Genomic DNA, 55,363 nt, shown 5'->3' with positions numbered 1-55,363 from the left:
TTCTGACCGCGCCGAGCGCAGGAATTCAGGCGAGTTGCTGGATGCGGATCATGTTGCCGGCCGGATCGCGAACCGCGCAGTCGCGCACGCCGTACGGCTGGTCGGTCGGCTCCTGCACGATCTCGGCGTCGCTCGCCTGCAGCCGTTCGAAGCTGCGGGCGAGGTCCCTAGTCGCGAACAGGATGATGCCGAACGTGCCCTTCGCCATCATCGCTGCGATCGTGCGGCGCTCGTCGTCGGTGATGCCCGGGCTGGCGTCGGGCGGATACAGCACGATCGACGTGGCGGGCTGGCCCCGCGGACCGATCGTGATCCAGCGCCTGCCGCCATGGCCGACGTCGTTGCGCACTTCGAAACCGAGGGTGTCGCGGTAGAACGCGAGCGATGCGTCCGGATCGTTGTGCGGGAGGAAACTCGAATGAATCGTGATGTCCATGGTGTTCTCCGGTTGGTGGCGATGTCCACGGCGATCATTCTGGCTCGGTCTCCCCGGCCTTCGCTTCTCGATTCCTGACGGGTCGCAGCACCTGCCGCGCCACGCACGCGGGCATGCCCATGGCTGCCTGGCCCGCTTCCCGGCGGTATGCGCTGGGAGACATGCCGACCAGTTCGGTGAAACGCGTGCTGAACGTGCCAAGCGAGGAGCAACCGACGAGGAAGCAGACCTCTGTGACGCCTAGGTCACCGCGACGCAGCAGCGCCATCGCGCGCTCGATGCGGCGGGTCATCAGGTAGGAATACGGCGCCTCGCCATAGGCGAGCTTGAACTGGCGACTGAGATGCCCGGCCGACATGTGCACGCCGTGCGCGAGCGCCTCGACATCGAGCGGCTGTGCGTGGTCGCGGTCGATACGATCACGCACGCGGCGAAGCCGCGCGAGATCGCGCAACAGCAACGCCTGGGAGGACTTGCCGGTCATCGCCGAATCGTGTCACGGCGTCGGCTCCGCCTCAAGCAACCTCAGCGCGACCGCACCAACTTCTGCTGCCAGTTCGTTTCCCAGGTTTTGCCGTCGTCGGGCGAGAACGCCTGCTCCCACTCCGCTGTCGTTTTCGTGATCCTCGACCAGGTGAAGCGTACCCTGATCGGTTTTCCGCGCAGCGTGTCGTTCGCGTAGAACGTGCCGACTCCGCCGACGAAGCGGCCTTTCACCGGCGGATCGAGATTGCCGAACGGATTGCGGCCGTCGATCCACCAGATCGCCCATTGCCCGGTCTGCGGATCGTAGGCGCGCGGCGCCACGCCGCGGTAAATGCCGGTGGGCAGGTTGAACACCGTGTCGTCGACGTTGGCACGCCCGTCCATCAGCGGCTGCGAACGGATCGTGCCGTCGAACTCGTACCACTCGTGGCTGTCGGCCAGCGCTTCTTTCAGGCGCCGACTGTGTACGCGCCATTCGCCGACCAGGAAGTCGAAGTCGTGCAGCCCGCTCATGTCGGCGGCGGCGGCGGCCGCGGGCACGTCCTGCGAAGCGACACACGGTGCGAGGGGACCCGCAATGCCGATCATGGCGAACAATCCGAGCGCAACTCGCAGTCGACGGGACATGATCGAAACTCGCCGGGTGGGAGCTTGCGACTATGTCAGCCGGCGTGGCGTGCCGCCACGCGCAAGCGCGAATCGCGCAATTTCTGCAGCGGTTTCGACCCAGCACCCGAGCCGTGCCGTCAATTCGGAAGCGAGGGAGGTCTTTCGGCCCATGTTTATTGTTAAACGATACGTGTATTATTGTTTTGCGATAATTCAATCCGGGAAGCGCCCAATGAACCGCACGTCCAGCCATGCCCTCGCCGTCGCCCGCCCGGTCATACGGGGCTTGACCCTAATCAATCTGATCTATGCCGTCGGACTCGCCGCGCTGCTGGTCTGGAGCTTCTTCATCCAGGGTTGGCCGGACCGGCCACTCGGACCCTTCGCTTCGACGCACCCGCAGATCGGCAACGGGCTGCGCGCGATCGTCGTCATCGGCATCGTCGGCGCCTTGATCGTGCACGCGGTCCTGCGGCGCCTGCTTGCGATGGTCGACACGGTACGCGACGGCGATCCGTTCATCCACGAGAACGCGCAGCGCCTCACGACGATCGCATGGAGCGTGCTCGCGCTCGAAGTGCTGCGCCTGTTCGTCACCGCCATCGCTTCGGCCGTGTGGGAACCCGGGCGCCTGGGCGGCTTCTCGTTCGCGCCATGGCTTGCCGTGCTGCTGCTGTTCGTGCTGTCCGGCGTGTTCGCGCACGGCGCGCGCATGCGCGCCGACCTCGAAGGCACGGTGTGACATGGCAATCGCCGTCCGCCTCGACGAACTCCTGCGCGCGCGCCGCATGACGCTCACCGAACTCGCCGCGCGTGTCGACATCACGCTCGCCAACCTGTCGATCCTGAAGACCGGCAAGGCGAAGGCGATCCGATTCTCCACCCTCGAGGCGATCTGCGCCGCGCTCGAATGCCAGCCCGGCGACCTGCTCGCCTTCGACTCCAGCCTGCCTGCCGCGGAGTAGTGCCATGCGTGCCAATGCCCTCGTTCGATTCCTCTCGCCCGACCCGCGCCACGACGGCGTACGCCCCGTGCAACTGTGGGGATTGCGCGTGTTCTACCTGCTCATGCTGCTGCTGGCAGCTCCGACCGCGTGGCAGGCGTTGCTCTCGCATGCAGGGCCATGGGAGCCCTTGCGTGCGGTCGCATTCGCCGTATGGGCGACCTATCCCGCGCTAGCATTCTTCGGCCTGTTCCGCCCGCTGCGCTGGTTGCCGCTGATGTTCTTCACGATCGGCTACAAGGCGATCTGGCTCGCGTTCGTCGCCCGTCCGCTGTGGCAATCCGGCACGCTGTGGGGCACGCCGACCGGCGAACTCGCCGCATCGTTCCTCGCACTGCCACTGCTGGCGTTGGTGGTGCCGTGGGGCTACGCATGGCGGACCTACTTCGGCTGGCCAGGACGCAGTGCCCGCATCGACGGCGGCACCGCCTGATCCCGGATTTTCCGCGCGCTTGCGGGGCTGCCCGAACCCGCCATCCCGATTCCACGCGCAACGCGACGCGCGTAGAGTGCGAACCGCTCGGGAGCGGCAGGCCCGCGTTCAATCGGAGGACACGCATGACCCGCAACCATCCGACGTCGTTGTTGCTGGCTTGCGCATTCGCTGCGAGCGCGTGCGCGCACGACGAACACGCCTCGCATCCCGCACCCGAAGTGCTCGGCTCGGTCACGTTCGCGACGACCTGCGCCGCGCGCGTGCAGCCGCGCTTCGAGCGCGCGCTCGCGCTGCTCCACTCGTTCGCCTACGACGAGGCCAGGAAGGGCTTTGGCGAGGTAGCGGCCGCCGACCCCGGCTGCGCGATCGCGCATTGGGGCGCGGCGATGTCGCTCTACCATCCGCTGTGGGAGGCACCCCCTGTGGCGGACCTCGCCACCGGACTCGCCGAACTCGAACAGGCACACCAGTCGGGCACCGGCTCGCCGCGCGAGCGCGCATTCATCGACGCGGCAATGACCTACTTCAAGGACTACGACCGCTCGCCGCCTGCGGCGCGCGCGAAGGCGTACGAACAGGCGATGGGGGACGTCGCCACGCGCTTCCCGGATGACGTGGAAGCGCAGATCTTCCATGCGCTCGCGCTGCTCGCGACCGCGCCGCCCACCGATCGCACGCATGCAAACCAGAAGCGCGCGGGCGACATCCTCGAACCGCTGTATCGCCGCCATCCGCAACATCCCGGACTGGCGCACTACCTCATCCACGCCTACGACAGCAGCGATCTCGCCCCGCGCGGCCTCGCGGCCGCGCGCGCGTACGCGAAGATCGCACCCTCGGCGCCGCACGCGCTGCACATGCCCTCGCATATCTTCACGCGGCTCGGCTACTGGGAAGACTCGGTCGCCTCGAACCTCGCCGCGCGCAAGGCCGCGCATGCCGCCGGCGGCGTCGGCGAGGAGCTGCATGCGATGGACTACCTCACCTATGCTTATCTGCAACTCGGCCGCGACGCCGACGCGAAACGGGTCGTCGACGATCTGGCCGTGATGCGCAACCTTCGCGCCGGCGATTTCAAGATCGGCTATGCCGCCAACGTGATGCAGGTCCGCTACGCGATCGAGCGGCGGCAATGGGCGAACGCAAGCACGTTGCAACCGCTGCCCGATTCCCAGGCGCATGTCGCCGCGATCGTCTACTGGGCGCGCGCGGTCGGCGCTGCGCGAAGCGGACATCCGAAGAACGCCGACGCCGACATCGCGAACATCGAAGCCAGCATTGCCAGGCTCGACGCCGAAGGCAACACGTACTGGGCAGCGCAGACGCGCGTGCTTGCGGACTCCGCGCGCGGCTGGCAGATGTTCGCGAACGGCGATACCGAACCGGCAATCCTGCATCTGCGTGCGGCGGCCGACGCGGAGGATGCCGCCGAAAAACTGGCGGTGACGCCGGGCCCGATCGTCCCCGCGCGCGAACAGCTCGGCGATATGCTGCTCGAAGCCGGTCGCGCGAACGATGCACTGGGCGAGTTCAGGAGCGCGTTGACGGCGGCGCCCGGGAGACGCGGTGCATTGGCCGGAACGGCGCGGGCGAAGGCCGCCGGCAAGTGAGGCGTGGCGGCAAGCGCCGAGGGTTGGCGGAACGCGTTGCGCGGCCCCGTACGAGCATCGCGGCTTCCACCGCTTCCTCATCCAAGCCTTGCAGGAGCGGCGCAGCCGCGACCGGTGCATGGTCGCATCCTGTCGCAGGAGCGCTCGGTGGCTTCAGCCGCGATGCTTTCGCACGCCACCAACTCAGTCGTAACCATTCGTGAAAATCTCGTCGCCGCGTTCGTAGGCGCCGAGGTCCACGTGTCCGTTGTACGTGCGTGGGTGGCCCTCGAGGTCGACGCCGGGGATACCACCCGTCGGCGCGAGCAGGCCGATTCCGAGCAGCGGCGAGCTGGGCGAGAGGTGGAAGTCCGTCGCCGAGGCGAAGACGGGGTTCTGGCTCAAGTTCGCGCTGCTGCCGGCGGTCTGGAATCCGTCGACGACCTCGATATCGTTGTTGTTGAACTGCATGCCGGTACCGAAGAACTGCACGTCGGAACCGGCCGCGTTGTTCCACATGATGTTGTTGCTGAAGTACGCGTTCGGCACTGCGTTGTTGCTGCCCGGGATATACAGGAAGCCGGCACTCGCGTTGCCCGTCGTGTTGTTCGCAATCGTGTTGTTGGTCACGTAGATGAGCGCGTTGGGGCCGGCGTCGATCGACAATCCGCCCGCGGCCGGCGTGCTGTTGTCGATGACCAGGTTGCCGTTGAGGTGCACCACGCCTTCGACGTCGATGAAGCCGACGCAGGCCGCGAAGTCGGACGTGTTGTTGCGCAGGATGTTGACCGCAAGCACCACTGAACTGTTCGCACCGGTACCGTAGATCTGGATCCCGCCGCCGGCGGACCCGTTGTTGGTGCCGTTCTGCATCGTCATGTATCGCAACACGAGGCTGCCGGCGCTCTGGCTGCGGAACACCGCGTGGCTATGGGCGCCGTCGAGAATGGTGAAGCGTGGATCCTGCACGGTCTGCGTGCAGGCGGAGTCGAACCCGCCATGGATGGTGAGGCCGAACGTCTCGGTCGAATCGAACGTGAACGGCGCATTGTCGACCAGGTAGGTACCGTGCACGAGCTTGATCGTGTCGTCTTCGCCGTTCGCCTGTGCAAGCAGCAGTTTTGCACGCAGGTCCGCGGCTGTACTCACGCACCAGTCATGCGCGAAGGCGGGTGCGCCCATCGACATCGCGGCAATTGCGAACAGGCCGCGCGCAAAAGCGGCCCGGAGACGGCGTGACGGTGACTTGGTCATGGCGGCAGGCTCCCAAACAGTCTGTCCATCTTCCAATACGACAGGAACGGAAGAAGGCGGGCGCCCCGACAACCGAAAAGCCCGACCTGCAGAGTGCTATTCGATGATGTGCGGCACGAAATGCGAGCTGTCGCGCGTGATCGGCGTGGCGTCATCGCGCATGCCGATGCCGCTCGCGCGGTCGCCCACGACCCAGCTCCCGACCAGTGCATGGCGGCCGTCGAATTGCGGCAGCGGGTGGAATTGCTGGCGCACGAAGGGACCATCGACGTAGGGTCCGTCCGTGCGCAGCCAATCGCCCGATTCACGGTGCAGCTCGATGTTCGCTCCCTCGCGCGAGAGCAACGGCTTGCGCACCCACCCCTTCGGCAATGATCCGCCGTCGTGGAAAAACGACGGCAGCAGGTTCGGATGATCGGGATACTTTTCCCACAGCAGCGGCAGGATGCCCTTGTTGCTGAGGATCGCCTTCCAAGGTGGCTCGATCAGCTGGCAGCGTGATCCCGGCAGTGCCTTGCCGAATGCTTCGCCGAACATGAACTCGAGCGGATAGAGCTTGAACAGCGCTTCGATCGGATGGTCGTCGAGGTCGGTGAAGCGCCCGTCCGCGGCAAGGCCGATGTCCTCGATCGCGATGCGGCGCGTGGCGAGGCCGGCCTGGCGTGCACAGTCGTCGAGGTAGGCGATGGTTCCCTGGTCCTCGTCCGAATCGCTGGCGGCGGACAGGTAAAGCGGTTCGGGAAGCGCGCGCGCAATCGTCGCGAACGCATCGATCAGGTTCTCCTGGATCAGGTTGTACTGGTCGACGCCCTGCGCGAGCGCGCCGCATGCGATCTGCTCCTCCAGCCACACCCACTGGAAGAACGCCGCCTCGTACAGCGCGGTCGGCGTGTCGTAGTTGAGTTCGAGCAGTTTCGCCGGACCGTTGCCGTCGTAGGAAAAGTCCATGCGTCCATAGAGGTGCGGCTCGCGCGCGCGCCAGGAATCGGCGATCCAGTCGCGGAAGGGTTCGGGTATCGCGAGTCGTCGCATCAGGCCTTCATTGGCGACGACGTCGCCGACCAGGTCGAGCGCCATTGCATGCAGCTCGGCCGTCGGCGTTTCGATGTCGTCCTCGATCTGCGCCAGGGTGAACGCGTAGCACGCGGTCTCGTCCCAGTATGGCTCGCCGTCGATGGTGTGGAAGCGGAAACCGTATCGTTCGGCGGTCGCGCGCCAGTCGGAGCGTTCGCGCATCGCGATCCTGCGCATCGCGTCACCCGCCGCGGCCGGAATGTCCGGACCCGCTCGAACCGAAACCGGAACGCGACAGCGTCACCGCGCGGTTCGGCGCGACCTCGACGGCACGCATCTGCCTGAATCCGGCAGCAGCAGGCGAGCCGCCCGGATTGCGATACCACTCGTTGTAGCGTCCATCCGGCGTGCGATAGACCGGGTTGGCGCCCATGTACATCGGCGCGCGACCGCTGTGCAGCAACTGCGACAGCATGAATCCGGTCAGCAAGGGCATCCAGACGCCGTGCTGCTGCGGATTTTCGGTGCAGTTGTCGCCGTAATTGCGGATGCACTCGTCGCGACTGCCGAAGCGCGGTGATTCCTTCGCGTGCGCTTCCGCGGCGGCCTGCATCGCCTTGCTGCAGACCTCGTCGCTGTTGCCGTCGCTCTTGCACGCTTCGACACTGGTGTAGAAGCCCTGCCGCAACTTCTCCTCTTCGCCGCAGCCGGCGAGGAGCAGCGGAACCTGGGTCATCGCGATCAACGCCAGCCGGCGGGAACGTTTCATGGCGGCATCACCAGGTCATGCAGGCGGCATCGAGGATGCCGACGCCGGTGGACAGTGCGGCGACCAGCGTCGCCGCCGCGCGCTCGTCGCGCGCGATGCGCTGCGGCAGGTCCGGCAGCAGCAGCCGCGCCGCGAAGAACACCAGCAACTGCACGACCAGCGCGATGGCGGCCCATGTCGCGCAATCGAGCAGGCTCACCGACTGCGCGATCGCGGATGCGAGCGGCAGCACGAAGCCGAGGAACGCGCCGCCGAACGAGATCGCCGCGGCGGGCTTGTTGTCGCGGATCAGCGCGAGTTCGCGATGCGGCGTCGCCCACAGGTACACGACGATGAAGACCACGGCGAAACCGATCGCCAGGGCGAAGTAGGCGAGGAAATCCGGCACGGTTGCCAATGACGGCGCGATGGCGGCAGGCATGCGGCACAATCCTGTAGTTGCGTTGCCGGAGCGTACCGCACTCCGTGCTCCCATGGCGGACTGACGCCGACCACTCGCCGCATGCGATCCAGGCGACAATATCCCTTCGCCACGCGCGCCGAAGTCGACAACCGGGAATCTATGGAGAGCATGCGGCACCCACTCCGGACAGCCACCAGATAAACTGTCCACCTGACGATCTCGCCGCCCCCGTGAAGGAATCTGCGTGAAGTACATTTGGTCCCTGCTACCGGTTTGCCTGCTCGCGTTCCCCGCTTGTGGCATCTCCGCGACGCGCAATGTTCCAGCGGACTATCCGACCATCCAGCAGGCGATCGAAGCATCGGCCAGCGGCGATCTCGTGCGCGTTGCACCTGGCGCCTACTACGAGCAGCTCCTGATCGATGGACGTGACATCACACTCGAAAGCGAACAGGGGCCCGCCACCACGACGATCGATGCCACATATCTGGATGCTGCATTGACCATAACGAACTGCACTCGTGCAATGGTCGTGCGCGGCTTCACGATCACCCGCGGGCGCGGCAGCTTCCTCGGCGGAGGCATCTACGTGCAAGGTGGCTCCGCCTCGATCATCGGCAATCGCATCCAGGGAAATCTGGGGCAAGGTTTCGGCAATGGCATCATGCTGCAGAATTCGGATGCGCTCGTCCTCGACAACATCATCGTCGACAATGCCAATGACGGGCAGTCGAGCGGCGGTGGCGGCGGCGGCGGAATCGGCGTTCTCGGTGCCGGAAACTGTCCGACCTGCGGTGCGGAAATCCGTGGCAACCTCATCAGCGGCAACAGCGTCGACGACTTCATCTGGGGCGGCGGCATCTATCTCAACGGCAGCGGGCCCACCGTCATCGTCGGCAACGTGATCGCGCACAACACGGCTCCACAGGAGGGGGCCGGCATCGCGATGATCAACTCCGTCGACGCAAGGATCGAAAACAACCTGCTCGTCGGCAATGAGGTTCTCCAAAGTGGCGGCACTGGTGGCGGCGTTTACTGGCTGGTGCCGTCCGGCTCACGGGGTCCGTTCCTTGTCGGCAACACGCTCGTGGACAACATCGCTGACTTCGGTTCCGGCGTCTATGCCGACGGCTTCGATGTCGCGGCGCGCATGGCCAACAACGTGATCGTCAGTGCGACGTCAGCGAGCACCGTCGAATGCGGGGCGTTCAATGACGCACACTCGCCGATCATCATGAACAATGACGTGTATGCGCCCTCGGGCACCCCTTATGCGGGTCTGTGCGCGTCCGTCGATGGCACCGCTGGCAACTTCGCGGCCGACCCGCTGTTTGTCGCCGCCGGCGACTACCGACTGCAACCGGGCTCACCTGTGATCGACATGGGCCTTGACGCCTTCGTTGCCGAACCGCTTGACCTGGATGGCCGCTCGCGGATCTTCGATGGCGACGGGGATGCAACGGCAACCGTCGATATGGGTGCATTCGAGTACCCCGGCGACAGCATCTTCGCGAATGGCTTCGAGCAGGTCGCGGGACGTTGAGGGGGCGTCGAGCAGGATCGGACGCGCCAACCGCGGGCGGCAGCGTGATCCGCGCAAAACCGTCAGCGAAAGTGGCATCGAGAATCGCGCATTTTTCCACGGCCATCATCGTTGCGGGGTACGCACCTTGAGCATCGGACGCATCCTTGCCATCCTGGTGGCCGCCGCCGTGTTCGGCCTGGCGATCCAGAAGACGCGCGACCCCTTGCGCACGCAATTGCCATTCGGCACGACCGACCTGTCGTCGGTCGAACCGGCGCTGGCCAGGCTGAATCCTGCCGACCGCGCCCTGGTCGAGGCCTACGTGAAGCGCAGCAATGGAGACGTGCTGCCGCCGCAGTTCGCGGATCCGGACCAGCCGTTCACCGCACGCACGTTTGCGGAAGCGATTGCACTGGAAAAAGCCTGGGACGTGAAGCGCGGCGAGCAGGAGGTCGCGGCGGCCGCTCGCGAAGCCGAGCGCGACGCGGCGATGGCGCCGCTGCGCGAAGCGGTCGAGGCGAACGTCGTCCGCACCCAGGTGCTTTCTCCGCGCCAGTTGAGCGAGCCTCCCGATCGTGATGCCGCCGTGAAGCAGGCGTTGCCTTCGGATGACGCGACCGTGTTCGTGGTGACGGTGTCGTTGCACAACCTCACCAGCAGGACGATCGTCGGCGTGAAGGGTGCGCTGGAAGCACGCGACCCCGACGCCTACCTGCCGCTGCAACTGTGCTGGGTCGACGTCGGCGAACGCGAGCAGATCGAACCCGCCAGTCGGGTCGAGATCCACTGCGGCAATCAGGCGCGACACGTGAGCAAAGAGGAGCGTGCGTTCATGGACGATGATTCCGGTCGCTTCACGGTGTCGTGGAAGCCCAGGAGCGTGGTTTTTTCGGACGGCACCCGGCTCGACAGCGGACTGTGAGCACGGTGCACGGCATCGTGTGCGGATCCGCTGCGCCCGTTCCTGCACGGCGGATCCGCCGGGCGCGACTCACGGGCAGCTGAGTCCCGCCGGCAGCGTCACGCGGATGATCGGCAACGATCCGCTGCCGTAGCCGGGAACGGCGGAGGCCCAATCCAGGGTGCCGTGGTTGCAGTCGCTGAAGCGCAGGGACAGCGTACCCCAGGTCGTGTTCGTGACCTGAGCCGGGTCGAAGTTCGGCGCGAAGCGGCCACCGGGGCCGTTGATGGTGGAGACGGTGATGGTCGCGTGGTCGCCGTCGATGATCGGCCCGACGCCGCCGACCCAAGCCTGCCCTCCCGCCGGTGCGAATGTATAGACCTCGGCGACGAGGTTTCCGCCGTCAAGCACCTCCAGGCCGAGTCCCAGCTGCCCGGTTGCACCGGCGTCCACCCAAGTGCCGGTGAAGCCGCTGCCAATCGGCATGTTGCCGGACCCCGTCTCCTGCGCCGATACGAGCGCGATGAAGGTTCCGCCGGAAATGCCGCCGTCCACGCCGTTGGCGAGGACGCCGAGTTCGGCGCCGCTGCCGCGGTCGATGCGTCGCACGCGGTTGCCGGCGAGTACGAGCAGTTCGCCGCTCGCGGCGAGCGTCATCCCAGTCGGGCGACTGAAGCCGGTGGCGAGCGTGCCGACGAGCGCGCCGGTGCCGGCATTGAATCGATAGACGCTGCCGCTGCCCTCGCCGCCGACGAGGATCGTGTCGCCTTCATCGACGATGCCGCGCGTGTTGATGAGGCCACCGGCGCCGGCGGCGACGAACGTGGCCTGTACCTGCCCGTTCGCGGGGTTCACGCGCGCGACGGTGTTGGAGTCGTAGCCCGGTACGTAGAGCAGCCCCGCCGCGCTCACCATCATGCCGTTGTCGGCGCCGACCAGGCCGCTGCCGTTCGGCAGCACGGTGCCGATCACCCGGCCGGTGTGACGATCGAGTTCGAGCACGCTGCTGGTGCCGTAGCTGGCGACATACACACGGCCGTCGAGCCCGAACGCGAGGCCGTCCGGGTCGATGTTGCCGGCGAGTTGGGCGAACACGTCGACGAAGCTGTAGTCGTCGTGGCGATAGCGCTGGATCTGGTCGTTGCCCTCGCTGACGACGTAGATGAGGTCATCGGCCGGGTTGAGGCGCACCGCCTGAGCACCACGGATGCGCGAGGCCTGGTCCAGCTGGCGCAGGAACTGTCCGTTGCAGGCGTCGTAGATCGCGACGTTGTTGGAGAAGTAGCCGCTGACCAGCAGGTGCTGGTTGCAGGCGTGTGCGGGGATGGCGGCGCCGGCGGCGATCAGGGCCAGCGCAAACAGGGCGATTCTTCCGGACATGGACGGGCTCCTCGGGGATGGGTGGGCCACGATGTCGCCATCCTTGGGCACACGTCCTTCGCGGATGCTCCGGTTGATCTCCTTTTTTTCTCCTTTCCGGCAAGAAAGCGCCGGACCGTTGCGCATGGCTTGCTAGCATCGGCGCATGAACGATGCTGCGCCGCCCGTCGCCGAGTACCGCTTCCTCGACTGGCGCTATGAGCCCGAACGACGACGACTGGTCCGCGCGTCCGGCGAGGCCGCGGAAACCCGCCTCAAGCCCTTGCCCGATCGCCTGCTGCGCCGCCTGCTCGACGCGCCGGGCGCGGTGCTCTCGCGCGAGCAACTGATCGATGAGGTGTGGACGCGGCGCGAGGTCAACGACGAAGTGCTGTCGCGGGCGATCGCCGAGCTGCGCGCCCTGCTCGGCGACGATGCACGCGCGCCGCGCTTCGTCGAAACCTTGTCCAAGGGGGGCTATCGCTGGATCGCACCGGTGGCGCGCATCGAGCCACCGACGACGCGACATGACACTCCGCTCGAACGGCCGGCACCGGCATCGCGAGGGACGGATCGGCGCGCCTTCGCCGCGCTTGCCGGCATTGCCATCGTGCTGCTCGGCGTGGCTGCGTGGCTGCTGCGACACGACCGAAGCGACGGGCCCGCAAGGCTGGCCGTCGGCCTGCTTGCCGCACGACCGCTGACCGCCGATGCACGGCTGGAATACGAAGCGCGGTTCGACGGTGCCGGTCGCGTCGTCTACATCCGCGCCGCGCGCGGCGGCAGCACCAGCGAACTGGTGCTGGTCGACCCCGCCACCCTGGCCGAGCGCGTGCTGTGGCAGGACGCCAGCTCGTTGAGCCATCCGGCGCCATCGCCGAACGGTCGCGAGATCGCGGTGACGAGCGAGACGGACAAGGCCTGCGGAATATGGAGCGTCGCCCTCGTGGACCTGCGTCGCACGCGCCTCGGTGATTGCGCGCGATCGACCGAGGGAGGGCTGGAGTGGACCGACGGCGGCGAGGGATTGATCTATACCGCGCCCGCCGCGGATGCCGCACACGCGCCGGGCCTGGCGCTGCTCGACCGCCGCCGCGGCACGCAGCGCGTGCTGACCACGCCGGAGATCGCCGAAGGCGCACACGTACATCCGCGCCTGTCACGCGACGGCACGCGCCTCGTCTACGCGAGCCAGCACGATGGCGAGCAAATCCTGTGGCAGACCGACTGGCCGCGCCTGGACCGGCGCAACGCGCTGCTCGAACGGCCCGAACCCGTGTACGGCCACGCTTTCGAACCGGACGGCACCGGCTTGTGGGTCGCGGGCGACCTGACGCTCTATCGCGCGTTGCATCGACTGCGCGACGGCGGCGAGCCGGAACTCATCGGCGGGCGCGGTGCGATGTCGATCGACGTTGCAGCGAACGGCGCCGCGGTCTGGTCGGAGGCGAACTTCGATGCCGACATCTGGCTGCGCACTGGCGATGGCGCGGCGTGGACGCCGATTGCCATCTCCAACCGCTACGAGTCGCAGCCGGAATTCTCGCCCGACGGATCGCGCGTCGCACTGGTCAGCAATCGCAACGGGGCCGAGAGCGTATTCGTCCACGACCGACGCGATGGACACGTGCATGCACTCGCGCTCGATCCGCGCTTGCGCTGGGTGCGGCCGACCTGGTCGGCGCGCGGGAACGCGTTGATCCTCACTGCATACGAGGATCGCCACACGCGCCTGTACCGCTACCGGCTCGACGGCGATGTCGCGAGTCCCTTGCCGCTGGTCGCGCCGGATGCATTCCTCGGCGTCGAACGTGCCGACTGCCTGGTCTTCCTTGCCGGACACGGCAGTGGTCGCGGCACCCTGATGCAATGGCGCGAGGGGGACGCGCACGCCGAACGCGTCCCGGGAGTCGATGCGATCAAGACCTACCGCATGTCGCAGGATTGGCTCGTCTGGCGCACACCGGATTCCACTGCGCTGCGCGCGGCGCCATGGCCTGCGCTGCATGCCGTGCGGGAGATTGCGAGCGACGATGGCGGCGAGGCGTTCGCGCTCGCCGGCCATACGCTCACGTTCAGCAACGACGGCGCCTTGTGGACGCTGGAGCTGCCCGACGGCGAACCGACCCGGATCGCGGCGGATCGCATGCCGAGCGGCAACGGGCCGAGTCTCGCGCTGTCCTCCGATGGAACGCTCGCGGTCGTGACGCAGACCTCGATGAGCATGGACCTCATGATCGCCGACGCGCCAGTGCTCGCGACTGCGCTGGGCAGGCATTGACACGATCGTGTGCCCGGCTGGAGCGGCGCACCGCCGCTGGCACCGGCTCCCGCAGCCCGCGCGCAGCCCGGCACGGCGGCAACATGCGACCAGCCGACGCGACGGGTTCGCTGCGAAAGCGACGGATTCATGTACTGCGGGGCCATTGCGATAGACTGGCCGGACACGTCCGAAAAGGGGGACGGATGCTTCCCGACGCGAAAGCGTTCGCATTGCTGGCGCTGTTGCCGATGTTCGCCTCCGCGGCCGAACTCGACGTCACGGTGTCCGATGCCCGTGGCTCTCCCGCACAGGACGCCGTGGTCAGCGTTCGTGGCGGCAATGGCACGCCTCATGCGCGGCCGGCCGCGACGCGCCCGATCGACCAGCGCAACGAGACCTTCATTCCGTACGTCGAGATCTTCCGACCAGGCGACAACGTGGTGTTCCGCAACAGCGATCGCACGCGCCACCACGTCTATTCGTTCGCGCCGGCGAAATCGTTCGAGTTCGTCATCGCACCGGGCGCGAGCGCGCCTCCGGTCGTGCTCGACCACGTCGGCGAGATCGCCGTGGGATGCAATATCCACGACCAGATGATCACGCACCTGTACGTATCCGATGCGCCGTGGGTTGCGAAGTCGGATGCGCAGGGCCACGTCGTGTTCCGCGACCTGCCTGCCGGCCACTACGTGATCAGCGTATGGCATCCGCAACTGCGCCCGGGGCACCCCGAGGCGGAACAGGCGATCGATGTCGGCACCGTCCCCGCGAGCACGACCTTCACGCTGTCGCTGACCGCCGATCCACGCCCGGATCCCGCCGACAAAGAACGCAAGCACTACTGAGCCATGAGCTTCCGCCTGCGCCTCGCCCTGCTGTTCGTCGCGACCATGGTCGCGGTGCAGGCGTTCACGGCTCTGCTCGTCTACAACGTCGCGCGGCACGCGCTCATCGCCGAGGGCGAACGCCAGCTCGGCATCGGCGCGGGCGCGGTCGCGCGCCAGCTCGACGACATCTCCAACCGCGTCGCCGACAACGTGCAGGTGCTGTCGCTCGATTTCGCGCTGCGCTCGGCCATCGCGCAGGACGACCAGGGCACGGTGCTGTCCGCGTTGCGCAACCACGGCCGGCGCATCGGCGCCGAGCGCATGCTCCTGGTCGGGCTCGATGGCACGATCCGCTCCGACACCACGTCTTCCAGCATCGGCGAGCCATTCGCGTTCCCGGATCTCGCCGACGCCGCGATCGACCATCCCGCCGCGGCGGTCGTGGCGATCGACGGCAAGGCCTACTGGATGATCGTGGTGCCCGTCTACGCGCCCAAGCCGATCGCGCTCATCGCGGCGGGCATTCCGGTCGACGATGCGCTGCTCGCACGCCTGCAGCAGTTGTCGGCATTGCCCAATTCGCTCGAACTGGTCACCGACACCGGCGATGGTCATTGGATCGCCATCGCGCATGGAGACAATGCCGTGGAGATCGCGCCGACGCTCATCGCGCACGGCTTGCCGCCGCAACCGACGCTGGTCCGCGTCGGTGCACTCGAATACGTCGCCCTCGCGACGCGCCTCAAGGAGTCGCAACGCGGGGCGCCGGTTGCCGCGGTGCTCGGTTACTCGCTCGACGCCGCACTGCAGCCATACCGCACCGGCGCGATCGCATGGGCGAGTCTGGTCACGCTCGGGCTGGTGATCGGCCTGATCGGCGCGATGCTGATCGCACGCGGCGTTGCACGCCCGATCGAGAAACTGGCCGCCGCCGCCCGGCGCATCGGCGCCGGCGACTATGCCGCGGCCGATGCACCCGGCAAGCACGACGAGGTCGGCCAGCTCAGTGCCGCGCTTTCGAGCATGACGCGGGCGATCGCCGAGCGCGAGGAGCGCATCCGATTCCAGTCCGTGCACGACGCCGTCACCGGCCTGCCGAACCGCCAGGCTGCGGAGTCGGCCATCCAGCGCGCGGTCGCGGAACGGCCGACTGCGGGCGCCCTGCTGATGGTCGGCCTCGCGCGCCTGCCCGACATCATCCAGACCATGGGGCATTCGATCAGCGACCGCCTCATGCGTGACGCCGCCGGGCGCCTGCAGCCGCTCGCGCAACGCGGCCTCGCCGCACGAGCAACGGACACCCAGTTCGCGCTGTGGATCGACGCGGCCGGCAAGGCCGAGGCGATCGAGGTCGCGTTCCGCATCCTCGACATGCTCGGCACGCCGTACCAGGAAGCCGACCTTTCAATCGACACCTCGCCGGCGATCGGCATCGCACTCAATCCCGAACATGGCAACGAAGCGAGCACGCTGCTGCGCCACGCCGAGATCGCGCTGATCGCCGCGCTTGGTTCGGAGGACCCGGTCGCGGTCTACGACGCGGCGACCGACCCGCACCGGCAGGAACGCCTGACGTTGATGACGGACCTGCGCGAAGCGCTCGACCGCGACCAGTTGCGCCTTCACTACCAGCCGAAACTGCGCTTCGCCGACAACCGCATCGACAGCGTCGAAGCGCTGGTGCGCTGGAGCCATCCGCAACGCGGCGCGGTGCCGCCGGACATGTTCATCCCGCTCGCCGAGAAGACCGGCAACATCCGTCGCCTGACGCGATGGGCGCTCGCGACCGCTGTCGCGCAGGCGCACGAATGGAGCCTGCGCGGGCACGAGCTGCGCATCGCGGTGAATCTTTCCGCCCGCGACCTCGACGACAGCGACCTGCCGGCGCGCCTCTCCGACCTCCTCTCGCTGCATGGCGTCGCACCGCGCAGCATCGTGCTCGAGCTGACCGAGAGTGCGGTGATGGGCGAACCCGACACGGCGATCCAGGTATTGAAGCGGCTCGCCGACCTCGGCATCGATCTCGCGATCGACGACTTCGGTGTCGGCCAGTCGTCGCTCGCCTACCTGCGTCGCCTGCCCGTGCGCGAGATCAAGATCGACCGATTCTTCACCCAGAAGCTCGACGAGGATGTCGGTGACCGCACGATGGTGCGTTCGATCGTCGAACTCGGCCACCGCCTCGGCTACCGCGTCACGGCCGAAGGCATCGAGACGCGCGCTGCGCTCGACTACCTGCGCGACGTCGGTTGCGACCATGCGCAGGGGTACTACATCGCGCGCGCGCTCGAACCGGACGCGCTCGCGGCAATGGTCGCGAGCGGCGAAGCCGGTGCGCCGCAAAAAGGCGCGCGCCGATGAGCGCCGCGCGCCTCCTGGCCGCAGGCATCGCAATGGCGCTTGCGGGCGAGGCGTGGGCCGTCGACTTCAGCGCGCATGGATACCTCGATTGCCGCTTCCTCGCCCGAGCCGACGAACGCAGCTTCGCCGACGGCGGCCTCGGCAAGACGCGATTCGGCGGTGGCGGCACCGATGCGACCTGCGTGCAGGCGGGCCTTTCGGCAACCGCCGTGCTCACGCCGTCGCTGCTGGCGCAGGCCGAACTGCAATACCAGACCACCGACACGAATTCGGTATCGCTGCTCGAGGCGTACCTGCGCTATCGGCCGGTATCGGTCACGCCGCTGCGCTGGTCGCTGAAAGTCGGCACGTTCTTCCCGCCGGTATCGCTCGAGAACGATGCGATCGGCTGGACCAGCCCATGGACGCTGACGTCGTCGGCGATCAATGCATGGATCGGCGAGGAGTTCCGCGGCATCGGTGCGGAGGGTCGCGTCGAATGGCGCGGTGAACGGTCGACGACGGGCGCCGTCGCCGCACTCGTGCGCAGCAACGATCCCGCCGGCGAACTGCTCGCCGCACGCGGCTGGTCGCTATCCGATCTCGTCTCCGGTCTCGGCAGTCGCGTGCGCGAGCCGGACGTCTACGCCGTCGACGAAAACGAGGCGGTACCGCTGCGCTTCAATCCGTTCCTCGAAAACGACGGTCGCCTCGGCTGGTACGCCGGCGCGAACTGGGAGATGCGCGGGATCGGCAGCGTTTCGATCCTGCGCTACGACAACGAAGCCGATCCCGCCAGCTTCAGCCGCGGGCGCTCGCCTGTATTCAGCTGGGAAACCGATTTCTGGAGCGTCGGCGCACGAACTCGCGTCGGCGACGTCGCGTTGATCGGCCAGGCGATGACCGGTTCGACCGCAATCGCGCCTTCGCCGTTCTTCAGCACGGCCACCGATTTCCGCGCCGCGTATCTCCTCGCCGGCTGGGACCGCGGGGCCTGGCGGCCGGCATTGCGCTTCGACGTGTTCTCGACCGACCAACTGCCGCGCGAGATCGCCAACCGCGTGCGCGAGCACGGCAACGCGATCACGCTCGCGCTGAACTGGCGTCCGCGCGACTGGCTGCGACTGACCGGCGAAGCACTGCGCGTGCGCAGCTGGCGCACCCAGCGTCTGGAGGAAGGGCTCGCGGCATTGCAGACCGACACGCAGCTGCAGCTCGGCGTACGCGTGATCTTCTGAGTGGCAAGCGCCACCTCGGCGTGCATGGCGCGTTCGCGCTAGGATGATCGACTGCGAGTCACCAGCGGGGCGCGCCGTGTCGTTTCACCGATCCGCATGCCGTCGCGCATTGCGCCGAAGGCCCGGCCGGGATAGCGATTCATTGGCGTGCACCCTTCCGCCGAAATGCCCGACCTCGCACGCTCGACGCTCGGGCCGCTGGTGTCGCGGGTCGAATTCGTCGAGGGCATCAACCGGATTCACGCTCAAGGGCCGGGTCGCTTCCAGGCGCCCGTAGCGCGCGGCACGCGGTAGACGACCTTCGAGCCAACACGGGGCCTCGGTCCGCTAGACTTCGCAGCGTACTTCGCAAGGAATACCGCATGACCGACGAAGAGTTCGACGCATTCGTCGCCGACGCACTCGCCGAGCTGGATGCGAAACAGTCGGCGCTGGAAAAGGCGCACGGCCTCGGCCGCCACGAACGGTTCGATGCCGACTTCGAACGCGCCACGTTGCGCTTCAGCGATGGCGGCACGCCCGTGGCCGAGGCGATGGTCGTGCCGGTGGCGTCGTTCGTGCCGTCGAGCGGGAGCCTCGTCTGGTGGCGCACGAACCGGAATCTTCCGGAGGCGACGCGTGCGCACGGCTACGACCACGCCGCGCTCGCCGCATTCACGGGCATGGATGTCTTCGCGCAGCGCGCGATCGAGTGCGACGAGGACATGGCGTGGGAGATCACCGCGATGGCGTGCAAGCACGCCGGCCTCGAGGGCGCCTATGTCGCACCGCACGGCGCGGCCAGCCTGTTCCTGCTGATCGCCGCGATGCGGCGCCTGCCCTGAGGTGCGGTGATGGACTACGTGCACCTGTTCGAACTCGCGATCGCGATGTTCCTCGCGATCATCGTCCTGCACCACGTCGCGCACCGCGTCCACCTGCCGCCGCCGGTCGCGCTGATCAGCGGCGGCGCGCTGCTCGCGTTCCTGCCCGGCGTGCCGACGATCGCGATCAACCCCGAGTTCGTGATCGTGCTGTTCCTGCCGCCGCTGCTGATGGACAGCGCGTGGACGATCGCGCTCGGCCAGTTGAAGCGCCACCTCATCGGCATCGCGTCGCTCGCAATCGGCGCGGTGCTGTTCACGACGCTGGTGGTCGCGGTCACCGCGCACCTGCTGTTTCCGGCGTGGCCTTGGGCGGCCTGCGCCGCGCTCGGCGCGATCGTCGCACCACCGGACGCCGTGTCCGCGCGCGCGGTGCTGCAACGGGTCACGCTGCCGCGGCGACTGAAGATCCTGCTGGAGGGCGAAAGCCTGCTAAACGACGCGACCGGCCTCGTGCTGTTCCGTTTCGCGATCGCGGCCGGCGTCACCGGCAGCTTCAGCGCCACCGGCGCGATCGGGCGCTTCTTCGTGCTGGCCGGTGGCGGCGTGCTCGTCGGCATCGCCATCGGAATGATCTGGGTCAAGCTCGTGCGCCGCCTCGGCGACGAGTACCTCATCATCGCCGCGACCTCGCTGGTCTCGTGGTGCGCCTACCTGCTCGCCGAGAAACTGCACGTGTCGGGCGTCATCGCGACCGTCACCGCGGCATTGATCGCCAGCTGGCACGCGCACACGGTGCTGTCGGCGTCGACGCGCATGCGCGGCTCCGCGTTCTGGACGGTCATGGTGTTCCTGATCGAGGCTGCGCTGTTCATGCTGATCGGCCTTTCGCTGCGCGGCGTGATCGAACGCGCCGGCGGTTTCGGCGCGGTCGTCGTGACGATGGGCGCGCCGAGCCTCGCCGTGCTCGTCGCGCTCATCCTCGCCCGCTTCGCATGGATGTACGGCAGCGACGGGGTGATTCGCGCGTGCGCCCGCCTCGGCGTGACCCGGCATGCACCGATCGGCGCGCGCGGTGCCAGCGTGCTCGGCTGGGCCGGCGTGCGCGGCGTGGTGACGCTCGCGCTCGCGCTGAGCGTGCCCGACGGATTCCCCGGCCGCGACGTCATCCTGGTCACGTCGTTCGTGGTCATACTCGGCACCGTGCTGCTGCAGGCAACGACGCTCGAGCGCCTGATCCGCTGGGCCTGCCTGGTCGAGGCGCCCGGCGACAAGGCGCGCATCACCATGAACCAGGCCGAGTCCGCGATGGCGCAGGTGCAATTGGTCGCGGTCGAGCGCGTCGCCTACGACGGCGACGGCAACCTCGTCCATCCGAGGCTGCTCGAGCGCTATACGCGCAAGGCGACGATGATCGTCGATTACGCCGAGCGTCCCGACCACTACTCGCCGATGCTGCACGCGCATTTCGACGTCGTGCTCGAAGCGGTCGCCACCGCACGCGTCGAACTCATCCGCCTGCACCGCGCGGGCGAGATCGACGACGAGACGTTGCACGAACTCGAACGCGACCTCGACCTCGAGGAACTGAGCGCGCTGTCGGCGAAATCCTGAGCGCTAGCCGGCGCGCCGGAGACCCGCGCGCATCAACGTCCCGATCACGATGAACAGCACGGCCGCGCTCGCCGCGAGCGACCAGTGAATGCCGATGCTCGCGCCGACCAGGCCGACCGTGATGCCGCTGAACGTGCGCATGCCGGCGGCGAACGTGTTGAACACGCCGATCGCACGGCCGCGCATGTCCGCCGGTGCGTCGAGCTGCACCAGCGTCTGCGCCATCGCATTGAACGACAGCTCCATGAAACCCGCGACGAACAGCAGCACGAGCGCGAGCGTGTAGCCGGTCGTCAACGCGAACGAACCCAGCGCGAAACACCAGATCATCGCGAGCACGCAGGCGGTGCGCGCGCGCGGCTGCAGCAGGTTGCGGCTCTCCAGCACGATGCCGGCCGTCAGCGCACCGGCCGCATCCGCCGCGAGCAGCATGCTGTAGTAGAAGTCGGCTTTGCCCTGCCCGAGGTCGTGCGCGAAGCCCGGCATCTGCGCCTGGTAGGCGTTGCCGATGAACAATGCCGCCGCGCCGGCCAGCAAGGTCATGACCATGATCACGCGGTGATGCGAGATCTCGCGCACTGCGCGCGCGATGTCGCCGAGCGTGCGCACCGCGCGCGTCGCCACCACCGCGCCGGCGGTACGGAACTTCGGCCCGTACGGCGCGAACGCGAGCCATGCGATGAACGGCAGGTAGAGGCACGCATTGACGAGGATGCCGAGGTTCGGCCCGAGCCACAGCAGCAACCCGCCACCGACACCGGGCCCGGCCAGCATGCCGAGCTGGCGCGCGGTCGCGTTGAGGCGCACCGCGCTCTGCAGGTGGTCGCGCCCGACGATGTCGTGCAGCAGCAACTGCGAAGGCGGTCCCCACAGCACGCCCGCACAGCCGTGCACGACCAGCAGGATGCATGCGTGCCAGATCTGCAACGTGCCGGTGATGAAGAGCACGCCCCAGGTGATCGACACACCCATGAACAGCGCCATGCCGAGCTGGATCATGCGCCGCGGATCGAGGCGATCGGCGAGCGCACCCGAGTACACCGAAAACAGCAGGAACGGCAGCCAGTGCGAAACCACCGCGAAGCCGCCGAGCGCCGGCGAATGGAACTTGCCGAACATCACCCAGTAGCTGATCACGTGCTCGACGTTGTCGGCCATCATGGCCAGTGCCGACAACAGGAAGTACGCGCGAAAGCCGGGGTGCCGCAAGGCGGCGAAGGAAGCCGGCCGGGTCGGCGCGGTCGGTGCAGACGTCGAAGCGTTCATGGATCTCCTTGGGTCAAGCGAAAGCGCCCCGTGCCCGATGCAGCGGCACGACGAGTCCGGTGTATCCGGATGCGATGGCGCGTTGGTTGACGTGAACGCTTACGACGACCGCACGACGTGCGGCGCGCAGGGATGATAAGGGATGGACAAAAGCGCAGTCCAGCGGGTGCGGCAGCCCGTCAGGCGAGCCTCGCGCGCAGCGCGAGCGCATCCGTCGTGGCGTGGCCGGCCGCGGTGTTGTCGAAGATGCACCAGCGTTCGTGCACGTCGGCCGATTCGCGAGCCATGCGCCGCGCCACGCGACGGAGCGCTTCGCCGGCGTAGGCGTCGTAATAGACGCGCGGCGAGCCGTGCAGCCGCAGGTATTCGCAGGCGTGGTCGCCGCCGGGCACGGCCGCGCGCGGCACGCGTGCGGGATCGGCCGCGGCACGCGCAATGCCGCGCTCGCGCAGGTCGGCGTCGACCCCAGCCACGAACCACGACGCATGCCGTGGCTCGCACGCGACCGGCCCGGCATGCCGTGCGCGCAGCGCATCGAAGAACGCGCACGCGCTGCGCCGCTCGAACGCAAGGCTTGGCGGCAGTTGCAACAGCAGCACGCCGAGCGTCGGGCCGAGCTCGCGGACTTGCGCAAGGAACCCGTCGAGATCGTCGACGCAGCCGCGCAACCGCTCTCCGTGGCTGATCGCCTTCGGCATCTTCACCGCGAAGCGGAACCCCTCCGGCACCGACTGCGCCCAGCGCGCGTAGGTCTGCGGACGGTGCGGGCGGTAGAACGAGGAATTGATCTCGACCGCATCGAACACGCGCGCATAGCGCTCGAGATGCGTGCCGTCGCCCGGCGCCAGCACCGCCTGCTCGGCGCGCAGCGACCAGCCGGCGCAGCCGATGCGCAGCGTCGGGACTCTTCGCGCCGCTTGGGCGCTTCCCGACTTCTGCGACATGGCGGCACTCCGGTTGCGCGACGAAACGGGACGATCGCGCCTTCCGGCTTAGCCGCGACTTAATCGATCAGTTCACGATCTCGGCACCGTCGGCGAAGATCGTTTCGGCATACGCACCGACGTCACGCCCGCCCCTGGCGGGATGCGGACGGTCGAACAGGTCCGTCGACGTGAGCACGAGCGGGCTGATCGCGAGCAGTGGCGAATCACCGGCGAGGCGATAGTTGCCGACGGGCGCGTTGATGAAATGCGGATTGAGATGCGTCGAAGCGATCTCGCTGACGGGCGCATCGCCGCCGCGGTTGCCGAAATCGTTGTGCGCCAGGAAGCCACTGGTCGTGTTGAGCCACAGGCCGGCGCCGTCGTTGCTCCACAGCACGTTGTTGTAGATCTGGCAGCTCGCCGTACCGCTGCAGTACAGGCCTCCGGTCACGTCGGCCGTCGCCTGCGTCGAATTGTCAGCGACCGTGTTGCCGAAGAACTGCACGTTGCCCGTGCCGTACAGGCAGACACCGCCGTCGTTGAGGCTCGCATCGTTGTTCACGAACAGTGAACTCTCAACGCGCACCTGGTGCGCGGCGGCGCCCGCGTACAGGCCGCCGCAGTAGAAGTCGGTGTGGTTGCCCTGGAAGACGACGCGTGAAACACGCACATCCGCCTCGTAGCAGGTGCCCGTGCAGTGGGCGCCGCCGTTGATCCCGAGTCCGCCGCCGAGGAATGCACCGTGCCCGCGCTGGATCGTCAGATCTTCGATGGCGAATGCGCCGAGGTGCTTGATGACCGTGAACACCGGCGTGAAATTGCCGCCGTCGAGCACGGTCAGGCCCGGATTGGCCGAGCGCGTCTGGCATCCCGCGGCGTAGCCGCCGAGCACCGACACCGCGTTCGCATGACTCGACATCAGGAAGAACTCCTGGTTGAGGTGGGCGATCCCCGTAATGTAGCTGCCCGTGACGAGACGGATCTCCATGTCGTCGCCCTGGTGCACGCCATTGTCGGACGCGGCATCGAGTGCGTCCTGCAACGCGATTTCGTCGGCCGCGCAGATGACGACGAGCGCGCGCGCCGGGAGCGGCGCGAGCAGCAGCGCGGAAACGACAGCCGCCAGCAGGACATGGAGCACGCGCATCACGATTCTCCGGAAAGGGAAGGCCTGGCCTTCCCTTACGACGATCGCGGCGAAAAGCGGGTGGCCGATCCATCGATGCGCTGTCGCCGCTTCCCCTCACCCTACCCTCTCCCGCAAGTGGGAGAGGGGACAACCCATATTTCGCCTCTCCCGCTTGCGGAAGAGGCCGACGCGCGCCAGCGCGGCGGGTGAGGGGCAGCGAAGCGAGGGCCCCACAAACAAGCACCCACAACCCACCCGCGCCCATCGGGTACTCCCTGCGAATGCCCCGCCGCACCTGCCGACGACGCGCGAGGTGTATAAACCGGATTCCCTTCCCGCCCCCTGGAGCCCCCATGAATACCACCGCCAAGATCACCGCCCTCGCCTTCGGCGCCGCCGTTGCGCTCGCCTCGCCCGCGTTCGCCGCCCTCAAGGTCGGCACGCACGCGCCCGATTTCAGCGCGTCAGCGTTCCTCGCCGGAAACCCGCTGACCTTCAAGCTGTCCGATGCGCTGAAGAAGGGACCGGTGGTCGTCTACTTCTTCCCCGCCGCGCACACGTCCGGCTGCAACATCGAAGCGCACCTGTTCTCGCAGGCGATCGACCAGTTCACCGCGCAGAACGCGACCGTCATCGGCATCACCGCCGGCAAGACCGACGAGCTCGCCGCGTTCTCCAAGGAAACCGAACACTGCAGCGGCAAGTTCGCGGTCGCCGCCGATCCCGGCGCGAAGATCGCGAAGGAATACGAGTCGATCCTCGCGCAGAAGCCCGAATGGTCGGACCGCACGTCGTACGTGATCGATTCGTCGGGCACGATCGTGCACGCGTACTCGAACCTCGACCCGAAGGACCACGTCAACGAGACGCTGGCGGCGGTGAAGGCGCTCAAGAAGAAGTAACCACCACGCTTCACCGCGACCCGGCACGGTGGGCTCATGCCCACCCTGCACGGCGAGCCGACAGGCTCAATGCTTCAACGCGAACTCCATCATCGCGATCACCGTCGCGCGCTGTTCGTCGGTCGGCTCGGCCCCCGGCACGTAGGCGATCTCGAGCATGCGACCGCCGGTCGCGACGATGACCTGCGCGCGCGGATTGCCTTCCTTGCAGTGGTGCGCGATGCCCGCCGTCTTGCCGAACTTCGGCAACGGATCGACGGTGCAGCCACCGCCCTGCATCATGCCTGCTGCCGCGTCGGCGCTGCGCGGGCCCTTCGTGACGGCGACCGTGATCACGCGCCCATCCGCGGACATCACGCAACTCTCCTTGCCGGGCACGATCGCGGAAACATTGCCAGTCGGCAGCAGCTGCTTGACGAGCGCGTCGTCGAGGTAGGGGCAATCCGATTCCTTCGCGAGCGCCTTCGGCTTGCTCGCGACGCCGAGCGTGCTCGCGATCAGGTGCGCGGCGAAATCGCGCTGTGCCGGCGTGATCGTGCCCTTGAGATTGAGATAGCCCGACACGCTGACGCTGCCGCGGTGGCCGTAGAAGAACATCGACTTCGGATCCACCACCGCGCCCGAATCGTCCTTCTGCTGGTAGGCGAAGCCTTCCTCGCCGAGCGCCAGGATCGGTTCGACGAGGCTGTTGCCGGCAATCGCCTCGCGCATCTCGACCGCCGCCTTCTGCGCAAGCTCGGTGGACTCGCTCACCATGTGGCTGAAACCGAAGTTCACGCTGGTGTCGGCCGCCATGAAACTGCATTCGCCCGGCCCGCCCGACATCACGCGCCACGGTCCGCCGCCGAAGCCCTTGTCGACCATCGAGGTTTCGATCACGGGACACTTCTGCGCCGCGACCGCCGCGCCGCTCATCGCGAGCAGCAGCACACCGACCTTCCACGCTTGCTTCATGACGCCTCCCCGGTCCGTTGAACCCGCGTCGCCATCGTACGCCGGTCGCATCCGGAACAACGCATCGCGGAGGCGCGCTGCGCAGCCGGCCCCCGCAGCCGCGGGGTCCTAGGGCCGCGGCGCGGCCTTCGACGGCGGCGCGGGCTTCCAGAAGTCGCGCTGCACGATCGTCGCCAGCGCCGCGGTGTAGCGTTCGGCATCCGCCTTGGCCAGGTGCGACCAGTCCGGCAGCAAGTAGCCATGCATCTCGGGATAATCCTCGAAATGGATGCCCGGCGCACCGCTCCGCGCCAGCAGTACGTCCCATGTGCGTTCGCGCGGGAACACGCGCAGTTCGTAATCGCGGAATGGACCCGCACTCGGCGCGCGCACGAACAGCACCTCTACACCGCGTTTGCGCAGCTCGGCGACCGCGCCTGCGGCGCGCGCGATCTGCTCGTCGATCAGCGCCTGCGCCTTCTCCGGCGTTTCCATCTTCGGCAACGGCGCGTCGAACATCTGCCTCCAGCGGTCCTGCACGATCGCGCGATACGCCGGGTCGGTCTCGACCTTGCTCCACATATGGCTGTTGCGATCGGCCTCCTGCACGGACAGCTTGCGCACGTCGGACCGCGCGCGCAGGCCCGGGCGCGCCGGCCACGGCTGGCGCCGGACCAGCGCGGCGAGCGCGAAGTCCGGGTCGTCGAACGCGAAGTACGGCTCGACCAGGTGTTTCGACAGCCAATTGCCGCTGCGCTGCGAAGGGCCTTGTTTGTGGTAGTACGGCACCACGTCGGCACGCACCGCGAATGCACCGAAGAACTGTTGCGGCGCGACGCCGACGAGCAAGCGACCGGTGAACGCCGGGTCCCGGGCCAGGTCCTCCAGCATTGGCACCGGCGACGTGCCTTCGATCGCGAGCTGGATCGGCCGCTCGCCCGTGATCTTCTCCCACACCGGCAATTGCACGTCGAACAGGGTGCGCGACGAACCGATCAGGACTGTCGCACCGCCCTCGCCCGCATCGATGCGACGGCGCTGGTCCGCCCATTCGCCGTTGCTGTTGCGATAGCCCGGGGGCGCGCCATACATGCGCCACTTGATCTCCCATGCCGCGAGCAGCAGCGCGAACAGCACGAGCATGCCGAGGAAGATCGCGCGCCACGGCCGCGCCGGAATGTCGCGCTCCGGCACCGGCTGCGCCACGCCCGGGCGGTCCGACGCGGTCAGGCGAACGAAGCCGGCGCGGATCTTCGGAGCGTCGATGACGGCGGCGTCAGAACTGGAAATAGATGAAGGCATTGCCCGCCCCCTGTGCGATCACGATCGCGAACAGCATCAATGCCCAGCCCGCCGACAGCAGCGGCGCCGGCACGCGCGCGAGGGTCGACTCCAGCGTGCGTTCACGCATCAGCCAGTGCGCGCCGACGATCGCCGCGACGATCCCCGCGACCATCACCAGGTGCACGACCGGCAGGATCGGTTCGGCACCGCCGTTGAGGCCGAGCATGCCGTTCAACACCAGCCACGCCTTGCCGAAACTGTGTGCACGGAAGAATACCCAGGTCAGGTTGACGAGTGCATACGTGAGCAACCCAAGTCCGAACAGCGCGAGCGGTCCCGGTTGCCACCCGGAGAATCGCCTGCGCAGCGCGCGTTCCGTGGCGAGATAAGTGCCGTGCAGTCCGCCCCACACCACGAAAGTCCAGCTCGCGCCGTGCCAGAGACCGCCGAGCAGCATGGTGGCCATTAGCGCCAGGTAGGTGCGCGCTTCGCCATGGCGATTGCCGCCGAGCGGAATGTAGAGATAGTCGCGCAGCCACGCCGACAGCGTGATGTGCCAGCGCCGCCAGAAATCGGAGAAGCCGACCGCCGCATACGGAAAACGGAAGTTGTCCGGCATGGCGAACCCGAGGCACATTGCCGCGCCGATCGCGGTGGTCGAATAACCGGCAAAGTCGCAGAAGATCTGCCCGCTGAAGGCGAGCGTGCCGATCCAGGCATCAAGCAGTCCAGGCGTGCCCTTGCCGTCGTAGACCATCTCCGCGGGGCGTGCGAGGAACGCATCGGCGAGCACGATCTTCTGGAACAGGCCGAGCGTCATGAGCGCAAGGCCGAAACGCAGCGCGTCGGCACCTGCGCGACGCGGCTCGGCGAACTGCGGCACCAGTTCGGTCGGGCGCATGATCGGGCCGGCGACGAGGTGCGGGAAGAATGTCACGAACAGCGCGTAGTCGAGGAAGTTGCGCGCCGGTGCCGCGCGGCGCAGGTAGACGTCGAGCGTGTAGGACATCGTCGCGAACGTGTAGAACGAGATGCCGACCGGCAGCACGATGTCGAATGCGGGCGGCTGGTAGTCGAGGCCGAGCGTCGACGCCAGCGCGCGGAAATTCTCGAGCAGGAAGTTGCCGTACTTGAAGTACGCGAGCATGCCGAGATTGGCGACCACCGAAAGCAGCATCCACGCGCGTCGCGCATTCCTGCCTTGCACGCTGACGAGCTTCTTCGCCGCCCACCAGTCGACGACGGTCGAAATCCACAACAGCAGCACGAACGGCGGGTTCCATGCCGCATAGAACAGGTAGCTCGCGACCAGCAGGTTGATCTTGCGGGTGTTCCACGCCAGCGGCAGCGAGTGCAGCGCGAGCACGCACGCGAAGAACACGACGAACGTGAGCGAATTGAAGACCATTCGGCGCCCTCCCCGGCACACGCATGGCCCGCGGCGAAGCGGGTGGACCCCTCACATGCCTGCCGCGCGGCCTGGCGGCGAACCCGGGGCTGGCGAAGTCTGCACTGCGACAAGTGGGCGCGCAATCGCCATCACGCCGCGCTGCCTTCCGCGATGGGCGTGGTGCTGACCGTTCGCACCCAGCGCCTAAGGTGGCAGCGCCTGATTGACTTCCCCGCAGAATTTCGCAGGATGGAGCCCCGTGCGCGGCACATCGCCCCGCACGTTCGATCAATCCGAGGAGCGTCGCATGAGCAAGGGCCTTGACCAGAAGAAGAGCGACAAGAAGAAACCCGAGAAGACGATGAAGGAAAAGCGCGCGGAAAAGAAGGAAAAGAAGGCCGCCAAGGGCCGCTGAACCTGGCCGTCCCTCGTTGGCGACGCAGCCGTCGACCCGTACCGCGGTGTCGACGGCCGGCGTCAGGGGCTGGCGGGAGCGGTCTCGAACACCGCGAACATCCCCGCATACGGCTTGACCATCATCGCCGCCGCGCCGGCGTAGCCTTCGCTGCGCGTCCACAGGCGCGACAGGGTGCCGTCCAGGTAGAGCGCGTCGCGGCAGCCAAGCGTGTCGCGGAACAGGCGCGCGAACGCGTGGAACGACACCGGCACTTCGCTGACCGCGAACACGACGCGTGAGGGTGTCGGGGCGCACACGCCGCTGCGCCATTTCAGGCTGTCCGATTGCGCGTCGAATGCGCGGTTGATCTCGCCGTCCACCACCAGCATCGGACCCGACTGGCTCGCGATGCGCGCACGCTGCCCACGTTCGCGCCAGCGATCCGTCGTCGTCACGCCGGCACGGTCGTTCTGGTCGACGTAGAAAACGCCGTTCGGCTGCATCGCGAAATTGCCGTGGCCGCTGCCCGCGCGCGTGGTGTTCAGCGGCCGCAATGCGATGCCCTCCTCGACATGCAGCCCGAGCGGCCGGTATTCACGGTCGTAGATGCCCGCATTGGCCGCGAACAGGAGGGTGTGGCCGCGCGCCGCACCCCAGTCACGCAGGCGATCGATGCCGGCGAGCGGCTGCCCCGCATCGTCCTTCCAGTGCAGCTCAAGATGGTCGCTGGCGAGGTCGAGGTCGACGACGCGATAGGTGAGGTCGCCCTGCTGTACCGCCCGCGAGCGCGGCTCGGCGACCGCGTGGACGGACGCGACGAGAAGGGCGAGGGCGAGGGTGAGGATTGCAGGGCGCACGTCGCATTGTCGCCGATGCTGGCGCCGTTTCCATGACGGGGCGCGAAGGTCTCCACAAAGTCCCCGTCGACGGCTGCCGGCGCAACGCACCCATGTAGAATCCCCGCCGGGAATGGGACCGTTCGCTGCCTGCCCTCGCCGCGTCCGCGGCCAACAACCTGGGGAGTTCGACACATGCGTAGCCTGCGCTGGAAGCGCCTTGCCTTGATCCTTGCCACGGCCTGCCTGATCGCCCTGCCGGCCTTTGCGCAGGACGGCGACGAATCGGCGCAGGACGGGAGCCCGAACCCATGGCAGATCGCCAGCAAGGCGATGCAGATCGGACCGAAGACGATCGCGCTGCGCGACCAGGCCACGCTGCATCTGCCGCCGGGCTACGGCTTCGTGCCGACGCGCGAGGCGACCCAGCTGATGGAGGCGATGGGCAACAGCGAAAGCGGTAACTTCGTCGGCCTCATCCTGCCGCCGCATGCCGGCGAGGACGATGCCGAGGACTGGATGGTTTCGGTCGACTACGACCCGGCCGGCTACATCAAGGACGAGGACGCGAAGAACTGGAACGCCGACGAACTGCTGCAGAATCTCAAGGACGGGACCGAAGCGGCGAACGAGAACCGCGTGCGCCTGGGCATCCCCGCACTCGAGGTCACTCGCTGGATCGAGCCGCCGGCCTACGACGCCGCCACCCAGCGGTTGGTCTGGTCAGTCGAGGGTCGCGACAAGGGTGCCGCTGCCGACGCCGACAACACGGTCAACTACAACACCTACGTACTCGGTCGCGAGGGCTATGTCTCGCTCGACCTGATCACGTCGTCGTCGAAGATCGAGGCGCAGAAGCCGGTCGCGCGCAACCTGCTCGCCGCGGTGACTTTCAACGACGGCAAGCGGTACGCCGACTACGATGCTTCCAGCGACAAGGTCGCCGCCTACGGCCTCGCAGCGCTGGTCGGCGGCGTCGCTGCGAAGAAGCTCGGCCTGCTCGCACTCGGCGCCGCGTTCTTCGCCAAGTTCTTCAAGCTGATCGCGATCGCCGTCCTCGGCGCAGGCGCTGCGATCAGGAAGTTCTTCGCGCGCAAGGCCTGACGGGCTTCCGCAGACGGCGCCGCGCAGGCATCAGCGCGTGCGCCGCCGGAGCGGCATGGTGTCCATCGCGGGCTCGGGCTGCGAAGCATCCTCGACGCCCTCGTTGGTCGTGTGGTCGAGCGGCGTCGACTCCTCGTCCCGCGCGGTATCGTCATCGGGCAACACGGAATCCGGATGCTTGTCCTGCGTCCTGTGAGCCCCCGTAATGGCTGCATGACGCGTCATCACGCTTCTCCTCACTCAACCACAGTGGCTGGCGGGCGCTTGCCGCTTCCGTTCACTTGCCGGTGGATGCGGCGAGATCCTCGGCCATCTTCAGATGCTCCTTCAACGTCGGCAGCGTCGCATTCGCGAATGCCTTGAGGCTTGCGTCCTTGCCCGCTTTCGCTTCGTCCTCAAACAGCTCGACCGCACCCTGGTGGTCCTTCACTGCTTGCGCGGCATAGGCCTTGTCGAAAGCGGCTCCCGACATCGCCTTGAGTTCCATCTCGGTTGACTTTTGTTCCGCGGAAGGCTCCTGCGCGACCTTGAATCCGCCGCTGGCCGCCGCGGCCTTGAGTTTCTCGTTCGCGGCCGAGTGGTCGGTCGCCATGAGCTGGCCGAAATGCTTCACCGAGTCGCTCGTGCCCATGGCGCTCGCGTCGTTCCCGAGCGCCACTTCCGCGAGGCCCGCCTGCGCGGCCTTGGTGACGAAATCCGCATCCGACGCACTGGCTTGGGCGAACGGCGCGGCGATCAGGACGGCGGCAATCGCAAGGGAAAGGATCTTCATCGGAGGCTCCATTGGCTTGGAAGCCGTCATTGGGCGACAACGCGGCTGAACATGACCGGGATCCGCGAAACGTCGGTCAGCTGGATGTCAGGAACCGGGTCTCCGCCAGCTTTCGGTCCTGCGGCTACAATCCATGTTTCGCCACGGATCGAAAGCCATGCCCTCGTTCGATATCGTCTCCGAAGTCGACAAGCACGAACTCATGAACGCGGTCGACCAGGCCAACCGAGAGCTGTCGAACCGCTTCGACTTCAAGGGCAGCGACGCCACCTTCACGCTCGACGGCTACGTCATCACCGCGACCGCGCCGAGCGATTTCCAGCTCAAGCAGATGCAGGACATCCTGCGCACGCGGCTGACAGCGCGCAGCATCGACGTGCGCTGCCTCGACGTCGCCGAGCCGGAAATCAACCTCGCGACCGCGAAGCAGAAGATCACGGTCAAGCAGGGGCTCGAACAGCCGATGGCGAAAAAGATCATCGCCGCGATCAAGGCCGCCAAGCTCAAGGTCGAGACACAGATCAACGGCGAGAAGCTGCGCGTGACCGGCAAGAAGCGCGACGACCTGCAGACCGCGATCGCCCTGCTGCGCAAGAGCGAGTTCGAGGTGCCGTTGCAGTTCGACAACTTCCGCGACTGAGGGAGCATCCGCATGGGTACCTGGGGCCCTGGCATCTTCGACAACGACACCGCCGCCGATTGGGCGTTCGGTCTCGAGGATCTTCCGGACACGCAATACATCGAGAAGACCCTGGAGCGCGTCATTGAGATCCGGGACCGCTACCTTGAAGCGCCCGACGCCGAAGAGGCGCTCGCCGCCGCCGAGGGCGTCGCGCGCCTGCGCGGGCGCTGGGGGGTGCGCTCGACCTATTCCGAGCCACTCGACGAGTGGGTTGAAGCCGTGAAACTGCAACCCGACGCGAATCTCGTCGCGATGGCGATCCGCGCGATCGATCGCGTACTCGCCGAGCCCTCCGAACTGGTCGAGCTGTGGCAGGAAGGCGACGAGTTCGACGCGTGGAAGGAAGGCGTACTCGGCCTGCGCACGCGGCTCGCCGAATGACGCGCAGGCATGCCGTGCAGCCTCGCCTCACCGCAACGACGTTCGCGCTCGCGCTTGCCCCGGCGGATGCGGTGGCCGTCCGCCAAGTGTGCCGCACGCTGCCCAGCGGGTCGCCCAAGCGCGCCATGAACGCGCACCCGCGACCTCAGCGGAGGCTCACCGTCTGTCCTTTCCATGCCGGATCCTGCCAGCGGTAGAACAGGCTCAGCGAAGCGGGCTTGTCGGCGTGCTTCTCGACCGCGAGGGTCTCGAGGTCGAGCACCTCGAACGTCTGGTTGAACCTGCCGGCGCTGCGCACTTCGCGCGCAGCGAGCATCTTCCGACCACCAGGTACCCAGCCGGCGAATTCAACGTAGCCGATGTCGGGTGCATCGCCGGCGGGTGGCACGACGTCGACCGTCCAGCCATCGGCGCTGCGATGGAACACCCACATCTCGCGCCAGCCGTCGAGCGGCTGCACCGCGAGCGCGAGTGCGGTGCCGGGCGCGTTCGCGCGCGCCGAGTTCGCCCACACGGTGCCGTAGGTGCAGCGTTGCAGCAGCGGGGAATTCCCGGCGTGCTTCGCATCGACGAGCTGGATGCAGGTCTCGCCCGGCTGGCCCGGCGCGGTCACTACCGCGAGACCGACCGGTGCATGCGCGGGCCCCGGTTCGGCAGCCCAGCGGATCGCGCCGACGCGCACCGCGGCGTCGCTGTAGGCATAGGCATCGTCTTCGGAGAGTTCCTGCCGGTTGACGCCGGTCAGTTCCTGCAGCGCGCGCGCCGCCGCTTCCGCGGCCGGTTCGCCGCGACGCGTGCGCTCGAACGCGAGGCTCGACCACACCGCGGCAGTGCGCATGCGCACGCGGTTCCTGAGGAATTCCGGCAGATCGGTGCGCGGCATGCGGTCGAGCACGTCGGCGCGCCAGGCATCTAGCGCCGCGCGGTCGAACGGCGTCAGTTCCGGATCGATGCAGTCCTGGCGGGTCAGCGCCAGCGCCGCACGCGCCTTCTGCTCGGCACTCGCCGGCAGTGCGAGCACGCGGCGGAACGCGTCGCCGTCGTAGCAGACCTGCACGCGGCCGTCATGTTCGAGGCTGCGCACCGCCACGCCGTAGCCGGCGACGACCTCGAGATGCGCCGCGATGACCGCGTCATTCGCCTTGCTGCGGTTCGACGAGGCGCGCCGCGCGAGGCGTTCGGCCATCGTGCCGAGCGCATCGAAAGCCTCGGCGCCGATGTCCTTGGCGGGCGCCGCGCGCAGATAGGCCGCGGTGTAGCCGATGCCGAGCGCTTCCGCGCCGGGCGTGTCGCGCAGGAAACGCACCACGGCGAGCAGGTCGGTCGCGTCCTGCGGCTGCAGCGAGAGTGGGCGTACCTGGCTCGCGCGCACGTAACCGGCGCGCTCGCGCCGGTGGTCGTAGACCTGCAGGTAGTCCATCTTGCGCCCGCGCACTTCGAGGCTGTCGCCCTGCCACAGCACGACCTGCTGCTGCGCCGATTCGCGCGGCGCCGCGCGCAACGCGGCCTGGTCGATCACGACGATCACGCTCGGATTCGGTTGCACCGGTGCGACGGGTTCCGCGGCCTGGGCGGCGAAGGCGCCGCACACGCAGGCGATTGCGAAGAAACGTTTCATGCGCATCACTCCCCGCCCTGCGCGACGGCCTGCGCCTTGGCGCCACCGATCAGGTTCGCGCCGATGAAACCGCCGTCCGCCGGCGGCGGCGCGATGATCACCGAGATCTTGTCCGACAGCTTGTCCGCGATCGTCTTCTGGATCAGCAACGGGTGCTTCGTGATGAGCTCGCCATCGCGTTCGAGCTGGGTGCTCGCGACCTTGCCGATCTGCTCGTTGCGATACGCATCGGCGTCGGCAAGCTTGCGGCGCGAATCGGCTTCACCGGCCGCCTCGATGCGGCGCGCTTCCGCGGTACCTTCCGCTGTCCGGATGCGCGACGCCTTCTCGGCATCGGCTTCGAGCTGGCGCTGCTCGATCTGCTTCTGCTTGAACGGGATCACGTGCTTCATCGCTTCTTCCTGCGCCTTCGCCGCGATGATCTGCTCGTTCGCACTCGCCTCGGCCGCCTTCTCGCGCTTGACCTTCTCCGCGTCGGCCTCCAGCTCGGATTGCTTGACCTGCTTTTCCTTGAGCTGCAGCGTGTACTGCATCTGCTCGGTTTCCAGCTCCACCGCGAGCAGCTTGTCCATGCCGGCACGGTAATCCGGCGGCAGGTCGACATTACCCATCGTCACGTGGCGCAGGACGACGCCATCGGTCGCCAGCAGCGGCTTCAGCTCGGCCTCGATCACGTCCTGCAGCTCCTGCCGCTTGGTCGAGAAGATCTCGCGCACCGTGTAGCGCGTGAACACCTTGTAGATGACACCCTGCACCAGCGGCTCGACCACCTCGCCGTTGATGTCGGCCGGCAACTTGCCGGCCACGCTCGCCAGCGTGTCGGAGTCGAGCGCGTAACGGATCGACAGTTCGACCCCGAGCGAGAGGCCCTCGGACGACTGGAACGGCGCTTCGCCATCGGCCTTGCTGCTGCGCGTCGGCGCGTAGGTCTGGTCCTGCAGCGAGTAGCGGCGGATCTCGTGGATGCCCGGCAGCGCGAGCGCGATGCCTTCACCGAGGCGGGTGGTGGTGCCGCTCAACCGGTTCAGGCGAATGCCGACTTCCTGGCGCGCGATCGATTCGACCGGCGGGTGGCGATACACCGTCCACACGCAGGCGGCAACGACGCCGAGAACGATGATTCTGGTACTGAGCAGATTGCGAGACGCTTCCTTCAAGACACGCAGACGGTCCGACACATGGCCCCCGAGGCACGGATGATTCGATCAGGGAGGCCACGCCCGTGGACTCCCTGCACGTCGATCCGGGGTTTTGCGATCGCAGCCCCCCGGCGTTCGATCGTGCAGGTTCATTCGAACAGGCGCGGATGGGGAACGCGTGTCGCAATCGCGGCGAGGTGCTGGCCGCTTGTGTCGGATTTCGGGCAGGCAATTTGGCCGGCTCGAGTCCGCCCTGCCGCAAATCAGGCCATTGCGAAGATCGCAGCGACTTCGTCCGCGCCGAGTGCGCGCCACTCGCCGACCGGCAGATTTCCAAGGACAAGCCCGCCGACGGTGTCGCGGCGCAGGGTTTCGACGTGGTTGCCGGCGGCGACGAACATGCGCCGCACCTGGTGGTAGCGGCCTTCGCCGATCGCGAGGCGCGCGCGACGCGGGCCGAGCACTTCGAGTTGCGCCGGTGCGAGCGGCGTGGTTTCGCCGTCAAGCATGAGCGTGCCGCTCGCGAACAGCGCGCCCTCGTCGCCGCGCAGGTCCTGCGCGAGCGTGGCCTCGTACACCTTCACGATGTTCGAGCGCGGCGAGATGATCCGGTGCAGCAGCGCCCCGTCGTCGGTCCACAGCAGCAGCCCCGAGGTGTCCCGATCGAGCCTTCCGACCGTCGACAGCGCGGGACTGCGCGAACGCCAGCGCGGCGGCAGCAGGTCGTAGACGATGCGACCGGAGTCCTTGGTGGAACAGGTGTGGCCGGCGGGCTTGTGCATCATCAGCACGAGTCCCTGCGGCGGATCGAGCGGCTCGCCATCGACCCGGACATCGCCATGCTCGATCTTGTCATCGGCGTACAGCACCTCGCCGGCGGCATCGGTAATGCGCCCTTCGCGAAACATCCACGTCACTTCCTTGCGGCTGCCATAGCCGAGGTTGGCGAGCAGCTTGACCAGTTTCATCGTTTCGGATTCCTCGCCTCGATCACCTTGAAGCCGTCGCGCACCTCGACGATCCGCACCGCCTCGAAGTGCGCCGCGAGCGTCGCCTCGTAGGCGAGGTGGCGGTTCGCGACCAGCCACAGCACGCCGCTCGACTGCAATGCATCGGCCGCCACCTCGATGAACGCGCGACCGAGTTCGGGCTGGTCCGCGCGGCCTTGATGGAATGGCGGATTGCTGACGATCGCATCGTAGCGATCCCCAAGGCCGCGCGTCACGTCGTGCCAGCGGAACGTGAACGCGACGTCGCGCCCCGTGTCGCGACAGGCACGCTCGAGGTTCGCGCGCGCGGGTTCCTCGGCGCGCTGCTCCGCTTCGTACAGATCGATCGCCTCGACGGCGGCGCAGCGGCGCACGACTTCCGCCGCGAGGAAGCCGTAGCCCGCTCCGAGGTCGGCGACGCGGCCGCGCAGGTCACGCGGCAGGTGTTCGACCAGCAAGGCCGATGCCGCGTCGACGCGATCCCAGGCGAACAGGCCCGGTCGGCTCAGCCAGTTCCCTCCGGCGATCGGGCGCGGCGCGTCGAGTGCCTGCCATTCGTCGAGCAGCGCGTTGTCGACCCGCGCCACGTCGATGCGGCTCCAGTACACGCGGCATTTGTGCTTGGACAGGCTCTGGACGTTTCCGACGAGCCGGGCGAGGTCGGCCTCGCCGGAGCGTGCGCCCTCGTTGTTCGGTTGGCAGGCGACGACGATCCCGCCATTCCCCGCCAGCCGTACCGCCTGCGCGAACAGCGCGCGCGCCTCGTCGCGTTGGCGTGGCGGCAACAGGAGCACGAGGCCGCTGCCGTCGCCCGGCGCCGCGAGCGATGCACCGGCGCGCACGAGTTCGTCGGCGAACGGCTTGAACGTCTGCACGCAGGTCATGCCCGGCCAGCGTCGCAGCCAGCTCCCCGCGCGCGCGCGCAGGAACACGCCACGCTGCGACGCCGATGCATCGATGACGGGGCTGGAGAGAGGCAGGAACAACGCCTCAAGCACCGCTTCGATATCGGACACGCTCACGCCTTCGCCACCATCGCGACGCGCGACGCAACCGTCATGATTCGCGCTTTCGCGCCATCATCGCCTTGAGATCGGCGAATGGATTGCCGGTCGCGGGCGCGGCGACCGCTTCGTCGTCGTAGCCGGCACCGCGCACGTGGTCGATGTGGCGCGAATGCTCGTTGTCGTGGCAGTACACGCAGAGCAGCTCCCAATTGCTGCCGTCGGGCGGGTTGAAGTCGTGATCGTGGTTGCGGTGGTGGACGGTCAACTCCTGCAGGTTCGAGCGGTTGAACTCGCGACCGCAGCGCCCGCATATCCACGGATACATCTTCAGGGCACGTTCGCGATAGCCAAGCTCGCGCTGTTCGGTCGCGCGGCGCGCTTCGGCGACGATGCGGTCAAGCCTGGCGTGGTCGAGTGGCGGATTGCGTGTGCTCATCGGTGCGGCCAACCATCTTGTGGCAGTCTTGTGTACTTTACCGCTTCCGACATCCGCCGTGATCCGTCGTCCTGCACCCACCTTCGTCGCCGCCCTGCTGCTCGCCGCGCATGCCGGTGCCGACGACCGCACCGGCACGGCAGCGATCGAGCAGCAACTGCGAACCCTGCTGGTCAGGTCGCCCTACCGGATCCCGGACACGGCACGCGCGGGCAAGATCCGCTACCAGGTGCAACTGCGCGACGGCGAATGGGCGTGGCCGGAGACTGCCGAGCAGCACGTCGAGCGGCATGGCGACACCATCGAACTGACGATCTGCGGCGACTGTGGACGCGAGGCACCACCGGATCCGGCGCAGCTGGAACGCTATCGCGAACCGAACGCGTGGGTGCAGAGCCGCGACCGCCACGTCGTCGCGTTCGCGCACACGGCGAAAGGCCGATCGGTCGATGCACGCATGCATTCGCTGGTCCTCGCGGTGCAGAAGCACATGACCGGTGCGATCGATTTCACGAGCTACCGGAGTGCGACCCAGGCGCTCGACTCACGCGGCGGCGACTGCACCGAATTCGCGGTCCTGCTCGCCGCCGCGGCGCGTGCGCGGGGCATCCCGACGCGCGTGGTCGCGGGACTTTCGTACGCGAGCCGGTTCCTCGATCGACCGCATGCATTCGTACCACACATGTGGGTGCAGGCCTGGGACGGCACCCAGTGGACAAGCTACGACGCCGCGCTCGGTGACTTCGACGCCGCACACATTGCGATCGCGATCGGCGACGGGTCGCCCGACAGCCTGCGCGGCACGATGGAGACGATCGCGAAACTGCGCATCGTCGATGTGGTCGGGATCGCCACGGCACCGTAGGCGCCCATCCCGTTGAGGTGCCGAAGGGCATCGCACCCTGCGGCGCTCCCACATTGGTCACTCCAGGCCGGATCGCGTGTCCGAAGGCGCGGCTTCAGCCGCGATGGGTTTTTCGTCTTCGCAAGCGGTCAGTCGGCCGCCACTTCATGCACGATCGGCAGCTCCGGCACGTCGTCGGTTTCGTCGTCGACCATCGCTGCCGCCTTTGGATCGCTGACTCCACCCATGAGCATGACCGGCTCCTCCGGTGGTGGCGGCGCGGTCGTCGCGGCACCGGCAGCCACGGGCGATGCCTGGATATCGGCGCCGACCGGATCGGCGTGGATGGGCGCCGCCATCGACAGCACGAGAGCCGCGCCGAGGCCGAGCGCCGCCGCGCGCGGCACGCGATAGGACACGCAGACCGGACCGCTCGCTGCGCGCAGGAAGTCGAGGCGTTCGGCATTTCCCATCGCATCGAGCGAGTGCACTGTCTTGCTGCAATGGCCGCAGAAGCCGTTGATGCGACGCTGCGCGTCGATGCCGAGCGGACAGGGTTGGTCGATCTTCGGGAAGCAGGCCATGGCGGAACTCCATTCGTCGGTGGTGGCGCGGCGCGCCGGTGACCACAGATGGATGCAACGCGGGCGACCGCCGCGCGGGGTTTGCGCGCCGAAAGGTTCAGGAACGTAGGGCGGGTCGAGCCGCGCAGCGGCGAGTCCCGCCGTCATCATCACGAAGGAACGCGGCGGCACGCGCGTTGCGCGTACCGCCCTACGCGGCGCGCTTGCCCTTGCCCTGGTCCGGCGAACTGCCGCTGCCGCGTGCGCGCAGCCACGCCGCGTATTCGTCGAGGTCGCCCTTGAATTCCTCGACCTTGCCGTCGGCGACGCGCCAGAACGTCTCGCAGACGAGACCGGTCAGGTGGCGGTCGTGCGAGACGAGCACGATCGCGCCGTCGAAGATGCTGAGCGCCTCGGCCAGCGCTTCGCGCATTTCGAGGTCCAGGTGGTTGGTCGGTTCGTCGAGCAGCAGCACGTTCGGCTTGCGCCAAGCGATGAGCGCCAGCGCGAGGCGCGCGCGTTCGCCACCGGAGAAGCCGTCGATGACCTCGAACGCGCGGTCGCCGGGAAAATTCCAGCGCCCGAGGAAGTCGCGGAAATCCTGCGTCGAGACGCCCGGCGCGATGTCGCGCAAATGGTCGATCGGCGTCTGCCCTTCGTGCAGGGACTCGACCGTGTGCTGCGCGAAATAGCCGAGCACCATGTCCGGGTGCGCGGTGCGCTCGCCGGACAGCAGCGGCAGTTCGCCGACCAGGGTCTTCACGAGCGTCGACTTGCCGGCGCCGTTCGGCCCGAGCAGGCCGATGCGATCGCCGGCTTCGAGGCCGAACTTCACGTTCTCGAGGATCACCGCGTGACCATGGTCCTCGACCACCGCGTGGTCGGAAGGACCGGCGTGCGTGGCGCCGCGCAACGTGTAGCCGGCGTCGACGTGGTTGAGGCGCAGCAGTGAATGCGGGATCTTCGCCGGCTCGGTGAAATTGATGCGTATCTGCCGCTCCGCGCGCACCGCCTCGGTGCCGGCGAGCTTGGCCAGGCGCTTGACGCGCGACTGCGCCTGCTTCGCCTTCGCCGCGGACGCCTTGAAGCGGTCGATGAACGACTGCAGGTGCGCGCGCTCGGCCTGTTCCTTCTCGAAAGCGATCTGCTGCAGGCGCAGGTGTTCCGAGCGCTGGTGTTCGAAACTGGTGTAGTCGCCGCTGTAGAGCTTGGCGCGCTGGTCGTTGAGGTGCAGCGTGTGCGTGCACAGGCCGTCGAGGAACTCGCGGTCGTGCGAGATCATCAGCAGCATGCCGGGGTATTTCTGCAGCCACTGCTCCAGCCACAACACCGCGTCGAGGTCGAGGTGGTTGGTCGGCTCGTCGAGCAGCAGCAGGTCGGACGGCGTCATCAGCGCGCGCGCAAGATTGAGGCGCACGCGCCAGCCGCCGGAGAATTCGGCGACCGCCATCCGATGCGTCTCGGCGCGGAAACCGAGGCCGTGCAGCAGACGACCGGCGCGCGCCTCGGCGTCATAGCCGTTGATGTCGGCGAGCTTCTGGTGCGCGGCGGCGACCGCGTCCCAATCCTCCGCTGCGGTCGCGGCTTTTTCCGCTTCGAGGATCGCGTGCACCTCGGCGTCACCCGAGACGACGAAGTCGATCGCCGCATCAGGCAACGACGGTGTTTCCTGCGCGACGCTCGCGATGCGCAGGCGGTTCGGCAGGTCGAGATCGCCCTTGTCCGGCTCGACCTCGCCCATCACCGCCGCGAACAGGCTCGACTTGCCGCAGCCGTTGCGCCCGACCACGCCGACCTTGGAGCCAGCATGCAGGGTCAGGTCGATGTCGGACAGGAGCAGGCGTTCGCCGCGGCGCAGGGCGAAGTTTCGGAAGGCGATCATGGGGTTGCCGGACTTTCGGGGGCGCGCATTGTAGCCGATGGCGGGCGCATGCGGCGGACGCCCGGCCGCGGCAGACGCCGCTGCTGCCGCCAGGACGTCGGGCACGTCGGCCGCCCGCTAGCGCGCACCCGCCGCGGCGGCAGCCATCGCGATCTCGAATGACCGCAGTCGTGCCGCATGGTCGAAGATGTTTGCAGTGAGCATCAATTCGTCCGGACGGTGGCGATCGACGAAGTCCGCAATGCCGCGTTCGACCGTCGCCGGGTCGCCTACCACGGCACAGGCCAGCGCCTGCTCGACACCGATCTTCTCGGTCGGGCTCCAGTACGCCTCGATATCGTCGATCGGCGGCGGCACCAGGCCCGGCTTGCCGCGGCGCAGGTTGACGAAACTCTGCTGCAGGGTCGTGAACAGGCGCCGCGCCGCGTCGTTCGTATCGGCAGCGACGACATTCAGGGCGAGCATCGCGTGCGGAGCCTGCAGCCGCGCCGATGGCTTGAACTCTTGCCGGTACCGCGCGAGCGCCTGCGTCATCGCGTCCGGCGCGAAATGCGAGGCGAACGCGAACGGGAGGCCGAGCGCGGCGGCGAGGCGGGCGCTGAACAGGCTGGAACCGAGCAGCCAGACCGGTACTTCGATACCGGCGCCGGGCACTGCGCGCACCGCCTGGCCGGGCTGCGCCGGTTCGAAGTAGCCGAGCAGTTCCACCACATCGTTCGGGAATGCCTCGGCGCTGTCGAAATAGCGGCGCAATGCCCGCGCGGTCGCATGGTCGGTACCGGGAGCGCGTCCGAGGCCGAGATCGATGCGCCCCGGATACAGCGCGGCGAGCGTGCCGAATTGCTCGGCCACCTGCAGCGGCGCGTGGTTCGGAAGCATTACGCCACCGGAGCCGACGCGGATCGTCGAGGTGCCACTGGCGACGTAGCCGATCAGTACCGCGGTCGCCGCGCTGGCGATCCCTGGCATGTTGTGGTGTTCGGCCAGCCAGTAACGGCGGTAGCCGAGACGCTCGACGTGGCGCGCGAGGTCGAGCGTATTGCGGAACGACGCGGCGGCATCGCTGCCTTCGCACACCGGCGCAAGGTCGAGTACTGACAGGGGAATCATGCTGGGTCCTGATGGCGGCCTCTTCGGGAGATTGGGACGAGGTGACCGGTTTTCGAGGCATCGTCCGATCGCCGGCGAACGTCGGCATGCCCGCGTTGCGCCCGAAGCGCTTGCAGGGTGCATCCGCACGTCACGGTGACCTCGGCGAACAAGTCCTTGCACGCTCGGAGGGTTCGCGGACGCGGGTCGATGGCGCGGGCATTTGTGGGAGCACCGGAAGGTGCGATGCTCCTCGTTTCGACGTGGGAAGGCATCGCCGCGTTGCGCCCCCGGTCAGGCAACGCGCATGCAGACATCCGCCGCATGACGACGCAGAATGCGCACCGCCCCGCCCGCGCGAGATCGCCACCATGCAGGACCTGACCCAGGGTTCCGTCTTCCGCCACCTGCTGAAGCTCGCCGCGCCGATCGCGATCGGCATGATGTTCCAGACGCTGTACGTGCTGGTCGACCTCTACTTCGTCGCGCGCCTCGGCGACGCGGCGATCGCCGGCGTCAGCACCGCCGGCAACCTGCAGTTCATCATCATGGCGCTGACCCAGGTTCTCGGCGTCGGCACGATGGCACTCATCGCGCAGGCGGTCGGGCGCAAGGACCAGGCCGACGCGAACCTCGTGTTCAACCAGAGCCTGCTGATCTCGCTCGCCTGCATCCTCATCACCTTCGTCGTCGGCTACGCCACGGCGGGCCCGTACACGCGTGCACTCGGCGCGGATGCGGCGACCAGCGCGGCCGGCACGACCTACCTGTACTGGTTCCTGCCCGGCATGGCGTTGCAGTTCGCCCTGGTCGCGATGGGTTCCGCGCTGCGCGGCACCGGCATCGCCAAGCCCGGCATGATCGTGCAGGTGCTGACCGTGCTGCTGAACGCCCTGCTCGCGCCGATCCTGATCGCCGGCTGGCTCACCGGCCATCCGCTCGGCGTCGCCGGCGCCGGACTTGCGAGCTCGATCTCGATCGCGGTCGGCGTGGTCATGATGATCTTGTACTTCGGTCGCCTCGAAAAATACGTGCGCTACGACGCCGCCCAGTTGCGACTGCATTTCGCAACCTGGAAACGCATCCTGCGCATCGGCCTGCCGCCGGGCGGCGAGTTCGCGGTGCTGTTCGTATTCCTCGGCGTGATCTATCTCGTGATCCGCCCGTTCGGCGCCGAAGCGCAGGCCGGTTTCGGCGTCGGCTCGCGCGTGATGCAGGCGATCTTCCTGCCGGCGATGGCGGTCGCGTTCGCGGTCGCGCCGCTGGCCGGGCAGAACGTCGGTGGCGGCAGGCTCGAACGCGTGCGCGAGACGTTCCGCCACGCTGCCCTGCTCGGCAGCGGCATCATGCTGCTGCTGACCCTGTTCTGCCACTGGCAACCGGAACTGCTCCTGCGCGTCTTCACGAGCGATCCGCCGGTGATCGCGGTCGGCGCGGACTACCTGCGCATCATTTCCTGGAACTTCGTCGCGCAGGGCATCATCTTCAGCTGTTCGGGCATGTTCCAGGCGCTCGGCAATACCCTGCCGCCGCTGTATTCGAGCACGACGCGCCTGCTCACGTTCGCGTTGCCGGCTTTCTGGATGTCGACGCGGGCAGGATTCGAACTGCGCCACGTCTGGTACCTGTCGGTGGCGACGGTGACCTTGCAGATGCTGCTGAGCCTGTGGCTGCTGCGGCGCGAGCTGCGCCGACGCGAAGCAGCCGCACCGGCTCCTGCCGCGGCATAGGCGCCGCGGCTGCCATTGCCTATTTGCGCGCCATCGTCGCACTGCACTGCACTTCGACGCGCGCGCCGAGGGCGAGGCCGCCGGTTGCGTAAGCCATGCGTGCGGGGAAATGCTGCCTGAAATAGCTGCGGTATACCTCGTTGAATGCCTGCCAGTCCTTGATGTCGGCGAGTGCGACCGTGCACTGCACTACGCGGTCCCACGTCGAGCCGCGGCGCTCGAGCTTGGCACCGATGTTTTCCATGACCTGCTTCGCCTCCGTGGCGATGCCGCCCTCGACGAGCCGGCCAATAGCATCGGTGCCGATCTCGCCCGAGAGGTAGAGCATGTTGCCGACGCGCACGGCTTCCGAAAATGGCAGGCTCACGCCCGGCGGAGCGTTGCTGACCGGGAAATATTCGACATCGTCGGCGGCGCGGGCCGGCACGGCAGCGAGGCACATGACGGCAAGGGCTGAGAGGAACGTTGTCGAAGCAGCGGAAGCCGCGATGCTTCCGCGGCGAAGCGAAAGAACATCGCGGCTTCCGCCGCTCCCACGGGACATGTTCTTCATGCGATTCCTCCGATGGCGGCAGTCACGCGCGCGGCGCATGCTGCTCGCCTTCGTCGCGCAGGCTGAATGGCGTGAAGTGGGTGTGTTCGTCGTAGATGTCGACGCCTTCGCGGCGCTTGAGGAATCCGACTACTGCATACGTGACCGGGGTCAGCACGATCTCGACGAGCACCTTCATGGTCCAGTTGAACGCGATCACCTTGAGCATGGTCTGCCCGGACCAGATGCCGGCAAATGCGATCGGATAGAACGTGATGCTGTCGAGCCCCTCGCCGACTATCGTCGAGCCGATCGTGCGCGTCCACAGCCAGCGCCCGCGTGTCCACAGCTTCATCTTCGCCATCACCCAGGAATTGGCGAAGTCGCCGATCCAGTAGGCGAACATCGAGGCGAGCATGATGCGCCAGCTCGCGCCGAAGACGACTTCGAGCGCCGGTTGCAGCTCCTTGTTGAACGGCTCGTCCGGGCTCGGCGGCATGCCGAGGATCGCGAACGTCATCATGCTGGCGAACGCGAGGCCGCCGAAGCCGGCCCAGATCGCGCGGCGCGCGCGCGCATAGCCGTACACCTCGGTCAGCACGTCGTCGAAGATGTAACTGATCGGGAAGAACAGGTTGCCGGCGCCGAACGTCAGTGCGCCCAGAACGGGCAAAGTGAACGTGCAGACCTTGGCCGGCCCGATCAGGTTCGAGCACAGCAGCACGGCGACCATGCCTCCGACGAGCAGGTCGTAGTAGCGGAACCCGCGCACGGGACCTGGCGTGTTCATCGATCTCCCCGGCCAACGAACGGCGAGCACGCATCATAGCGATAGCCGCGATGCGCATGCGCGCACCGCGTACGGTACGATCAATGACCCAGTCCACTTTTTGCCTGCAGGGACCGCCATGATCCGCGTTTTTCCGCTTGCGTCCTCCACCGCCTTCGCTCTGGCCTGCGCCGTTGCGCATGCGCAGGTGCGGCCTGCCGTCGGCGTGGCCGGCAACGACCTCGTCAAGTCGGCGCTCGACGTGAACGACCGCGTCCCGCTGGGCGGCGCGCGCGCACGCGCCGCGAAAAACGCACAGCCGGTCGCCGGCGGAATCGCGCTGAAGCGCCTGACCCTCACGCTGCGGCGCCCGCCGGAACGACAGGCGGCGTTCGACGCCCTGTTGCAGGCCCAGCAGGACCCGGCATCGCCGGACTACCAGCGCTGGTTGACGCCGGCGGAAATCGGCGCGCGCTTCGGCGCGTCGCAGAACGACATCGACGCAGTCGCGGGCTGGCTGCGTTCGCAGGGACTCGCCGTCGACGCGCTCTCGGCGAGTCGCACGCGCCTGCGCTTCAGCGGCGATGCGGCGCACGTCGCAACGGCGTTCGGCACCAGCCTCGCGTGGAAGGTCGAAGGCAAGCGGCGCCGCGTCGCGACGACCGAGCTGCCCTCGATACCGGCGGCGCTCGCCGGTGCGGTCGCCGGCGTGGTCGGGCTGGACACGCCGCGCTTCCACCCGACGCTGATCGATGGCGGCGTGCGCACGCAGGCCGAAAACGGGCCACGCACCGAGGCAAGCAGTTGCAGCAGCGGGGTGTGCTCGTACACGGTATTTCCCGCCGACTTCTCGCACATCTACGGCCTCGACCGCATCACGGCGAATGGTTCCGGTGAATCCATCGCGATCGTCGCGCGCCAGCGCGTTGCGCCCGAGGACGTCAGCAACTTCCAGGCACGCGCAGCGTTGCCGGTGAAGCCGATCGAGATCATCGTGCCACCGGGTGCGGTCGATCCCGGTGATCCGGTGACCGGTTGCGGCGGTGTCGGCCAGCCGGGGTGCGACGACGCAACGAGCGACGAGTTGGGCGACCAGCTCGAGGCGACGCTTGACGTGCAACGCGCCGGCGGTACCGCACCGGGCGCGACCATCAAGCTGATCGTCGCCGACGACAGCGACACCACCAGCGGCGTGTTCGATGCCGCCGAATACGTGATCGACACCACGCCGCTGCCGGCCCGCGTGCTCAGCATGAGCTTCGGCAGCTGCGAGGCCAACAACGGCGCGGACATCGTGCATGCGATCGACGGCCTGTTCACCCAGGCCGCGATGGAAGGCATTTCCGTGTTCGTCTCGTCCGGCGACAGCGGCGCCGCCGATTGCGCGCCCCACACGGAGGCACCGCCGGCTGTGCAGACGGCCGCGATCAACGCGTTGTGTTCCTCCGCCGCCGTGACCTGCGTCGGCGGCACGCAGTTCGCCGACACTGCGAACCCCGACGCGTACTGGTCGCGCAACAATGCACCACCCGGCTATCGCTCGGCGCTCGGCTACATTCCCGAGGGCGCGTGGAACGAACCGCTGAGCGACAGCGGCGCATCCCAGCTCGCGAGCACCGGTGGCGGTCGCAGCCAGTTCATCGCGCGACCGTACTGGCAAAACGCGCCCGGCACGCCCGGCGGCAGCATGCGCATGACGCCCGATATTTCACTGCCCGCCTCGCGCCACGACGGCTATTTCGGCTGCATGGCGGCGGCGCACGCTGCCTCCTGCGCGGTCGCCAACGGCAGCTTCAGCTACCTGATCATGAGTGGCACGTCGGCGTCGGCGCCGAGCATGGCCGGAATCGCGGCCCGCCTGAACCAGACGATCGGCAGCGCGCAGGGCAATCTCAATCCGCGCCTGTATGCGATCGCGAGCTCGCAGCCGGCGGCGTTCCACGACGCGACACCGGCGAGCAGCGGCGTCAGCTGCGACGTCGCCGTGCCAAGCCTGTGCAACAACAGCACGCCGGGACCGGGCGGCCTGTCGGGCGGGCTTGCGGGCAATGCGCTCACCCTCGGCTACGACCTCGCGACCGGCCTCGGTTCACCGAACGTGCCGACGCTGTTTTCGGCGTGGAGCTCGACGGCTCTGCCCGGCGTGCCGATGAACCAGCATGGCCTCTCCGGCTCGTGGGCGAATCCCGCCACGCAAAGCCAGGGCCTCGTGCTCAGCGTGCAGCCGGACTTCTACGGAACCGGCAACGCGCTCGTTTTCGGTGGCTGGTTCACGTTCGACACGACTGCAGCGGGTGGACAACGCTGGTACACGATCCAGGGCTCGGCCTCGGGCGTCGCGGCATCGATGCCGATCTATCTGAGCACGGGCGGCCGCTTCGATACGTCGCAGGCGACCACCACCGATTCGGTCGGCATCGCGAGCTTGCACTTCACCGACTGCAGCCACGGCACGCTGGACTACGCCTTCATGGATGGACGCGGTGGCTCGATTCCGCTGACGCGCTTGCTCGCGAACATCGAATGCTCGCAGGCGGGTGGCACGCCGACGACCAATGCAAGCTACCGCCTGAGCGGCATCTGGGCCGACCCGGGCAACGATGGCCAAGGTCTCGTCGTCGACGTCGATCCGATCCAGCACGTGCTGTTCGCGGCCTGGTACACCTACACCGCAACCGCCGCCGCCGGCAGCGACGAAACCCAGCAACGCTGGTACACGCTGCAGGCCCCGCTGCCGAGCGGCGCGACGCAGGCGGGCAATTTCGGTATCTACGCAAGCAACGGTGGCGTGTTCGATCATGCCGCGACGACCACGACTGCGCAGGTCGGCACCGCCTCGATCACCCTGCAGGACTGCTCGACCGCGACGCTGAGCTATCACTTCACCAGTGGCAGCAATGCCGGCAAGAGCGGCACGCTCGACCTGGCGCGGATCGGCGCCGCGCCGGCGGCGTGCACGCCGTGAGTTCAACCCGAACGGACTTCCTGCTTCCCGGTTCGCCCTGATCGCAGGCCACGCCGTAGCCGAAGGGTGGCGTCCTGCGCGCAGGCCCGCAGGGCCGGAGTCGAAGGGCCGTGTAAAATGGCGCTCCGCCCGGCCGTCGGCCGGCTGCGCCAACAGATCCAGGAATTTCCCCATGGGCAGAGGCCCGAGCATCGAGAACCGCAAGAACGCCGAGGACGCACGTCGCGGCAAGATCTTCACCAAGCTGATCCGCGAGATCACGATCGCCGCGCGCAACGGCGCCGACCCTGCCGGCAACGCGCGCCTGCGCGTCGCGATGGACAAGGCGCTGTCGGCGAACATGACCAAGGACACGATCGAGCGCGCGGTCAGGCGCGGCTCCGGCGCGGACGGCGCCGACGACATGCAGGAACTGCGCTACGAGGGCTATGGCCCGTCCGGGGTAGCGCTGATCATCGACGCGATGACCGACAACCCGGTGCGCACCGTCGCCGACGTGCGCCACGCGCTGTCCAAGCATGGCGGCAATCTCGGCACCTCCGGCTCGGTCGCGTTCCAGTTCAAGCGCCTCGGCGAGCTCGTCTTCGACACCAGCGCCGCCGGCAGCGAGGACAAGCTGCTGGAGATGGCGCTCGACGCCGGCGCCGACGATGTCGTGTCGGATGGCGGGCGCAGCACGGTCCTGTGTGCACCGGACAGCTTCGAGGATGTCAAGAAGGCGCTCATGGGCGCTGGCCTCGCACCGCTTGAAGCCGACATCGTCATGCGGCCCGAAAACCGCGTCGAGGTCAGCGGCGAGACCGAAGAGACGTTGCGCGACCTGCTCGACTGGCTCGACGAGCTGGACGACGTGCAGGAGGTCTACCACAACGCTGCGTTGTCCGACGCATGAGCGGCCTATCGCCGCCGATGCGCAAAGCGGCTGCGGTCGCACTGTCCCTTGCCACGGGCACCGCAACGGCGGCGAGTTTCGATTGCGGCAAGGCGACGACGCGGATCGAACACGCGGTCTGCGCGAACACGCGCCTGTCGCAACTCGACGAACAACTCGCGCAGGCATACCGCAGCGCCGTCGGTAGCGCACAGGCCGGATCGATCCGCCAAACACAGCGCGACTGGATGCGCACGCGCGACGCCTGCGCCAGCGACGCCTGCCTGGAGCGTGAGTACGCACAGCGCCTCGCGGCGCTGCAGGCGCCGGCGAACGCGCCGGCCGGCGATGTGTCGGGAACCTACGAGCGCATCGGCACCGGCGAGGACAGCGCCGAACTGACGATCGCGCGCGCCGGGGACGGCCGCCTGCATGTCAGCGGCAACGCGCTATGGGTCGGCAATGCCGAGACCGGCAACGTGCATACCGGCGAAGTCGACGGGACCTTCGCGCTCGAAGGCGACCGCCTGCACTACGACGCCGATGCCTGCCGCTTCACGCTGAAGTTCGCGCAGGCGGGCCTCGTGGTCAGCGAAGACAACTACGCCTGCGGCGGCATGAACGTCACGTTCGACGGCGAGTACGAGAAGACGACGCCGCGATGAGCGACCCGGCGCATCGCTCAGACCGGTTCGGCGAACGCCTGCGTCGCCCACTGTGGTGCTATCTGTGGGCCGCGCCGAATTCGCTCGCCGGTCTGCTGCTCGCCGCAATCGCCTGCGGCGCCGGCGCCAGCGTGCGCCATGTCGACGGCACGCTCGAAGTCGCCGACGGACGAATCATGCGCTGGTTCGCGCGACCGCAGCGCGCGTTCCCTTTTTGCGCGATCACGTTCGGCCACGTGATCCTCGGCCTCGACCATGCCCTGCTCGCACGCGTGCGCGCACACGAGCAGGTGCATGTACGCCAGTACGAGCGCTGAGGGCCGTTGTTCATCCCGCTTTATCTCGCCTCGAGCCTGCTCGAAGCGGAGCGCGGGCGCGATCCCTATCTCGCGAACCAATTCGAACAGGAGGCGCGCAGGGCCGATTGATAGATGATCACCCCAGTGCATCGGCAGGCGGTCAGGCCGCCTGCCGATGTGGCGCTGCTTCAATGCGATCGGGTATTGGCAACCGGATAGTCGCCGTTCTGGCCGAACGGTACATCGAATGGCGATCCGGGCGTTGCACTCGGGCGGATCGAGAACTTGCTTTCGCCTGGCGTTACGCTCGGGCGCCAGATTGCATAGTCGTCGTAGCCATCCCCATCGAAGTCACTCGACAACGGGAAGTCGCTTGCCGACAGACCGAAGTTGACCGGTGCCAGGCTGGTGCCGGTGCCAGTCTCGCGCGTCGTCCACACGATATTGCCGACGTTGCCGCGAACCACCGTGGAATCTGCGAGCGCCGAGCCGCTGTGGTTGCCGGCGACAATCACGTCGGTGGGAGTGCCGAAGTTGTAGGTATCGACGATGGCACCGTTGTTGCCGTCGTGGATATCGAACTTCGCATTGCCGCCGCCGGCGTTGCTCTGCATGGCGACGTCTGCCTTGCCGTCGCCGGTCATGTCCGAGCCGCCGACCGAGAAGTTGCCGTTGTGCCCGGTCGGCAGGATGCGATCGGCGCCGTTGCTGCTGAGCCTGATCACGGTGAACGAGGGATCGCCGGACATCAAACCGGCGCGGTACAGCGCGAAGTCGGCCTTGCCGTCGCCGTCGTAGTCACCGGCGTTGCGCGGATCGTCGCCAGCCTGGCCGAAATCGAGTTCGAGCATGGGCGCGTTCGCGGGCCGGCTCGACAGCCGCACCATGTAGTGCCCCGGCGTACCGCCACGCCAGCTGGCCGGATCCCACACGTTGTCGCCATCGAAATCGCCGCCCACGAAAAGATCCGACGCCTGGCCGAGGGGATAGCTGCGCTCGGGGCCTGTCAACGTACCGTCGTTGTCGCGGACGAACCAGGTCATCGCGCCACCCGGCCCGCCGCCGGTGTTGCGCACGACGACGTAACTCGATCGGTTGCTGCCGGTGTAGTCGAACTGCGCATGCACGCAGGAACCACGCACAATGCCGTCGAAGCCGCTGGAGAACAGCGCATCCGCTGTGGTGAGCAATCGGAGGTTTGCCGCGGAAATCGCGCCGGCATCGGGCGCCTGCAGGTCGGCAACGTGCAGCTTCCACGTCCCGTTGATCTGCGCCGCAGGCAAGGTATTGAAGGCGAACGTCAACGGACTCGTGCAGCCCCCAGTCTTGATCGCACTGGCGGGACTGCCCGCCGTGCTCGCGCGGTATGTTCCTGCCGCCACCGGCGTTCCCGCCGCAACCGCCGCCCACCAATCCGAGCCGCGATCGTTGTAGACATACGTCGCGCCGAGGTCGTTGCCGCCTCCCGCGGCACCGTAGCCCACGCGCGAGAAGATCGTGCGACGCGCGACCCCGCCGGGCGAGATGAGTACTACATCGAGATCGCGAATGAAGGTATGCGAAAGCGTGATCGACAGTTGCACGTCAACGAGCGTCCCCGTCATTCCGGCGGCCGCGAACGTCACGTCGCGGCCGGCAGGATTGTTGTCGGGAATCGCCCCGAGGTTGGAGCCGAAGAAATCCTCAGCTCGTACAGCTCCGGCCGCCGACAGCAGGCAGCCGGCCAGGAACACTCGTATCAGTGCCGGAATCATCACTCCCTCCCCAGGGACAGAATCGTCAAGAAATGTGCTCGCAGTCACATTCTAGTCGTAGTTCGCCCGCCCGCACACTCCAGGCCCATGCCCGACCGTTCGTAGCTCGGCGTCCCGCCACGTTGAAGCGCACGTCGGTTGCGGCCAGTACCGCGCTACCTCGCGATACCAAGTCCGCCGCGCTCGCTTGGAGCCTTCACGACCTCGTATGGGATCGCCGGCCGTCGAGCAGCGATTTCACGCGCACGCGTTCGTCGATGCCATGCGCGTGACTGACTTCGGCGTCGCGCAATTCGAAATCGTCGGCAGGATCGCCACCCTGGCCTGATTGTGTCGGCGACCTTGCGCACCGACTGCGCGCACTCGGCGGATCGCGGCACGTGATCGGTTCCGGCGCACTTGTCCGTATTTCAGGCAGCGACCGACCGGCCGCTCACTGCATCGCGAGGCTCCCATGCGCCAACTGATCATGCTTCTGCTCCTCGCCGGCCTCGCTGCCGGCTGCTCAGCCACCGCGCCGACCAAGACGATCATCATCCCGCCGCGCTTCGACCGCGCCTACGACGAATACCATTACGCACCCGCGGTGCGCGTCGGCGACACCGTGATCGTGTCGGGCATTCCGGCTGGTCCGGGCGATGGCTACGACGAGCGGATCCGCGCGATGTTCAAGCGCCTGAAGATGACTCTAGAAGCGGCGGGCGCCACGCTCGACGACGTGGTCGAGATCACCACTTTCCATCGCGAGACGAAGGATACCCCTGCGTTCGAGGCGGAATTCCAGCGCTTCCTGGCGATCCATAAGGAATATTTCCAGACCGGCTATCCCGCATGGACCGCGGTCGGCACCACCGCCCTGCTCGCCGAAGGCGCGCCTGTCGAGATGCGCGCGGTCGCGGTGGTCGGCGCCGGAAAGCACCTCGTCGTGCTGCGCGCGAAACCGCCGGCAGCGAAATAGGCCCATGCGCCGCGATGGAAGGCGTGACGCGCCCGCCGTAGGGCGGTACGCGCATTGCGCGTGCCGCCGCACCATCGGATGCATCATTCCGTCCGGCCGTGCCACAAAGCCCGGTCCCGAGCGACCCGTCACCAGTCCGTGCGATCGGGCAACAGTCCGCGCAGCTCCTGTTCGGTCAGGTTGCGCCACTGGCCGAGCTTGAGCGCGCCGAGCTTGACGTTGACGATGCGCACGCGGCGCAGCTGCGTCACGCGGTAGCCGAACGCGGCGGCCATCAGGCGGATCTGCCGGTTGAGTCCCTGCGTCAGCACGATGCGGAAGCCGAACTTGGCGATGCGCGTGGCACGGCACGGCTTGGTCAGCTGGTCGCGGATGCGCACGCCGCGCGCCATGCCGGTGAGGAATTCCGGCGTGACCGGCTTGTTCACCGCGACGAGGTACTCCTTCTCGTGGCGGTTCTCCGCGCGCAGGATCTCGTTGACGATGTCGCCATTGCTGGTCAGCAGGATCAGGCCTTCCGAATCCTTGTCGAGGCGCCCTATCGGGAACACGCGCTGCTGGTGGTCGACGAAATCGACGATGTTTCCGCCGACCTCGTGCTCGGTCGTGCAGGTGATGCCGACCGGCTTGTTCAACGCGATGTAGACGTGCTTGCGCCCCTTCGCCCCAACCTTGCGTGCGAGCAGCGCATGGCCGTCGATGAGCACCTCGTCGCCTTCCTCGACCTGGGTGCCGATGCCGGCGGCCTTGCCGTTGACGGTGACGCGCTTTTCCGCGATCAGGCGATCGGCCTCTCGACGCGAGCAGTAGCCGGTTTCGGCAATGTGTTTGTTCAGGCGCATCGCTGCATTCTACGCGGCACCACCGGCGTGCCGAAACGGCGAGTGATGCAACCGTGCATTTCCCGCGCAACCCCTTCGGCGTAGTCTTGCCAATCCGGCGCCGACCGGCGCGCAATCCCAACCCCTCGATCAAGGAGATCCTCGATGAAGAAGCACGCATCCGCGGTATGGACCGGCAGCCTCAAGGAAGGCAAGGGCACGATCTCGACCGAGACCGGCGTATTGAACAACGCCCCCTACGGCTTCAAGTCGCGTTTCGAGGAAGGGCCCGGCACTAATCCGGAAGAACTGATCGGCGCCGCGCATGCCGGTTGCTTCTCGATGGCGCTGTCGGCACAGCTGAGCGGCGCAGGCTCGCCGCCCGAGCGCATCGAGACCAAGGCCGAGATCACGTTCGACAAGGTCGGCGACGGCTTCGCGATCACCGCGAGCCACCTGACCGTCACCGCGAAAGTCCCGGGCATCGATGCGGCGAAATTCCAGGAACTCGCGACGAAGGCGAAGGAAGGCTGCCCGATTTCGAAAGTCCTCAACGCGAAGATCACGATGGATGCGACGCTGGCGAGCTGAGTTCTTCGAACTCCGTCCCGCCCAACCCTCCCCCTTCGACAGGCTCAGGACGCAGCCTTGAAAGGGAGGGCTTCAAGCGTCGACGCGCCCGCGTGATTCCATCATTCGTGGAGCGGCCAGCGCCCGACAACCCGATACGGGTCGGGCGGCTGGCTGTCGATCAGCACGAACTCGTCGACGTGCCAGTGGATCGGCTCCGCCAGATGCCGATGCAGCGCCCGCTCGGCGTCCCGCAGGACCGTGACATGCGGCACCAGTTTCGTCGCGCCGTGGGTGCGGCATGCGCGCCGCGCAAGCGCGTCGCCGAGCGCATCGTGCAGGCGCAACAGCCCGGCCGGCGCTCCACTGCAGCCGAGCCACAGCGGCATGCGCCGCGCACCGAAGCTGCCGACGACATCGAGCGCGAACGCGAACGGTGCGATCCTCACCTGCCCCGCCGCTTCGATCGCGCGTGCGACGAGATCGGTCGGCACCCGCACGTACTCGCCGAGGAACTGCAAGGTCATGTGGTAACGCGGCGGCTTCACCCAGCGTCCGGCCGGTGCATCCGCCACACGCAATGCATCAGCGGCCGCAGCGATCGCCGCGCGCGTCGCCAGCCCCGGCGCCAGGGCGAAGAACAGGTTGTGGACCATGCGCGCCGGTTCGAGTGCGGGCTGTTCGTTCTGCATCGGCCGAGTGTAGAGCGGAGTCCGCTCCGCTGCCTGATGTCCATGGATGGATGTAATGGCGGAATTCCAGGAAAAATCCCGGCCCTCGGCCGCACTGCCTCCGCGCTCCGCTCGGCCTTGCGCCGCCCCATCCGCTGGCAGCACGCGGTGCTGCGCGGTATAACGGCCTTGCCCGCCACGGAGACGCGCCATGCGCCTTGTTGTCCTCGTCGCTGCCACCGCGCTGGTCGCCTGCCAGTCCGTCAACGGACCCGAGCAGCGGCCCGGTGTCGCGTCGGCGGCGTCGACACCGCAAACC

At 67.6% G+C, this 55,363-nt stretch carries 55 protein-coding genes and 1 pseudogene (2 of these 56 cut by a window edge); 26 read left to right on the top strand and 30 right to left on the bottom strand.

The features are described from left to right. Nucleotides 1-6, top strand: partial view of an RNA-binding protein gene (locus tag ACILRJ_RS13030; protein WP_395683630.1) — the final stretch only. 717 nt of this gene lie to the left of the window's left edge; 6 of the gene's 723 nt are visible here — the last part of the coding sequence; its start codon lies beyond the left edge, outside the window; it ends in the stop codon at nt 4-6. A gap of 19 nt (nt 7-25) precedes the next feature. On the opposite strand, the gene ACILRJ_RS13025 is transcribed toward ACILRJ_RS13030, so the two are convergent. From ACILRJ_RS13025 to ACILRJ_RS13015, 3 genes are read right to left on the bottom strand one after another with little or no spacing between them, the layout of a single operon-like run. Next, nucleotides 26-436, bottom strand: a complete 411-nt coding sequence (locus tag ACILRJ_RS13025) for a VOC family protein (protein ID WP_395683629.1) — start codon at nt 434-436, stop codon at nt 26-28. 34 nt (nt 437-470) lie between these two features. Further along, complete coding sequence (locus ACILRJ_RS13020) at nt 471-920, bottom strand: helix-turn-helix transcriptional regulator (protein ID WP_395683628.1); 450 nt, start codon at nt 918-920, stop codon at nt 471-473. Between the two features lie 41 nt (nt 921-961). Further along, nucleotides 962-1,549 carry a hypothetical protein gene (locus ACILRJ_RS13015; protein WP_395683627.1) on the bottom strand — a complete coding sequence of 196 codons (588 nt, stop codon included), beginning with the start codon at nt 1,547-1,549 and terminating at the stop codon, nt 962-964. A gap of 214 nt (nt 1,550-1,763) precedes the next feature. Between ACILRJ_RS13015 and ACILRJ_RS13010 the strand changes: the two genes are divergently transcribed. The 4 genes from ACILRJ_RS13010 (at nt 1,764) to ACILRJ_RS12995 (ending at nt 4,581) form a co-directional block, all read left to right on the top strand. Further along, on the top strand, nt 1,764-2,273 hold the full coding sequence (locus ACILRJ_RS13010; RefSeq protein ID WP_395683626.1) for a DUF2975 domain-containing protein: 510 nt from the start codon (nt 1,764-1,766) through the stop codon (nt 2,271-2,273). Between the two features lies 1 nt (nt 2,274). Then, on the top strand, nt 2,275-2,496 hold the full coding sequence (locus ACILRJ_RS13005; protein ID WP_395683625.1) for a helix-turn-helix domain-containing protein: 222 nt from the start codon (nt 2,275-2,277) through the stop codon (nt 2,494-2,496). A gap of 4 nt (nt 2,497-2,500) precedes the next feature. Continuing rightward, nucleotides 2,501-2,968 (top strand): hypothetical protein, encoded by a 468-nt coding sequence (locus ACILRJ_RS13000; protein ID WP_395683624.1) that lies wholly within the window; start codon nt 2,501-2,503, stop codon nt 2,966-2,968. A 125-nt stretch (nt 2,969-3,093) separates the two neighbouring features. Then, nucleotides 3,094-4,581: a hypothetical protein gene (locus tag ACILRJ_RS12995; RefSeq protein WP_395683623.1), complete on the top strand. Its 1,488-nt coding sequence runs from the start codon at nt 3,094-3,096 to the stop codon at nt 4,579-4,581. A gap of 183 nt (nt 4,582-4,764) precedes the next feature. On the opposite strand, the gene ACILRJ_RS12990 is transcribed toward ACILRJ_RS12995, so the two are convergent. From ACILRJ_RS12990 to ACILRJ_RS12975, 4 genes are all read right to left on the bottom strand, one after another. After that, nucleotides 4,765-5,709, bottom strand: a complete 945-nt coding sequence (locus ACILRJ_RS12990) for a hypothetical protein (protein ID WP_395683622.1) — start codon at nt 5,707-5,709, stop codon at nt 4,765-4,767. 201 nt (nt 5,710-5,910) lie between these two features. Then, nucleotides 5,911-7,065 carry a glutathionylspermidine synthase family protein gene (locus tag ACILRJ_RS12985; RefSeq protein ID WP_395683621.1) on the bottom strand — a complete coding sequence of 385 codons (1,155 nt, stop codon included), beginning with the start codon at nt 7,063-7,065 and terminating at the stop codon, nt 5,911-5,913. Nucleotides 7,066-7,069: 4 nt separating this feature from the next. Then, nucleotides 7,070-7,597, bottom strand: a complete 528-nt coding sequence (locus ACILRJ_RS12980) for a DUF1190 domain-containing protein (protein ID WP_395683620.1) — start codon at nt 7,595-7,597, stop codon at nt 7,070-7,072. Nucleotides 7,598-7,604: 7 nt separating this feature from the next. Further along, nucleotides 7,605-8,018 (bottom strand): DUF350 domain-containing protein, encoded by a 414-nt coding sequence (locus tag ACILRJ_RS12975; protein WP_395683619.1) that lies wholly within the window; start codon nt 8,016-8,018, stop codon nt 7,605-7,607. Nucleotides 8,019-8,244: 226 nt separating this feature from the next. Between ACILRJ_RS12975 and ACILRJ_RS12970 the strand changes: the two genes are divergently transcribed. Beyond that, nucleotides 8,245-9,543, top strand: coding sequence for a NosD domain-containing protein (locus ACILRJ_RS12970; RefSeq protein ID WP_395683618.1), 1,299 nt, complete (start codon nt 8,245-8,247; stop codon nt 9,541-9,543). A 127-nt stretch (nt 9,544-9,670) separates the two neighbouring features. After that, a complete protein-coding gene (locus tag ACILRJ_RS12965; RefSeq protein ID WP_395683617.1) occupies nt 9,671-10,447 on the top strand; it encodes a hypothetical protein in 777 nt (258 codons plus the stop codon). A 69-nt stretch (nt 10,448-10,516) separates the two neighbouring features. Here ACILRJ_RS12965 and ACILRJ_RS12960 read toward each other — a convergent pair whose 3' ends face one another. After that, nucleotides 10,517-11,806: a hypothetical protein gene (locus ACILRJ_RS12960; protein ID WP_395683616.1), complete on the bottom strand. Its 1,290-nt coding sequence runs from the start codon at nt 11,804-11,806 to the stop codon at nt 10,517-10,519. 145 nt (nt 11,807-11,951) lie between these two features. Here ACILRJ_RS12960 and ACILRJ_RS12955 point away from each other — a divergent pair, with 145 nt between their 5' ends. From ACILRJ_RS12955 to ACILRJ_RS12930, 6 genes are all read left to right on the top strand, one after another. Further along, the gene (locus ACILRJ_RS12955; RefSeq protein ID WP_395683615.1) at nt 11,952-14,066 is read left to right on the top strand and encodes a winged helix-turn-helix domain-containing protein; all 2,115 of its coding nucleotides are present in this window, start codon (nt 11,952-11,954) and stop codon (nt 14,064-14,066) included. A gap of 185 nt (nt 14,067-14,251) precedes the next feature. Continuing rightward, nucleotides 14,252-14,893 carry a methylamine utilization protein gene (locus ACILRJ_RS12950; RefSeq protein WP_395683614.1) on the top strand — a complete coding sequence of 214 codons (642 nt, stop codon included), beginning with the start codon at nt 14,252-14,254 and terminating at the stop codon, nt 14,891-14,893. Nucleotides 14,894-14,896: 3 nt separating this feature from the next. After that, nucleotides 14,897-17,236, top strand: a complete 2,340-nt coding sequence (locus ACILRJ_RS12945; RefSeq protein WP_395683613.1) for a putative bifunctional diguanylate cyclase/phosphodiesterase — start codon at nt 14,897-14,899, stop codon at nt 17,234-17,236. Further along, nucleotides 17,233-18,453 (top strand): hypothetical protein, encoded by a 1,221-nt coding sequence (locus ACILRJ_RS12940; RefSeq protein ID WP_395683612.1) that lies wholly within the window; start codon nt 17,233-17,235, stop codon nt 18,451-18,453. Before ACILRJ_RS12945 ends, ACILRJ_RS12940 begins: the two co-directional genes overlap by 4 nt. A 362-nt stretch (nt 18,454-18,815) precedes the next feature. Further along, entirely contained in the window at nt 18,816-19,277 is a 462-nt protein-coding gene (locus ACILRJ_RS12935; protein ID WP_395683611.1) for a DUF6882 domain-containing protein, read from the top strand. Nucleotides 19,278-19,286: 9 nt separating this feature from the next. After that, complete coding sequence (locus ACILRJ_RS12930; protein WP_395683610.1) at nt 19,287-20,870, top strand: Na+/H+ antiporter; 1,584 nt, start codon at nt 19,287-19,289, stop codon at nt 20,868-20,870. A 3-nt stretch (nt 20,871-20,873) separates the two neighbouring features. Here ACILRJ_RS12930 and ACILRJ_RS12925 read toward each other — a convergent pair whose 3' ends face one another. The 3 genes from ACILRJ_RS12925 to ACILRJ_RS12915 form a co-directional block, all read right to left on the bottom strand. Then, nucleotides 20,874-22,136: an MFS transporter gene (locus tag ACILRJ_RS12925; protein WP_395683609.1), complete on the bottom strand. Its 1,263-nt coding sequence runs from the start codon at nt 22,134-22,136 to the stop codon at nt 20,874-20,876. 179 nt (nt 22,137-22,315) lie between these two features. Next, entirely contained in the window at nt 22,316-23,080 is a 765-nt protein-coding gene (locus ACILRJ_RS12920; RefSeq protein WP_395683608.1) for a DUF72 domain-containing protein, read from the bottom strand. Between the two features lie 67 nt (nt 23,081-23,147). Next, nucleotides 23,148-24,209: a right-handed parallel beta-helix repeat-containing protein gene (locus ACILRJ_RS12915; protein ID WP_395683607.1), complete on the bottom strand. Its 1,062-nt coding sequence runs from the start codon at nt 24,207-24,209 to the stop codon at nt 23,148-23,150. A gap of 335 nt (nt 24,210-24,544) precedes the next feature. Between ACILRJ_RS12915 and ACILRJ_RS12910 the strand changes: the two genes are divergently transcribed. Beyond that, nucleotides 24,545-25,093: a peroxiredoxin gene (locus ACILRJ_RS12910; RefSeq protein ID WP_395683606.1), complete on the top strand. Its 549-nt coding sequence runs from the start codon at nt 24,545-24,547 to the stop codon at nt 25,091-25,093. 66 nt (nt 25,094-25,159) lie between these two features. On the opposite strand, the gene ACILRJ_RS12905 is transcribed toward ACILRJ_RS12910, so the two are convergent. The 4 genes from ACILRJ_RS12905 to ACILRJ_RS12890 all read right to left on the bottom strand — a co-directional run bounded on the left by ACILRJ_RS12905 (nt 25,160) and on the right by ACILRJ_RS12890 (nt 29,954). Continuing rightward, nucleotides 25,160-26,047 carry a hypothetical protein gene (locus tag ACILRJ_RS12905; protein WP_395683605.1) on the bottom strand — a complete coding sequence of 296 codons (888 nt, stop codon included), beginning with the start codon at nt 26,045-26,047 and terminating at the stop codon, nt 25,160-25,162. A gap of 108 nt (nt 26,048-26,155) precedes the next feature. Next, nucleotides 26,156-27,328, bottom strand: a complete 1,173-nt coding sequence (locus tag ACILRJ_RS12900; protein ID WP_395683604.1) for a hypothetical protein — start codon at nt 27,326-27,328, stop codon at nt 26,156-26,158. After that, nucleotides 27,303-28,718, bottom strand: a complete 1,416-nt coding sequence (locus ACILRJ_RS12895; protein WP_395683603.1) for an MBOAT family O-acyltransferase — start codon at nt 28,716-28,718, stop codon at nt 27,303-27,305. The genes ACILRJ_RS12900 and ACILRJ_RS12895 overlap by 26 nt, the downstream gene beginning before the upstream one ends. Nucleotides 28,719-29,177: 459 nt before the next feature. Continuing rightward, nucleotides 29,178-29,954: a phosphodiester glycosidase family protein gene (locus ACILRJ_RS12890; RefSeq protein WP_395683602.1), complete on the bottom strand. Its 777-nt coding sequence runs from the start codon at nt 29,952-29,954 to the stop codon at nt 29,178-29,180. A 174-nt stretch (nt 29,955-30,128) separates the two neighbouring features. Between ACILRJ_RS12890 and ACILRJ_RS12885 the strand changes: the two genes are divergently transcribed. Continuing rightward, the gene (locus tag ACILRJ_RS12885) at nt 30,129-31,037 is read left to right on the top strand and encodes a DUF2167 domain-containing protein (RefSeq protein ID WP_395683601.1); all 909 of its coding nucleotides are present in this window, start codon (nt 30,129-30,131) and stop codon (nt 31,035-31,037) included. 30 nt (nt 31,038-31,067) lie between these two features. Here the strand turns inward: ACILRJ_RS12885 and ACILRJ_RS12880 are convergent, their stop codons facing one another. Continuing rightward, entirely contained in the window at nt 31,068-31,262 is a 195-nt protein-coding gene (locus tag ACILRJ_RS12880) for a hypothetical protein (protein WP_395683600.1), read from the bottom strand. A 52-nt stretch (nt 31,263-31,314) separates the two neighbouring features. Next, entirely contained in the window at nt 31,315-31,809 is a 495-nt protein-coding gene (locus tag ACILRJ_RS12875) for a DUF4142 domain-containing protein (RefSeq protein WP_395683599.1), read from the bottom strand. 157 nt (nt 31,810-31,966) lie between these two features. On the opposite strand from ACILRJ_RS12875, the gene ACILRJ_RS12870 reads away from it, so the two are divergent. Next, on the top strand, nt 31,967-32,449 hold the full coding sequence (locus tag ACILRJ_RS12870) for a YajQ family cyclic di-GMP-binding protein (RefSeq protein ID WP_395683598.1): 483 nt from the start codon (nt 31,967-31,969) through the stop codon (nt 32,447-32,449). Between the two features lie 12 nt (nt 32,450-32,461). After that, the gene (locus ACILRJ_RS12865; RefSeq protein ID WP_395683597.1) at nt 32,462-32,872 is read left to right on the top strand and encodes a DUF4259 domain-containing protein; all 411 of its coding nucleotides are present in this window, start codon (nt 32,462-32,464) and stop codon (nt 32,870-32,872) included. Between the two features lie 145 nt (nt 32,873-33,017). Here the strand turns inward: ACILRJ_RS12865 and ACILRJ_RS12860 are convergent, their stop codons facing one another. From ACILRJ_RS12860 to ACILRJ_RS12840, 5 genes are all read right to left on the bottom strand, one after another. Then, entirely contained in the window at nt 33,018-34,490 is a 1,473-nt protein-coding gene (locus ACILRJ_RS12860; protein WP_395683596.1) for a hypothetical protein, read from the bottom strand. A gap of 5 nt (nt 34,491-34,495) precedes the next feature. Then, nucleotides 34,496-35,647, bottom strand: coding sequence for an SPFH domain-containing protein (locus tag ACILRJ_RS12855; RefSeq protein ID WP_395683595.1), 1,152 nt, complete (start codon nt 35,645-35,647; stop codon nt 34,496-34,498). A gap of 245 nt (nt 35,648-35,892) precedes the next feature. Continuing rightward, nucleotides 35,893-36,597 carry a pseudouridine synthase gene (locus ACILRJ_RS12850; protein ID WP_395683594.1) on the bottom strand — a complete coding sequence of 235 codons (705 nt, stop codon included), beginning with the start codon at nt 36,595-36,597 and terminating at the stop codon, nt 35,893-35,895. Next, nucleotides 36,594-37,640 (bottom strand): class I SAM-dependent methyltransferase, encoded by a 1,047-nt coding sequence (locus ACILRJ_RS12845; RefSeq protein WP_395683593.1) that lies wholly within the window; start codon nt 37,638-37,640, stop codon nt 36,594-36,596. The genes ACILRJ_RS12850 and ACILRJ_RS12845 overlap by 4 nt, the downstream gene beginning before the upstream one ends. Nucleotides 37,641-37,674: 34 nt before the next feature. Then, the gene (locus tag ACILRJ_RS12840; protein WP_395683592.1) at nt 37,675-38,061 is read right to left on the bottom strand and encodes a YajD family HNH nuclease; all 387 of its coding nucleotides are present in this window, start codon (nt 38,059-38,061) and stop codon (nt 37,675-37,677) included. Nucleotides 38,062-38,119: 58 nt separating this feature from the next. On the opposite strand from ACILRJ_RS12840, the gene ACILRJ_RS12835 reads away from it, so the two are divergent. Further along, complete coding sequence (locus tag ACILRJ_RS12835) at nt 38,120-38,926, top strand: transglutaminase domain-containing protein (protein WP_395683591.1); 807 nt, start codon at nt 38,120-38,122, stop codon at nt 38,924-38,926. A 128-nt stretch (nt 38,927-39,054) separates the two neighbouring features. Here the strand turns inward: ACILRJ_RS12835 and ACILRJ_RS12830 are convergent, their stop codons facing one another. The 3 genes and pseudogenes from ACILRJ_RS12830 to ACILRJ_RS12820 all read right to left on the bottom strand — a co-directional run bounded on the left by ACILRJ_RS12830 (nt 39,055) and on the right by ACILRJ_RS12820 (nt 42,460). After that, nucleotides 39,055-39,489, bottom strand: coding sequence for a hypothetical protein (locus ACILRJ_RS12830; protein WP_395683590.1), 435 nt, complete (start codon nt 39,487-39,489; stop codon nt 39,055-39,057). 214 nt (nt 39,490-39,703) lie between these two features. Then, nucleotides 39,704-41,350 (bottom strand): annotated as a pseudogene (abc-f, locus tag ACILRJ_RS12825) (ribosomal protection-like ABC-F family protein); the annotation flags it as partial. Between the two features lie 117 nt (nt 41,351-41,467). After that, nucleotides 41,468-42,460 carry an LLM class flavin-dependent oxidoreductase gene (locus ACILRJ_RS12820; protein WP_395683589.1) on the bottom strand — a complete coding sequence of 331 codons (993 nt, stop codon included), beginning with the start codon at nt 42,458-42,460 and terminating at the stop codon, nt 41,468-41,470. Nucleotides 42,461-42,810: 350 nt separating this feature from the next. Here ACILRJ_RS12820 and ACILRJ_RS12815 point away from each other — a divergent pair, with 350 nt between their 5' ends. Continuing rightward, nucleotides 42,811-44,169 carry an MATE family efflux transporter gene (locus ACILRJ_RS12815; RefSeq protein ID WP_395683588.1) on the top strand — a complete coding sequence of 453 codons (1,359 nt, stop codon included), beginning with the start codon at nt 42,811-42,813 and terminating at the stop codon, nt 44,167-44,169. A gap of 19 nt (nt 44,170-44,188) precedes the next feature. Here the strand turns inward: ACILRJ_RS12815 and ACILRJ_RS12810 are convergent, their stop codons facing one another. Both ACILRJ_RS12810 and ACILRJ_RS12805 read right to left on the bottom strand, forming a co-directional pair. Further along, nucleotides 44,189-44,596 carry a Rid family hydrolase gene (locus ACILRJ_RS12810; protein WP_395683587.1) on the bottom strand — a complete coding sequence of 136 codons (408 nt, stop codon included), beginning with the start codon at nt 44,594-44,596 and terminating at the stop codon, nt 44,189-44,191. Nucleotides 44,597-44,744: 148 nt separating this feature from the next. After that, nucleotides 44,745-45,491, bottom strand: a complete 747-nt coding sequence (locus tag ACILRJ_RS12805) for a queuosine precursor transporter (protein ID WP_395683586.1) — start codon at nt 45,489-45,491, stop codon at nt 44,745-44,747. A 118-nt stretch (nt 45,492-45,609) separates the two neighbouring features. Here ACILRJ_RS12805 and ACILRJ_RS12800 point away from each other — a divergent pair, with 118 nt between their 5' ends. The 4 genes from ACILRJ_RS12800 (at nt 45,610) to ACILRJ_RS12785 (ending at nt 50,288) form a co-directional block, all read left to right on the top strand. Then, entirely contained in the window at nt 45,610-48,435 is a 2,826-nt protein-coding gene (locus tag ACILRJ_RS12800) for a protease pro-enzyme activation domain-containing protein (RefSeq protein ID WP_395683585.1), read from the top strand. Between the two features lie 172 nt (nt 48,436-48,607). After that, on the top strand, nt 48,608-49,327 hold the full coding sequence (locus ACILRJ_RS12795) for a YebC/PmpR family DNA-binding transcriptional regulator (RefSeq protein ID WP_395683584.1): 720 nt from the start codon (nt 48,608-48,610) through the stop codon (nt 49,325-49,327). Then, the gene (locus ACILRJ_RS12790; protein WP_395683583.1) at nt 49,324-49,971 is read left to right on the top strand and encodes a lysozyme inhibitor LprI family protein; all 648 of its coding nucleotides are present in this window, start codon (nt 49,324-49,326) and stop codon (nt 49,969-49,971) included. Before ACILRJ_RS12795 ends, ACILRJ_RS12790 begins: the two co-directional genes overlap by 4 nt. Next, on the top strand, nt 49,968-50,288 hold the full coding sequence (locus ACILRJ_RS12785) for a hypothetical protein (protein WP_395683582.1): 321 nt from the start codon (nt 49,968-49,970) through the stop codon (nt 50,286-50,288). The genes ACILRJ_RS12790 and ACILRJ_RS12785 overlap by 4 nt, the downstream gene beginning before the upstream one ends. Nucleotides 50,289-50,458: 170 nt before the next feature. Here the strand turns inward: ACILRJ_RS12785 and ACILRJ_RS12780 are convergent, their stop codons facing one another. After that, on the bottom strand, nt 50,459-52,024 hold the full coding sequence (locus ACILRJ_RS12780; protein WP_395683581.1) for a hypothetical protein: 1,566 nt from the start codon (nt 52,022-52,024) through the stop codon (nt 50,459-50,461). A gap of 454 nt (nt 52,025-52,478) precedes the next feature. Here ACILRJ_RS12780 and ACILRJ_RS12775 point away from each other — a divergent pair, with 454 nt between their 5' ends. After that, a complete protein-coding gene (locus ACILRJ_RS12775; protein ID WP_395683580.1) occupies nt 52,479-52,982 on the top strand; it encodes a Rid family hydrolase in 504 nt (167 codons plus the stop codon). A gap of 128 nt (nt 52,983-53,110) precedes the next feature. Here the strand turns inward: ACILRJ_RS12775 and ACILRJ_RS12770 are convergent, their stop codons facing one another. Continuing rightward, nucleotides 53,111-53,824, bottom strand: coding sequence for a pseudouridine synthase (locus tag ACILRJ_RS12770; RefSeq protein ID WP_395683579.1), 714 nt, complete (start codon nt 53,822-53,824; stop codon nt 53,111-53,113). A 144-nt stretch (nt 53,825-53,968) separates the two neighbouring features. On the opposite strand from ACILRJ_RS12770, the gene ACILRJ_RS12765 reads away from it, so the two are divergent. Continuing rightward, the gene (locus ACILRJ_RS12765) at nt 53,969-54,394 is read left to right on the top strand and encodes an OsmC family protein (protein ID WP_395683578.1); all 426 of its coding nucleotides are present in this window, start codon (nt 53,969-53,971) and stop codon (nt 54,392-54,394) included. Between the two features lie 101 nt (nt 54,395-54,495). Here ACILRJ_RS12765 and thpR read toward each other — a convergent pair whose 3' ends face one another. Next, nucleotides 54,496-55,065: an RNA 2',3'-cyclic phosphodiesterase gene (gene thpR / locus ACILRJ_RS12760; RefSeq protein ID WP_395683577.1), complete on the bottom strand. Its 570-nt coding sequence runs from the start codon at nt 55,063-55,065 to the stop codon at nt 54,496-54,498. Nucleotides 55,066-55,255: 190 nt separating this feature from the next. Between thpR and ACILRJ_RS12755 the strand changes: the two genes are divergently transcribed. Beyond that, nucleotides 55,256-55,363, top strand: partial view of a YbaY family lipoprotein gene (locus tag ACILRJ_RS12755; RefSeq protein WP_395683576.1) — the 5' end (the start) only. The gene runs 333 nt beyond the window's last position; 108 of the gene's 441 nt are visible here — the first part of the coding sequence; its start codon is at nt 55,256-55,258; its stop codon lies beyond the right edge, outside the window.

Source organism: Dokdonella sp. (genome assembly GCF_044227025.1).
GTDB lineage: Bacteria > Pseudomonadota > Gammaproteobacteria > Xanthomonadales > Rhodanobacteraceae > Dokdonella_A.
The sequence above is the reverse complement of the archived record's forward strand: the minus strand, read 5'-3'. Positions and strand labels throughout refer to the sequence as shown.

Bases quoted from the DNA above. Each gene is read 5' to 3' on its own strand.
- ACILRJ_RS12865 (WP_395683597.1), top strand. From the start codon at position 32,462: ATGGGTACCTGGGGCCCTGGCATCTTCGACAACGACACCGCCGCCGAT.
- ACILRJ_RS12955 (WP_395683615.1), top strand. From the start codon at position 11,952: ATGAACGATGCTGCGCCGCCCGTCGCCGAGTACCGCTTCCTCGACTGG.
- ACILRJ_RS12770 (WP_395683579.1), bottom strand. From the start codon at position 53,824: ATGCGCCTGAACAAACACATTGCCGAAACCGGCTACTGCTCGCGTCGA.
- ACILRJ_RS12995 (WP_395683623.1), top strand. From the start codon at position 3,094: ATGACCCGCAACCATCCGACGTCGTTGTTGCTGGCTTGCGCATTCGCT.
- ACILRJ_RS12800 (WP_395683585.1), top strand. From the start codon at position 45,610: ATGATCCGCGTTTTTCCGCTTGCGTCCTCCACCGCCTTCGCTCTGGCC.
- ACILRJ_RS12840 (WP_395683592.1), bottom strand. From the start codon at position 38,061: ATGAGCACACGCAATCCGCCACTCGACCACGCCAGGCTTGACCGCATC.
- ACILRJ_RS12820 (WP_395683589.1), bottom strand. From the start codon at position 42,460: ATGATTCCCCTGTCAGTACTCGACCTTGCGCCGGTGTGCGAAGGCAGC.
- ACILRJ_RS12930 (WP_395683610.1), top strand. From the start codon at position 19,287: ATGGACTACGTGCACCTGTTCGAACTCGCGATCGCGATGTTCCTCGCG.
- ACILRJ_RS12945 (WP_395683613.1), top strand. From the start codon at position 14,897: ATGAGCTTCCGCCTGCGCCTCGCCCTGCTGTTCGTCGCGACCATGGTC.
- ACILRJ_RS12980 (WP_395683620.1), bottom strand. From the start codon at position 7,597: ATGAAACGTTCCCGCCGGCTGGCGTTGATCGCGATGACCCAGGTTCCG.
- ACILRJ_RS13025 (WP_395683629.1), bottom strand. From the start codon at position 436: ATGGACATCACGATTCATTCGAGTTTCCTCCCGCACAACGATCCGGAC.
- ACILRJ_RS12790 (WP_395683583.1), top strand. From the start codon at position 49,324: ATGAGCGGCCTATCGCCGCCGATGCGCAAAGCGGCTGCGGTCGCACTG.
- ACILRJ_RS12895 (WP_395683603.1), bottom strand. From the start codon at position 28,718: ATGGTCTTCAATTCGCTCACGTTCGTCGTGTTCTTCGCGTGCGTGCTC.
- ACILRJ_RS12935 (WP_395683611.1), top strand. From the start codon at position 18,816: ATGACCGACGAAGAGTTCGACGCATTCGTCGCCGACGCACTCGCCGAG.
- ACILRJ_RS13015 (WP_395683627.1), bottom strand. From the start codon at position 1,549: ATGTCCCGTCGACTGCGAGTTGCGCTCGGATTGTTCGCCATGATCGGC.
- ACILRJ_RS12805 (WP_395683586.1), bottom strand. From the start codon at position 45,491: ATGAACACGCCAGGTCCCGTGCGCGGGTTCCGCTACTACGACCTGCTC.
- ACILRJ_RS12830 (WP_395683590.1), bottom strand. From the start codon at position 39,489: ATGGCCTGCTTCCCGAAGATCGACCAACCCTGTCCGCTCGGCATCGAC.
- ACILRJ_RS12925 (WP_395683609.1), bottom strand. From the start codon at position 22,136: ATGAACGCTTCGACGTCTGCACCGACCGCGCCGACCCGGCCGGCTTCC.
- ACILRJ_RS12870 (WP_395683598.1), top strand. From the start codon at position 31,967: ATGCCCTCGTTCGATATCGTCTCCGAAGTCGACAAGCACGAACTCATG.
- ACILRJ_RS12775 (WP_395683580.1), top strand. From the start codon at position 52,479: ATGCGCCAACTGATCATGCTTCTGCTCCTCGCCGGCCTCGCTGCCGGC.
- ACILRJ_RS12785 (WP_395683582.1), top strand. From the start codon at position 49,968: ATGAGCGACCCGGCGCATCGCTCAGACCGGTTCGGCGAACGCCTGCGT.
- ACILRJ_RS12960 (WP_395683616.1), bottom strand. From the start codon at position 11,806: ATGTCCGGAAGAATCGCCCTGTTTGCGCTGGCCCTGATCGCCGCCGGC.
- ACILRJ_RS13010 (WP_395683626.1), top strand. From the start codon at position 1,764: ATGAACCGCACGTCCAGCCATGCCCTCGCCGTCGCCCGCCCGGTCATA.
- ACILRJ_RS12815 (WP_395683588.1), top strand. From the start codon at position 42,811: ATGCAGGACCTGACCCAGGGTTCCGTCTTCCGCCACCTGCTGAAGCTC.
- ACILRJ_RS12940 (WP_395683612.1), top strand. From the start codon at position 17,233: ATGAGCGCCGCGCGCCTCCTGGCCGCAGGCATCGCAATGGCGCTTGCG.
- ACILRJ_RS12780 (WP_395683581.1), bottom strand. From the start codon at position 52,024: ATGATTCCGGCACTGATACGAGTGTTCCTGGCCGGCTGCCTGCTGTCG.
- ACILRJ_RS12765 (WP_395683578.1), top strand. From the start codon at position 53,969: ATGAAGAAGCACGCATCCGCGGTATGGACCGGCAGCCTCAAGGAAGGC.
- thpR (WP_395683577.1), bottom strand. From the start codon at position 55,065: ATGCAGAACGAACAGCCCGCACTCGAACCGGCGCGCATGGTCCACAAC.
- ACILRJ_RS12905 (WP_395683605.1), bottom strand. From the start codon at position 26,047: ATGAAGCAAGCGTGGAAGGTCGGTGTGCTGCTGCTCGCGATGAGCGGC.
- ACILRJ_RS12860 (WP_395683596.1), bottom strand. From the start codon at position 34,490: ATGAAACGTTTCTTCGCAATCGCCTGCGTGTGCGGCGCCTTCGCCGCC.
- ACILRJ_RS12975 (WP_395683619.1), bottom strand. From the start codon at position 8,018: ATGCCTGCCGCCATCGCGCCGTCATTGGCAACCGTGCCGGATTTCCTC.
- ACILRJ_RS13005 (WP_395683625.1), top strand. From the start codon at position 2,275: ATGGCAATCGCCGTCCGCCTCGACGAACTCCTGCGCGCGCGCCGCATG.
- ACILRJ_RS12900 (WP_395683604.1), bottom strand. From the start codon at position 27,328: ATGCCTTCATCTATTTCCAGTTCTGACGCCGCCGTCATCGACGCTCCG.
- ACILRJ_RS12920 (WP_395683608.1), bottom strand. From the start codon at position 23,080: ATGTCGCAGAAGTCGGGAAGCGCCCAAGCGGCGCGAAGAGTCCCGACG.
- ACILRJ_RS12880 (WP_395683600.1), bottom strand. From the start codon at position 31,262: ATGACGCGTCATGCAGCCATTACGGGGGCTCACAGGACGCAGGACAAG.
- ACILRJ_RS12950 (WP_395683614.1), top strand. From the start codon at position 14,252: ATGCTTCCCGACGCGAAAGCGTTCGCATTGCTGGCGCTGTTGCCGATG.
- ACILRJ_RS12795 (WP_395683584.1), top strand. From the start codon at position 48,608: ATGGGCAGAGGCCCGAGCATCGAGAACCGCAAGAACGCCGAGGACGCA.
- ACILRJ_RS12985 (WP_395683621.1), bottom strand. From the start codon at position 7,065: ATGCGCAGGATCGCGATGCGCGAACGCTCCGACTGGCGCGCGACCGCC.
- ACILRJ_RS12915 (WP_395683607.1), bottom strand. From the start codon at position 24,209: ATGCGCGTGCTCCATGTCCTGCTGGCGGCTGTCGTTTCCGCGCTGCTG.
- ACILRJ_RS13020 (WP_395683628.1), bottom strand. From the start codon at position 920: ATGACCGGCAAGTCCTCCCAGGCGTTGCTGTTGCGCGATCTCGCGCGG.
- ACILRJ_RS12910 (WP_395683606.1), top strand. From the start codon at position 24,545: ATGAATACCACCGCCAAGATCACCGCCCTCGCCTTCGGCGCCGCCGTT.
- ACILRJ_RS12885 (WP_395683601.1), top strand. From the start codon at position 30,129: ATGCGTAGCCTGCGCTGGAAGCGCCTTGCCTTGATCCTTGCCACGGCC.
- ACILRJ_RS12850 (WP_395683594.1), bottom strand. From the start codon at position 36,597: ATGAAACTGGTCAAGCTGCTCGCCAACCTCGGCTATGGCAGCCGCAAG.
- ACILRJ_RS12875 (WP_395683599.1), bottom strand. From the start codon at position 31,809: ATGAAGATCCTTTCCCTTGCGATTGCCGCCGTCCTGATCGCCGCGCCG.
- ACILRJ_RS13000 (WP_395683624.1), top strand. From the start codon at position 2,501: ATGCGTGCCAATGCCCTCGTTCGATTCCTCTCGCCCGACCCGCGCCAC.